The sequence below is a fragment of the Paraburkholderia sp. BL27I4N3 genome (genome assembly GCF_003386115.1).
Taxonomy (GTDB): Bacteria; Pseudomonadota; Gammaproteobacteria; order Burkholderiales; family Burkholderiaceae; genus Paraburkholderia.
This window is the reverse complement of record NZ_QREJ01000001.1, coordinates 1839706-1894889: the sequence shown is the minus strand read 5'-3', so window position 1 is coordinate 1894889 and position 55184 is coordinate 1839706. Positions and strand designations below refer to the sequence as shown.

The 55184-nt window shown below is 62.8% G+C and carries 60 protein-coding genes and 4 tRNA genes (2 of these 64 only partly in view); 28 read left to right on the top strand and 36 right to left on the bottom strand.

The window, feature by feature from the left end:
• On the top strand, nt 1-360 hold the final stretch of the coding sequence (locus tag B0G71_RS08775; protein ID WP_116141070.1) for a M20 family metallopeptidase. The gene continues 1044 nt to the left of window position 1, outside the view; 360 of the gene's 1404 nt are visible here — the last part of the coding sequence; its start codon lies beyond the left edge, outside the window; it ends in the stop codon at nt 358-360.
• Between the two features lie 64 nt (nt 361-424).
• Nucleotides 425-1708 (top strand): MFS transporter, encoded by a 1284-nt coding sequence (locus B0G71_RS08770; RefSeq protein ID WP_116141069.1) that lies wholly within the window; start codon nt 425-427, stop codon nt 1706-1708.
• A gap of 220 nt (nt 1709-1928) precedes the next feature.
• Here B0G71_RS08770 and B0G71_RS08765 read toward each other — a convergent pair whose 3' ends face one another.
• Nucleotides 1929-2981: an NADP(H)-dependent aldo-keto reductase gene (locus B0G71_RS08765; protein ID WP_116141067.1), complete on the bottom strand. Its 1053-nt coding sequence runs from the start codon at nt 2979-2981 to the stop codon at nt 1929-1931.
• Between the two features lie 154 nt (nt 2982-3135).
• On the opposite strand from B0G71_RS08765, the gene B0G71_RS08760 reads away from it, so the two are divergent.
• Both B0G71_RS08760 and B0G71_RS08755 read left to right on the top strand, forming a co-directional pair.
• On the top strand, nt 3136-3348 hold the full coding sequence (locus B0G71_RS08760) for a DUF3820 family protein (RefSeq protein ID WP_116141065.1): 213 nt from the start codon (nt 3136-3138) through the stop codon (nt 3346-3348).
• A 206-nt stretch (nt 3349-3554) separates the two neighbouring features.
• Nucleotides 3555-3800, top strand: coding sequence for a hypothetical protein (locus B0G71_RS08755; protein ID WP_106283597.1), 246 nt, complete (start codon nt 3555-3557; stop codon nt 3798-3800).
• A gap of 59 nt (nt 3801-3859) precedes the next feature.
• On the opposite strand, the gene B0G71_RS08750 is transcribed toward B0G71_RS08755, so the two are convergent.
• The 3 genes from B0G71_RS08750 to B0G71_RS08740 all read right to left on the bottom strand — a co-directional run bounded on the left by B0G71_RS08750 (nt 3860) and on the right by B0G71_RS08740 (nt 6790).
• Nucleotides 3860-4510 (bottom strand): trimeric intracellular cation channel family protein, encoded by a 651-nt coding sequence (locus B0G71_RS08750; RefSeq protein ID WP_181916743.1) that lies wholly within the window; start codon nt 4508-4510, stop codon nt 3860-3862.
• Between the two features lie 133 nt (nt 4511-4643).
• Nucleotides 4644-5183, bottom strand: coding sequence for an adenylyl-sulfate kinase (gene cysC / locus B0G71_RS08745; protein ID WP_116141063.1), 540 nt, complete (start codon nt 5181-5183; stop codon nt 4644-4646).
• The gene (locus B0G71_RS08740) at nt 5180-6790 is read right to left on the bottom strand and encodes a sulfotransferase (protein WP_116141061.1); all 1611 of its coding nucleotides are present in this window, start codon (nt 6788-6790) and stop codon (nt 5180-5182) included. Before B0G71_RS08740 ends, cysC begins: the two co-directional genes overlap by 4 nt.
• 348 nt (nt 6791-7138) lie before the next feature.
• Here B0G71_RS08740 and B0G71_RS08735 point away from each other — a divergent pair, with 348 nt between their 5' ends.
• Nucleotides 7139-7504 (top strand): hypothetical protein, encoded by a 366-nt coding sequence (locus tag B0G71_RS08735; protein WP_116141059.1) that lies wholly within the window; start codon nt 7139-7141, stop codon nt 7502-7504.
• A gap of 76 nt (nt 7505-7580) precedes the next feature.
• Here B0G71_RS08735 and B0G71_RS08730 read toward each other — a convergent pair whose 3' ends face one another.
• The 5 genes from B0G71_RS08730 to B0G71_RS08710 all read right to left on the bottom strand — a co-directional run bounded on the left by B0G71_RS08730 (nt 7581) and on the right by B0G71_RS08710 (nt 11135).
• Nucleotides 7581-8642 carry an exo-alpha-sialidase gene (locus B0G71_RS08730; protein WP_116141057.1) on the bottom strand — a complete coding sequence of 354 codons (1062 nt, stop codon included), beginning with the start codon at nt 8640-8642 and terminating at the stop codon, nt 7581-7583.
• 636 nt (nt 8643-9278) lie between these two features.
• Nucleotides 9279-9354 (bottom strand) — tRNA-His (locus B0G71_RS08725).
• Between the two features lie 88 nt (nt 9355-9442).
• On the bottom strand, nt 9443-10444 hold the full coding sequence (gene dusA / locus B0G71_RS08720) for a tRNA dihydrouridine(20/20a) synthase DusA (RefSeq protein WP_106283602.1): 1002 nt from the start codon (nt 10442-10444) through the stop codon (nt 9443-9445).
• Nucleotides 10445-10560: 116 nt separating this feature from the next.
• Nucleotides 10561-10806 (bottom strand): hypothetical protein, encoded by a 246-nt coding sequence (locus tag B0G71_RS08715; RefSeq protein ID WP_106283603.1) that lies wholly within the window; start codon nt 10804-10806, stop codon nt 10561-10563.
• A gap of 89 nt (nt 10807-10895) precedes the next feature.
• Nucleotides 10896-11135, bottom strand: coding sequence for a hypothetical protein (locus tag B0G71_RS08710; protein WP_258875541.1), 240 nt, complete (start codon nt 11133-11135; stop codon nt 10896-10898).
• Nucleotides 11136-11433: 298 nt separating this feature from the next.
• Here B0G71_RS08710 and B0G71_RS08705 point away from each other — a divergent pair, with 298 nt between their 5' ends.
• A complete protein-coding gene (locus B0G71_RS08705) occupies nt 11434-11700 on the top strand; it encodes a hypothetical protein (RefSeq protein WP_106283605.1) in 267 nt (88 codons plus the stop codon).
• A 143-nt stretch (nt 11701-11843) separates the two neighbouring features.
• On the opposite strand, the gene B0G71_RS08700 is transcribed toward B0G71_RS08705, so the two are convergent.
• The gene (locus tag B0G71_RS08700) at nt 11844-12116 is read right to left on the bottom strand and encodes a DUF6566 family protein (RefSeq protein ID WP_116148417.1); all 273 of its coding nucleotides are present in this window, start codon (nt 12114-12116) and stop codon (nt 11844-11846) included.
• A gap of 113 nt (nt 12117-12229) precedes the next feature.
• A complete protein-coding gene (locus tag B0G71_RS08695) occupies nt 12230-12427 on the bottom strand; it encodes a hypothetical protein (protein ID WP_041758893.1) in 198 nt (65 codons plus the stop codon).
• Between the two features lie 151 nt (nt 12428-12578).
• Between B0G71_RS08695 and B0G71_RS08690 the strand changes: the two genes are divergently transcribed.
• Nucleotides 12579-12872, top strand: coding sequence for a hypothetical protein (locus B0G71_RS08690; RefSeq protein ID WP_116141055.1), 294 nt, complete (start codon nt 12579-12581; stop codon nt 12870-12872).
• 23 nt (nt 12873-12895) lie between these two features.
• Here the strand turns inward: B0G71_RS08690 and B0G71_RS08685 are convergent, their stop codons facing one another.
• The 4 genes from B0G71_RS08685 to ssuD all read right to left on the bottom strand — a co-directional run bounded on the left by B0G71_RS08685 (nt 12896) and on the right by ssuD (nt 16230).
• Nucleotides 12896-13111, bottom strand: coding sequence for a molybdopterin-binding protein (locus B0G71_RS08685; RefSeq protein ID WP_116116762.1), 216 nt, complete (start codon nt 13109-13111; stop codon nt 12896-12898).
• A 48-nt stretch (nt 13112-13159) separates the two neighbouring features.
• On the bottom strand, nt 13160-14161 hold the full coding sequence (locus B0G71_RS08680; RefSeq protein ID WP_116141053.1) for an ATP-binding cassette domain-containing protein: 1002 nt from the start codon (nt 14159-14161) through the stop codon (nt 13160-13162).
• On the bottom strand, nt 14158-15000 hold the full coding sequence (gene ssuC, locus B0G71_RS08675) for an aliphatic sulfonate ABC transporter permease SsuC (protein ID WP_116141051.1): 843 nt from the start codon (nt 14998-15000) through the stop codon (nt 14158-14160). Before ssuC ends, B0G71_RS08680 begins: the two co-directional genes overlap by 4 nt.
• A gap of 69 nt (nt 15001-15069) precedes the next feature.
• Nucleotides 15070-16230 carry an FMNH2-dependent alkanesulfonate monooxygenase gene (ssuD, locus tag B0G71_RS08670; protein ID WP_116141050.1) on the bottom strand — a complete coding sequence of 387 codons (1161 nt, stop codon included), beginning with the start codon at nt 16228-16230 and terminating at the stop codon, nt 15070-15072.
• A gap of 503 nt (nt 16231-16733) precedes the next feature.
• Between ssuD and B0G71_RS08665 the strand changes: the two genes are divergently transcribed.
• The gene (locus tag B0G71_RS08665; RefSeq protein WP_106307847.1) at nt 16734-17159 is read left to right on the top strand and encodes a hypothetical protein; all 426 of its coding nucleotides are present in this window, start codon (nt 16734-16736) and stop codon (nt 17157-17159) included.
• Nucleotides 17160-17255: 96 nt separating this feature from the next.
• Here B0G71_RS08665 and B0G71_RS08660 read toward each other — a convergent pair whose 3' ends face one another.
• Complete coding sequence (locus tag B0G71_RS08660) at nt 17256-18380, bottom strand: enoyl-CoA hydratase/isomerase family protein (protein ID WP_116141048.1); 1125 nt, start codon at nt 18378-18380, stop codon at nt 17256-17258.
• Between the two features lie 46 nt (nt 18381-18426).
• The gene (locus tag B0G71_RS08655; RefSeq protein ID WP_116141046.1) at nt 18427-19341 is read right to left on the bottom strand and encodes a TetR/AcrR family transcriptional regulator; all 915 of its coding nucleotides are present in this window, start codon (nt 19339-19341) and stop codon (nt 18427-18429) included.
• A 135-nt stretch (nt 19342-19476) separates the two neighbouring features.
• On the opposite strand from B0G71_RS08655, the gene B0G71_RS08650 reads away from it, so the two are divergent.
• On the top strand, nt 19477-20475 hold the full coding sequence (locus tag B0G71_RS08650; protein WP_116141044.1) for an NAD-dependent epimerase/dehydratase family protein: 999 nt from the start codon (nt 19477-19479) through the stop codon (nt 20473-20475).
• Between the two features lie 229 nt (nt 20476-20704).
• On the opposite strand, the gene B0G71_RS08645 is transcribed toward B0G71_RS08650, so the two are convergent.
• Both B0G71_RS08645 and B0G71_RS08640 read right to left on the bottom strand, forming a co-directional pair.
• Nucleotides 20705-20989: a DUF1488 domain-containing protein gene (locus tag B0G71_RS08645; RefSeq protein ID WP_041758889.1), complete on the bottom strand. Its 285-nt coding sequence runs from the start codon at nt 20987-20989 to the stop codon at nt 20705-20707.
• Nucleotides 20990-21165: 176 nt separating this feature from the next.
• On the bottom strand, nt 21166-21444 hold the full coding sequence (locus B0G71_RS08640) for a hypothetical protein (RefSeq protein WP_116116756.1): 279 nt from the start codon (nt 21442-21444) through the stop codon (nt 21166-21168).
• A gap of 289 nt (nt 21445-21733) precedes the next feature.
• Here B0G71_RS08640 and B0G71_RS08635 point away from each other — a divergent pair, with 289 nt between their 5' ends.
• Nucleotides 21734-21925 carry a hypothetical protein gene (locus B0G71_RS08635; RefSeq protein ID WP_116141042.1) on the top strand — a complete coding sequence of 64 codons (192 nt, stop codon included), beginning with the start codon at nt 21734-21736 and terminating at the stop codon, nt 21923-21925.
• Nucleotides 21926-21999: 74 nt separating this feature from the next.
• Complete coding sequence (locus B0G71_RS08630) at nt 22000-22392, top strand: hypothetical protein (RefSeq protein ID WP_116141040.1); 393 nt, start codon at nt 22000-22002, stop codon at nt 22390-22392.
• Nucleotides 22393-22423: 31 nt separating this feature from the next.
• Here B0G71_RS08630 and B0G71_RS08625 read toward each other — a convergent pair whose 3' ends face one another.
• Nucleotides 22424-22756, bottom strand: coding sequence for a DMT family transporter (locus B0G71_RS08625; RefSeq protein ID WP_404935463.1), 333 nt, complete (start codon nt 22754-22756; stop codon nt 22424-22426).
• 10 nt (nt 22757-22766) lie between these two features.
• On the bottom strand, nt 22767-23264 hold the full coding sequence (locus B0G71_RS08620) for a heme-degrading domain-containing protein (RefSeq protein WP_116148415.1): 498 nt from the start codon (nt 23262-23264) through the stop codon (nt 22767-22769).
• Between the two features lie 237 nt (nt 23265-23501).
• Here B0G71_RS08620 and B0G71_RS08615 point away from each other — a divergent pair.
• From B0G71_RS08615 to B0G71_RS08585, 7 genes are all read left to right on the top strand, one after another.
• A tRNA-Met gene (locus B0G71_RS08615) sits at nt 23502-23578 on the top strand.
• A gap of 386 nt (nt 23579-23964) precedes the next feature.
• Nucleotides 23965-24510 (top strand): NUDIX hydrolase, encoded by a 546-nt coding sequence (locus B0G71_RS08610; RefSeq protein ID WP_106283619.1) that lies wholly within the window; start codon nt 23965-23967, stop codon nt 24508-24510.
• 9 nt (nt 24511-24519) lie between these two features.
• Nucleotides 24520-25257: a leucyl/phenylalanyl-tRNA--protein transferase gene (aat, locus tag B0G71_RS08605; RefSeq protein ID WP_116141036.1), complete on the top strand. Its 738-nt coding sequence runs from the start codon at nt 24520-24522 to the stop codon at nt 25255-25257.
• A gap of 102 nt (nt 25258-25359) precedes the next feature.
• Nucleotides 25360-26181, top strand: a complete 822-nt coding sequence (locus tag B0G71_RS08600; protein WP_106283621.1) for an arginyltransferase — start codon at nt 25360-25362, stop codon at nt 26179-26181.
• 83 nt (nt 26182-26264) lie between these two features.
• Nucleotides 26265-27326: a quinone-dependent dihydroorotate dehydrogenase gene (locus B0G71_RS08595; RefSeq protein ID WP_181916742.1), complete on the top strand. Its 1062-nt coding sequence runs from the start codon at nt 26265-26267 to the stop codon at nt 27324-27326.
• A 205-nt stretch (nt 27327-27531) separates the two neighbouring features.
• Nucleotides 27532-28326, top strand: a complete 795-nt coding sequence (locus B0G71_RS08590) for a cystine ABC transporter substrate-binding protein (protein WP_116141034.1) — start codon at nt 27532-27534, stop codon at nt 28324-28326.
• 114 nt (nt 28327-28440) lie between these two features.
• Nucleotides 28441-29100 carry an amino acid ABC transporter permease gene (locus tag B0G71_RS08585; RefSeq protein ID WP_106283624.1) on the top strand — a complete coding sequence of 220 codons (660 nt, stop codon included), beginning with the start codon at nt 28441-28443 and terminating at the stop codon, nt 29098-29100.
• A gap of 18 nt (nt 29101-29118) precedes the next feature.
• On the opposite strand, the gene lepB is transcribed toward B0G71_RS08585, so the two are convergent.
• From lepB to B0G71_RS08550, 7 genes are all read right to left on the bottom strand, one after another.
• A complete protein-coding gene (gene lepB, locus B0G71_RS08580) occupies nt 29119-29817 on the bottom strand; it encodes a signal peptidase I (protein WP_116141032.1) in 699 nt (232 codons plus the stop codon).
• Between the two features lie 120 nt (nt 29818-29937).
• Nucleotides 29938-30936 carry a Gfo/Idh/MocA family protein gene (locus B0G71_RS08575; RefSeq protein WP_116148412.1) on the bottom strand — a complete coding sequence of 333 codons (999 nt, stop codon included), beginning with the start codon at nt 30934-30936 and terminating at the stop codon, nt 29938-29940.
• Between the two features lie 146 nt (nt 30937-31082).
• Nucleotides 31083-31808: a FadR/GntR family transcriptional regulator gene (locus B0G71_RS08570; protein ID WP_116141030.1), complete on the bottom strand. Its 726-nt coding sequence runs from the start codon at nt 31806-31808 to the stop codon at nt 31083-31085.
• A gap of 333 nt (nt 31809-32141) precedes the next feature.
• A complete protein-coding gene (locus B0G71_RS08565; protein ID WP_116141028.1) occupies nt 32142-32732 on the bottom strand; it encodes a flavin reductase family protein in 591 nt (196 codons plus the stop codon).
• Nucleotides 32707-33912, bottom strand: a complete 1206-nt coding sequence (locus B0G71_RS08560) for a sugar phosphate nucleotidyltransferase (RefSeq protein ID WP_116141026.1) — start codon at nt 33910-33912, stop codon at nt 32707-32709. Before B0G71_RS08560 ends, B0G71_RS08565 begins: the two co-directional genes overlap by 26 nt.
• A gap of 102 nt (nt 33913-34014) precedes the next feature.
• Nucleotides 34015-34848 carry a class I SAM-dependent methyltransferase gene (locus tag B0G71_RS08555; protein WP_116116742.1) on the bottom strand — a complete coding sequence of 278 codons (834 nt, stop codon included), beginning with the start codon at nt 34846-34848 and terminating at the stop codon, nt 34015-34017.
• Nucleotides 34849-35063: 215 nt separating this feature from the next.
• A complete protein-coding gene (locus tag B0G71_RS08550; RefSeq protein ID WP_116141024.1) occupies nt 35064-35597 on the bottom strand; it encodes a GNAT family N-acetyltransferase in 534 nt (177 codons plus the stop codon).
• A gap of 344 nt (nt 35598-35941) precedes the next feature.
• On the opposite strand from B0G71_RS08550, the gene B0G71_RS08545 reads away from it, so the two are divergent.
• The 7 genes from B0G71_RS08545 (at nt 35942) to B0G71_RS08515 (ending at nt 45092) form a co-directional block, all read left to right on the top strand.
• Nucleotides 35942-36193 (top strand): acyl carrier protein, encoded by a 252-nt coding sequence (locus tag B0G71_RS08545; RefSeq protein ID WP_106283631.1) that lies wholly within the window; start codon nt 35942-35944, stop codon nt 36191-36193.
• Nucleotides 36190-37476 carry an acyl-CoA dehydrogenase family protein gene (locus B0G71_RS08540; RefSeq protein ID WP_116141022.1) on the top strand — a complete coding sequence of 429 codons (1287 nt, stop codon included), beginning with the start codon at nt 36190-36192 and terminating at the stop codon, nt 37474-37476. The genes B0G71_RS08545 and B0G71_RS08540 overlap by 4 nt, the downstream gene beginning before the upstream one ends.
• 1 nt (nt 37477) lies before the next feature.
• Nucleotides 37478-38542, top strand: coding sequence for an amino acid--[acyl-carrier-protein] ligase (locus tag B0G71_RS08535; RefSeq protein ID WP_116141020.1), 1065 nt, complete (start codon nt 37478-37480; stop codon nt 38540-38542).
• Nucleotides 38539-39603 (top strand): DUF1839 family protein, encoded by a 1065-nt coding sequence (locus B0G71_RS08530; RefSeq protein ID WP_116141018.1) that lies wholly within the window; start codon nt 38539-38541, stop codon nt 39601-39603. Before B0G71_RS08535 ends, B0G71_RS08530 begins: the two co-directional genes overlap by 4 nt.
• 40 nt (nt 39604-39643) lie before the next feature.
• Entirely contained in the window at nt 39644-42292 is a 2649-nt protein-coding gene (locus B0G71_RS08525) for a glycoside hydrolase family 2 protein (protein ID WP_181916741.1), read from the top strand.
• Nucleotides 42293-42923: 631 nt separating this feature from the next.
• Nucleotides 42924-43658, top strand: a complete 735-nt coding sequence (locus tag B0G71_RS08520) for a Crp/Fnr family transcriptional regulator (protein ID WP_006048767.1) — start codon at nt 42924-42926, stop codon at nt 43656-43658.
• A 36-nt stretch (nt 43659-43694) separates the two neighbouring features.
• Nucleotides 43695-45092 (top strand): undecaprenyl-phosphate glucose phosphotransferase, encoded by a 1398-nt coding sequence (locus B0G71_RS08515; RefSeq protein ID WP_116141014.1) that lies wholly within the window; start codon nt 43695-43697, stop codon nt 45090-45092.
• A 203-nt stretch (nt 45093-45295) separates the two neighbouring features.
• On the opposite strand, the gene B0G71_RS08510 is transcribed toward B0G71_RS08515, so the two are convergent.
• The 6 genes from B0G71_RS08510 to rnr form a co-directional block, all read right to left on the bottom strand.
• Nucleotides 45296-45718, bottom strand: a complete 423-nt coding sequence (locus tag B0G71_RS08510) for a type II toxin-antitoxin system HigA family antitoxin (RefSeq protein ID WP_106283637.1) — start codon at nt 45716-45718, stop codon at nt 45296-45298.
• Complete coding sequence (locus B0G71_RS08505; RefSeq protein ID WP_258875540.1) at nt 45715-46155, bottom strand: type II toxin-antitoxin system HigB family toxin; 441 nt, start codon at nt 46153-46155, stop codon at nt 45715-45717. Before B0G71_RS08505 ends, B0G71_RS08510 begins: the two co-directional genes overlap by 4 nt.
• A 57-nt stretch (nt 46156-46212) precedes the next feature.
• Nucleotides 46213-47409 carry a glycosyltransferase gene (locus B0G71_RS08500; protein ID WP_116141010.1) on the bottom strand — a complete coding sequence of 399 codons (1197 nt, stop codon included), beginning with the start codon at nt 47407-47409 and terminating at the stop codon, nt 46213-46215.
• Between the two features lie 415 nt (nt 47410-47824).
• Entirely contained in the window at nt 47825-48520 is a 696-nt protein-coding gene (gene rpiA / locus B0G71_RS08495; RefSeq protein WP_106283640.1) for a ribose-5-phosphate isomerase RpiA, read from the bottom strand.
• Nucleotides 48521-48590: 70 nt separating this feature from the next.
• Nucleotides 48591-49334 (bottom strand): 23S rRNA (guanosine(2251)-2'-O)-methyltransferase RlmB, encoded by a 744-nt coding sequence (gene rlmB / locus B0G71_RS08490; protein ID WP_106283641.1) that lies wholly within the window; start codon nt 49332-49334, stop codon nt 48591-48593.
• A gap of 186 nt (nt 49335-49520) precedes the next feature.
• Nucleotides 49521-52022 (bottom strand): ribonuclease R, encoded by a 2502-nt coding sequence (gene rnr, locus B0G71_RS08485; protein ID WP_116141008.1) that lies wholly within the window; start codon nt 52020-52022, stop codon nt 49521-49523.
• 339 nt (nt 52023-52361) lie between these two features.
• On the opposite strand from rnr, the gene B0G71_RS08480 reads away from it, so the two are divergent.
• From B0G71_RS08480 to B0G71_RS08470, 3 genes are all read left to right on the top strand, one after another.
• Nucleotides 52362-52448, top strand: a tRNA-Leu gene (locus tag B0G71_RS08480).
• 241 nt (nt 52449-52689) lie between these two features.
• Nucleotides 52690-52776 (top strand) — tRNA-Leu (locus tag B0G71_RS08475).
• Between the two features lie 164 nt (nt 52777-52940).
• Nucleotides 52941-54215 (top strand): integrase arm-type DNA-binding domain-containing protein, encoded by a 1275-nt coding sequence (locus B0G71_RS08470; RefSeq protein ID WP_116141006.1) that lies wholly within the window; start codon nt 52941-52943, stop codon nt 54213-54215.
• Here B0G71_RS08470 and B0G71_RS42630 read toward each other — a convergent pair.
• Nucleotides 54163-54924, bottom strand: a complete 762-nt coding sequence (locus tag B0G71_RS42630; protein ID WP_181916740.1) for an ATP-binding protein — start codon at nt 54922-54924, stop codon at nt 54163-54165. The two genes, B0G71_RS08470 and B0G71_RS42630, sit on opposite strands and share 53 nt — an antisense overlap.
• Nucleotides 54925-54937: 13 nt before the next feature.
• A protein-coding gene (locus B0G71_RS08460; RefSeq protein ID WP_116148409.1) for a TrlF family AAA-like ATPase crosses the window boundary here: on the bottom strand, nt 54938-55184 show its final stretch. Its footprint extends 2837 nt past the window's final position; 247 of the gene's 3084 nt are visible here — the last part of the coding sequence; its start codon lies off the right edge, out of view; it ends in the stop codon at nt 54938-54940.

Below are 55184 nucleotides of genomic sequence, written 5' to 3'. Positions count from 1 at the left end.
CATCTGAATGCGCACGGCTTCTCGCAAGTGCAGATCGACCTTGAGCGCGGCGCCCCCGCCACGCGTCTGAACCCGGACGATGCGTGGGTCACGTGGGCGATTGCCTCGCTCGAACAGACCACCGGCAAGAAGACCGCCGTGCTGCCGAATCTGGGTGGCACGCTGCCCAACGAAGTGTTCGCCGACACGCTCGGCCTGCCGACCATCTGGGTGCCGCACTCGTATCCGGCCTGTTCGCAGCACGCGCCGAACGAGCATCTGCTCGGACCGGTCGTGCGCGAAGGTCTGCAGATCATGGCGGGCCTCTTCTGGGATCTCGGCGAAAACTCGCCGCGCGCGACAAACAACCCCGCTATCTGAGCGACGCCCGCACGAATCGGGCGCATCACGCCGTTATCCGCATCCGTCACGAGGCACGTCCACGATGAGCACGTCCACCCTGCAAGCCACTGCCGCGCGGCCATCCGCCGCGAAGGTCCATCGCATCATTCTCGCGGCGTCGATCGGCAACGCGCTCGAATGGTTCGACCTCGTCGTCTACGGATTCTTCGCGGTGACCATCGCGAAGCTGTTCTTTCCGGCGCGCACCGAAGCCATTTCGCTGATGCTCACGCTCGGCACCTTCGGCATCTCGTACATGATCCGGCCGCTCGGCGGACTCGTGCTCGGTTCGCTCGCGGACCGCGCCGGACGCAAGGCGTCGCTTTTACTGTCGATCGCGTTGATGATGATCGGCACCCTGACGATCGCCGTGATGCCGTCGTATGCGGCGATCGGTCTGTGGGCGCCGGCGGGCATCATGCTGTCGCGGCTCGTGCAAGGTTTTTCGGCGGGCGGAGAGTTCGGTGCGTCCACTGCGTTTCTGGTCGAACATGCGCCCGAGCGCCGTGGCTTCATGGGTAGCTGGCAATTCGCGAGCCAAGGCATGGCGACGCTGCTCGCTTCCGGTTTCGGCGCGCTGCTGACGAGCCAGCTCACGAGCGCGCAACTCGAATCATGGGGATGGCGCGTGCCGTTTCTGTTCGGCCTCGCGATCGGTCCGGTGGGTTTCTATATCCGCCGTTACGTGGATGAAGGCGCCGAGTTCAGTGCCGAGCCCAAAGCCCGCACGCCGCTACGCGATCTGTTCGGCACGCAGAAGGTGCGCATGCTGCTGGCGGTCGGCTCGCTGATCATTTCGACGGCGGCCAACTATATGATCCTGTACATGCCGACCTACGCGATCAAGCAACTGCACTTGCCTGCCTCGACCGGCTTCGCGGCGACACTCGCCACCGGCGTGGTGCTCACGGTGCTGACGCCGTTCGCGGGTCATCTGTCCGACAGCCTCGGACGCATCCGCATCATGGCGACGGCCGCCGCGCTGATGCTGGTGACGGTATATCCGGCTTTTGTGTATATGAACGCGCATCCCTCGTTCGTGACGATGCTGCTCGCGCTGATCTGGATCGGCGTATTGAAGGCGACGTATTTCGGTGCGCTGCCCGCATTGATGTCGGAGATTTTCCCGACGCAGACGCGCGCGACCGGTTTGGCGGTGAGCTACAACATCGGCGTGACGGTGTTCGGCGGTTTTGCGCCGTTCGTGATCACGTGGCTGATCGATGCAAGCGGTAATAAGCTCGCGCCTGGCTTCTATCTGATGTTCTGTGCGTTGGCGAGTTTGCTCGCGCTTTATGCGGTGCGCGGGAAGTTGAGAATCCACTAACGGACGCGCGAATGCCGCCTCGCCCGCAGCGCCATGGCAAAGGCGCTCGCCATCACTAAATACGCGGGAAGCGGAGTACCAGCCAAGCACGTCTGCCTACGCGGCAGCGTCGCCGAAGCGACGCGCGAATCCCGTGCGAACGCCCGGCCATGCAGCCGGGGCAAATCAAACGTTCGCATGATGCGAGCCGCACTCGGAGCTCGCATTCACCGGTCCCGCATCAGGGCGCCGGATTCGGCTGCAGTTCGTGCAGCGCATCGATTTCCGCGAGCACTTCCGGCGAGAGTTTCACCTCGACGCTGGCGATGTTTGCCTTCAACTGATCGAGCGAAGTCGCGCCGATCAGATTGCTGGTCACGAACGGCCGGCTATTGACGAACGCGAGCGCGAATTGCGCGGGCGACAAACCGTAACGCTTCGCCAACTCCACGTAACGCGTGATCGCCTGCACCGCTTGCGGCTTGCTGTAGCGTTGAAAACGCTCGAACAGCGTAATGCGCGCGCCGGCCGGACGCGCGCCGCCTTCATACTTGCCCGTCAGCCAGCCGAAGGCCAGCGGCGAATAAGCCAGCAAGCCGATGTTGTCGCGATGCGCGTACTCGGACAGCCCCGCTTCGTACGTGCGATTCACGAGGCTGTACGGATTTTGAATGCTGACGATGCGCGGCAAGCCGAGCTTTTCGGCCGCGCGCAGAAACTGCGCGACGCCCCACGGCGTTTCGTTCGACACGCCGATATGACGGACCTTCCCCGCCTTGACGAATTCAGCGAGCACCGACAGCGTTTCTTCGATGGGCACCGTATAGGCGTCGTCGACCCACGGATACGCCGGGCGGCCGAAGGTCATCGTGCTGCGATCCGGCCAGTGCAGCTGGTACAGATCGACGTAGTCCGTTTGCAGGCGCTTCAGGCTTTCGTCGAGCGCTTCGGTCAGATTCTTGCGGTCGAACTGGTTGCCTTTGCCACGAATATGGGTCGGGTTGTGCGGTTGACGCGCCGGGCCGGCGATCTTGGTGGCAAGCACGATTTTCTCGCGCGCGCTGCGATGCCGCGCGAGCCACGTGCCGATATAGCGCTCCGTCGAACCTTGCGTTTCGGCACGCGGCGGCACCGGGTACATTTCAGCGGTGTCGATCAGATTGATGCCGTGATCGAGTGCGTAGTCGAGTTGCGCGTGCGCTTCCTGTTCCGTGTTCTGCTCGCCCCACGTCATGGTGCCGAGACCGATCAGGCTAACCTGCACATCGGAGTCGCCGAGTCTGCGGTATTCCATCGAACTTGTCCTGTTGATTGGTGGACGAAAAGCGCTGACGTTACCATGTCCGCCCGAGCTCTGCCTGGCGCGCTAAAATGCCGCTCCAGCGCGCGTCGCCCATTTTTTCGCGCACAATCTTTCGCTGCGGCTTCCCTGCGCCGACCTGCCTGCCATGAATCCCGAACAACTCGATCTGCTGGTCACGCGCGTCATGCCTTACGGGAAATATAAAGGCCGCGTGATTGCGGACCTGCCCGGTCATTACCTAAACTGGTTTGCTAGCCAGGGCTTTCCGCCCGGCGAAATCGGCCGGCTGCTGGCGTTAATGCACGAGATCGATCACAACGGTTTGAAGTCGCTGCTCGAGCCTTTGCGCAAGCGTTGATCGCCTCGCGGTGAAAGCGATGGGAAGCGCCCTGAAGCGTGGATGAAAGTCGCCCTGTCGGCATCATGCAAGCAATGCCGGCCTGCACAAATTTACACGGTATTTTGCTTGTACCTTGGCCGCCGAATGGACTTTAATCCACGTAGGTCTTCGCGCGAACTCCATGATTCGCGCCATCGTCCGCATGTCATTTTGCCTGTCCGTCCATGTCTGAATTCAGCTTGTCCGCACTGCTCGAATTTATCGGCCACGATCTCTCGCCTGTGAGGGCGGTGATCATCTTCTTCCTGATCGGCTATCTCGTCGTCGGACTTCCTTTGCATTTCCGCCAGGGGCCCGCCTCGCGCGACATCTGGGGCACCGCTGCCGGCGTGACCATGGCAGCGATCTATGCGGCGTTCATTATCGGCGTGTACCCGGCGTTGCATCATTCGGCCGGGTGGTTGCGGTAACGCGAAGCGGCTTCGAAGCGCGCCGTGCCAAGGCGCGTGCATACGACGACCCTCATCGCTCAAACCGGCGACACCTTCGGCAGATGCCAGCCATGGGTCACGGCGAGCATCCGCAAGACGAAGCACGCCGCGCCGCCCGCCAGCGCCGCCGGGCCCGGCGGCAAACCGGCACGGCGCGCCACCACCACGACGAACGCCCCCGCGAACGCGGCCGTTGCATAGATGTCGGCGTGCAGGACGACCGGCACGCGCGCCAGCAGCACGTCGCGTATCACGCCGCCGCCCACGCCGGTGAGTGTGCCCATCAACATGGCGATAAACGGACGGATCCCGAACAGCAGCGCTTTTTCCACACCCGCCACGGCAAAGAGCGCGAGGCCGGCCGCGTCGAGCATGGTGACGAGCGCAACGGGAAACTGCTGCGCCGTCGAATGGAACATAAAGGTCAGCAACCCGGTGACAAAGGTCAGCGCCGGATAGCGCCAGTCACGGATCGCGTTCGGCGGTGAATCGCCGATCAGCAGATCGCGGATCACGCCGCCGCCGAGCGCCGCGACAAACGAAATCACCATCACGCCCAACAGATCGAGACCGCCGCGGATCGCGCTGAGCGCACCCTCGACCGCGAACACCACCGTGCCCGCCAGGTCCGCTGCCAGCACCAGTGTTTCGACGTTCAGTCTGATTTTTCGTATCGACAATGTCGGCATCGACGCTTCACCCTTTCTGCTTTTTGTCCACGAGAAATCGAAACGGTATAGGGAAACGCCGCGGGCGGGGTGAAAAATCTGCGTGTACGGTTACGCGCTGCGCGTGGCGCGCGACGCTTCAGGACGAAGCGCGCTAACCGCCTAGACGCCCCGTCGCGACCAGATGCGCAAGCAGGCGATCGACTGCCTCGTCGATCGGCATCCGGTCGCTCTCGATCACGACATCCGACGCGAGCGGTGCTTCGAAAGGTCCGGAAATGCCTGTGAAATGCGGGATCTCGCCACGCCGCGCGCGAGCGTAAAGCCCTTTGGCATCGCGCGCTTCGCAGACACTCAGCGGAGCATTCACGAACACTTCCACGAAACCGTCGCCGACGATTTCACGCGCCGAGCGCCGATGCCGATGCTCAGGCGAAATCACCGCGGCAATCACAACGAAGCCCTGCTGCATGAACAGCGCCGCGACATGCGCGACCCGCCGCAAGTTCTCGGTACGGTCCTCGGGCGCATAGCCGAGGTCGGCGTTCAGTCCGCGCCGCAGCACGTCGCCATCGAGCACGATCGCGGCGTGCCCCGCTTCTTTCAGGCGGTCATGCAAGGCGTTGGCGAGCGTCGATTTGCCCGCGCCGGAAAGTCCCGTCATCCAGATCACGGCGCCACGCGACGCGCTCATGAGCGATGCTCCGTGACGCTTATCACGACCTCGCCAACCTCGCCGGCCTCCCCGGCCTCCTGGCGATGCGCCGGCGCCAGCACCGGGCCCAGGCCGTCGAACAACGGTTGCAGCAAGGCGTGACGCGGCTGCCAGCGTTGCAGCGAGGTCTTGTACAGCGGACGCCGCACCTGCGCGGAACTGGCCGTGTTCACCTGGCGCGCGGTCTGATAAAACGACAGACAGCGTTCGTCCCAGTCGAGCCCGCAATGCGCGAGCAGGCGGCGCACGTTGGCTTCAAAATCGTCGACCAGTTCCTCATACTTGACTTCGATCATCACACCTTCGGGGAGCACACGTTGCCAGTGCGCCATTAACGCGTCGCACGCGCGATAGTAGCGGCCCAGTTCGCCGAGATCATAGCTGAACGGCACGTCGTGAAAGATCCGCGAGAAAATCGACAGACAGGTTGGCAACGGCGCGCGGCGGCTGTGAATGAAGCGGGCGTTCGGCAACGCGAGATGGATCAGGCCGAGGTTGATGAAGTTGAACGGATACTTGTCCGTGAAGTGCGTGTAGTTCGCAGCCGGATCGCGTTCGTCATTTGGAGTCGGGCTCTGAAGTTCCGGCAGCGCGTTGCGCATGCGACGCAGATAGTCCGCGCCGAGCGTGCGGAACGGCGCGGCGCCGACGTTTTCCAATGCTTCGATATCGATCCGCAACGGATCGCCCGGATCGCGGCGAATGCAGCTCACCAGCGCCTCGCCGAATTCCGTGCGCTCGCCCGCGCCGAACACCTGAGGATGGCTCGCGAGAATCTGCTCGATCAGGGTCGAGCCCGAGCGCGGCATGCCGACGATAAAAACAGGCGTCTGCGATACGTCGCCGAGACCGCGCTTTGCCGCCAGCAGATCGGAAGTCATTAGTTCGGGCAAATGGGCGAACAGGCCTAGCGTTTCCGCTTCGTTGTAACGCACGCCGGCGCGGTGCAGCGCATTTCCCTTCAGGAAGTGATTGAACGACGCGTCGTTGCGGCCCACATCGGACAGCGCCTGGCCGTACGCAAAGTGAAGCTCCGCCTGATCGGCCGGCGTGAACGAAGCGGCGTCGCCGACGAGACGCTCCATCGCGAGGAACACCGGATCGTCGGCGGCGAGGCGCCTGGATTGCACGAAGTTGCGGTAGTACAGCGGCACTTGCGGCGCGGCTTCGATAGCGCGGCGATACGCTTCGTGTGCCTCGTCGAAGCGGCCGAGTGCCTGCAGGCAGTTGCCCATGTTGTTGTGCGAGCCGTCGGCTTGCGGATTCACACGCGTCGCCTCGCGATAGGCGTCCACCGCCTGTTCGAGACGATGCATCTGCTCGAGCGTCCAGCCGAGGCCGTGATGCGAATCCGTGTCGTGCGGATCGAGCGCGATCGCTTCGTGATAGCGGACCACGGCTTCGGGAAAACGGTTCAGCGCGGCGAGCGTGGCCGCGAGGCGCTGTTGGACGAGGGCGTCGGTGGGATCGAGCGCGCGGGCGGTTTCGTAATGTTGGAGCGCGGCGTCGAGTTCGCCGCGCGCGGCGCAGGCGTCGCCTTCGGCGCGCAATTCCGATGCGGCAGCCGGCTGTGGATCTTGCTTCATTGACGGCTGGATTCTTGCAGGCTGCGCATCGAGCGGTCCTGACAGTGGCGAGTGCGATCTTTTCATCCAGCCCGGCAAGCGGCACGGTCGGGAGTCGAAGGTAATTGTCTGAAGCAAACTTAACAGTCGCGCCCTACAGTTTCGTTTCGAAAATTTAACTAACTGTTACAGCGTCGCATGCACGGAAGGTCTAGAAAGCTTCGCACCGCGCCTCGCTACTACGGTCTTCGATCGCCATGCATGCCGGATCGGCACGCCATAGCATGCGCAAACCGTAATTTGCGGACACAAATGCCGCTGAACTCTTGAGCACGCGTTTTTTCTCAATCACATACGAAGGAGAAAATCGTGAGCAGGCTCATTGCATCAATGGCACTGTTGGCGGTGACGGCCGCTTTGACCGGATGCGCAGTCGCGCCGGGATACGACTACGGCTATGCACAACCTTATTACCCTGACTACGGCTATGCGTACGGGCCACCGTATGCGCCGGTTTATGGCAGCGTCGGCATTTATGGCGGCTGGGGTGGATCCTGCTGTTATCACGGCGGCTATTGGCACGGCGGCCATGGATGGCACGGCGGGAACGGATGGCACGGCGGTGGCGGTTGGCACGGCGGCGGATATGGCGGATCTCACGGCGGCAGCAGCGCCAGCGGCGGCGGGAGTTCGTGGAGCAGCGGCGGTGGCGGCCATGGGGGACATGGGCGTTGAACTCGCAAACCCGAAAACAAAAACGGCGCTGTGATTTCTCACAGCGCCTCAGGCGCAGAAGCGAAGTCTGATCGGATCAATGGATTCGGCTTGGATCAATCACGACATGTTTTATGTGAATCTTTTTCCATGTGTACGTGACGTGAACCAGCCCGTCCGGCGACTGGATAACCGCCGGATAAGAAAATTCCTGATTTGCCTCGTTCTCAAGGTCAAGAACTTCGTGATAAGTCTGGTGATCAGATGAAATGAGGACCGTTAGTCTGTGGCGGTCCCAACGACCTTCGACGTAAGGTAGCGGATTGGCGACGATCAGGTCGCGCCCGTCGATCAGGGTCACGGCGTCCAAGCCCGAATTTGAGTTGGGAATATCCACCGGCGAGAGAGCGGTCCACGTCTTTCCCCAATCACTCGACCTGGTGTTGAATACAAAGCCGTTTTTTGTCCGGACTAGCGCCTGCAACTGGCCGTGACGATGGTCGAGAATTGTTGGCTGGATTGCCTGAATTGCACGCGGGCCCGCCGCCGGATATTCGACTTCCCAGGTAGCTGCCCCATCGGTGGACCGTTCGAAATGAACTTTCCATCCGTCATGTTCGGTACTACTCCCGGCTATTACAATTCCATTTGATAACTCGACGGGTTTATCTTTTGCCGGTCCGGATATACCAGGGCCAAGAGCAGCCGGCTTCGACCATGAGGTTCCCCCATCAAGCGAGGTCATCCGGAAAGGATGCCAATCCGCCGGCAATTTCCCGCGACTATAAAACAGCATCAACGGACCGTGCCTGGGAGAAAAAAGAATTGGATTAATTACCGTTAGAGCCTCACCGTCAGACGAACGTCCGTCTGCGACCCGGACTGGCGCACCCCATTGTTTTCCGGAGTATTGCGCTACCCAAACACCAACGTCACTAGCGGCCTCTTTGCTGCCAGCCAACCACGCCGCCACCAAATGCCCTTTCGAAAAGGCAATCGTCGAAGCATGACAAAACGCGATTTTCTGCGGAGGATTAATAATATCCGCCGAAAGGATTGCGTCAGAATTATTTTCACGGCCAGCGGTAGTTTGAACCAGCGAAAGAGAAAGGATAACGAAAGTTATATGTCTGAAATATGACAACAGATGAAAATTCATACGATTAAACCGCTGGCATGGTTAGCAACTGGTATTTTGAGACGGCGAATGGTAACCGATGCGAATATTTTTTTTCGGAGTAAGCCGGATTTATTTTCGGAAATTTATTTGTAATGTCGGCGGTTTAAACTGAAGTATTGCAGTGTCAGCGTGTTTCTCCACGCTGACGTTGTGGCGGCGTGGCCGTAATCAAATAGCCTTTACCGGATTTGGAATGGTATTTTCGGTCGAGCGAGCGCACCTGGACGGCCTGCGCGCGAGTAACGGTTGCGCTGTTCTTCGGATCGAGGCCGACGTGTGCCGCACCGCTTCATCGGATACGGATAGATATCGCGGGCCTGCTGCGGCAGGTCGTTGACGGCGAGTCCGTCCTCGCCTCAACCAGTGGACTTATGAACTAATGTTGTCGCGCGCCCTTCAGCGCTCCCGAGCAGACGTTTTTTTGCCGAAAACCGAATTGCCTCGGCACGCCTCAAATACCGCTTTCCGCGAAGTATTTTAGTAGTTATACGCGGCGTTTTCTTTCCGTCTATCCGGCGCCCGTTCCGAAAACAAAAAAGCCGTTCCGAATTTTTAATCCGGAACGGCTTTCAATCTTCAACTGCCTTATATCGCGAACGATATTGCTAAATTCTTTGGGGTGGCTGATGGGGCTCGAACCCACGACAACAGGAATCACAATCCTGGACTCTACCAACTGAGCTACAGCCACCACTGACATCTGCTTGACTTGCCGTAAAACTTGGCTCGTCGATGAAGAAACGAGATTATACGAACAAGAATCTCGTTTGCCTAGTCCTTTATTCAAAAATTTCGATCGGCTCGCGCAGATGCTGTCTTGCCTCATCGAAGATGGTCAGATCGCGCGCGGCGAGGCGCTTGCTATCCGACAACACGCGACGCCAGCCGCGCGCGCCCGCTTCCCCACGATAGAGCCCGAGCGCATGACGGGTGATGGCGCCGAGATACGTGCCGCGCGCCATCTCAGCGGCGCAATACTCAATCAACTTCGCCTCGACCTGCTCGCGCGTGAGCGGCGTTTGCGTCGACCCATAGAAGCGTGCATCGACATCGGCTAGCACATACGGATTGTGATAAGCCTCGCGCCCGAGCATCACACCGTCGACGTGTTGAAGATGCGTCTCGACTTCATCGAGCGTCTTGATGCCGCCGTTGATGATGATCTCCAGATGCGGAAAGTCGCGCTTCAACTGATACGCGTACTCGTATTTGAGCGGCGGAATCTCGCGATTTTCCTTCGGGCTCAAGCCCTTGAGAATCGCGTTGCGAGCGTGCACGATGAACACGTTGCAACCGGCGTCCGCAATCGTGCCGACGAAATCGCGCACGAATCCATACTCTTCCACGGCATCCACGCCAATGCGGTGCTTCACGGTGACCGGCACCGACACCGCATCGCGCATGGCCTTCACGCAGTCGGCAACGAGCTGCGGCTCGTTCATCAGGCACGCACCGAATGCGCCGCGCTGCACGCGTTCGGACGGGCAACCGCAGTTCAGATTGATTTCATCGTAGCCCCATTGCTCGCCCAGCTTCGCCGAACGCGCGAGGTCGTCGGGTTCGCTGCCGCCGAGTTGCAGAGCGACCGGCGCTTCTTCGGGCGTGAAGGCGAGATGGCGCGGCACATCGCCGTGCAAGAGCGCGCCGGTCGTCACCATTTCCGTGTAAAGCCACGTATGGCGAGAGATCACGCGATGCAAGGAACGGCAATGACGATCGGTCCAGTCCATCATCGGGGCGACCGATACGCGGCGCGGGCTGGGAGTGTGCGGTGAAGACATGGGGCGGCCAGACGGCTTGATTCAAAACACCGATTTTACCGCAAGGCGCAAATTCGCCTGCCCGACGCGATACTCCTCGCCCACGCTTCAGTTGTTTAACACCAACCCGCCGAGCTTCAGCGAGTCGCCCCCGAAACGTTTGTTCCGCCTTCATCCGTTTTAGCCTTCAGCAAGCCGGTATTGAGCATGGCGGAAAGTACGTCCTCGATACGCGCGTCTTCGAGCAGGCGTCGGCCGGCGCGCAGGCGTCGCGCGTTGGTCAAATCGATGGCGCGCTGCAGATCGGAAGTCTCGGCGGCGATATACACAGCCATCCCATAGCCGTATCGATCGGCGAGCCTGGAGTCGAAGAAGTATTTCATGCTCCCGTTTTCGGCAGCCGCGCCGAAAACTTTACAGCGGATTCACGAGAGCACCCGAAACGGTTGCCTCTCGCACGACGGTCAGGCCATCAATGCTGCCCGGCGTTCAACAGCAGCCATACCTGCTGTCGAGGCTCACCGGCAACGACGCGCGCGAACGCCGCTCGACAACGCACGCACGTGTAATGCTCCTCCGCGCGCCCGTCTTTCACCGCCCCACGACTGTTTAGCGTCAGGTTGTCATGCGGGCGATGCGCGGAAGGCAAGCCATAGAGCTCGAAGCAGTCCGCGCACGGCTGAATCCACAGGTCCATCGAGGTGTTCTCCAAGGCGACGAATCCAAACGAAATTCGATTCGCGCGATGCTATCCATGGCGATTAACCCACGCCGCTACCCGGGTCTTTGACGCCCCAAACCGCTTGGCCCGTGGGGTCGAACCACTGCGGACGCTTGCTCCGCCTGCTTCCAGCCGATTATTTCAAATCCAAGAACAGTACTTTCAGATTATCGATACAAATTTTCGATAGTAGGGGTATACACTGCCTTCCATCGACGTTGCAGACACATCTCACTGCCCCCTGCGACGCCTTCCTGAATTGAAGTCGAAACGTTATCGGAGTCACACCATGAAGACCAAGCTCATCGCCGCCCTGCTGGTTGCTGTTTCTGCCTCGATCGCCGCTCCCGCTTTTGCTAGCGGCTACGGCCCGGCGCCGTCGTACCGTCCGTCGGTCGGCGCACCGGCTTCGCAACAAGGCCAGAACGCACAAACCGTGGCAGCTGAACGTGCCAACGCTGAATCGAATGCCTACGGCGGCGTGAACAACGTGTCGTCGCAATCGGGTGCCAAAGAGCCGGTTTCGGGCCCGCAATCGGTTTTCTTCGGCCACTAAGCAGTTGCCGTTGAACCGGCTGCCTCACGAGGGCAACCGGTAAACTGGGCGCCGCGCATGCAGTATGGATGCCGGCGCCCAGTTGCGTTTACATCATTGCAACCGCATCGGGACAGCCAGCTTGATCGGACGCGTGCGCACTTTCACCCAAGTGCGGAAGGCACGTGCGGTGCGGCGTCGAGGCCGCCCGCGTCGATCACTTCGCGCGCCGTGCGGAAGCCCGCCTCGGCCGCGGCATGCTCGGTGCACCATAAGGTGTCGATATGCACGAGCCGCCAGTCGACCACCACCGCCTCACCCCGCAACACCCGAAAATGCGCTTTGACGCCCGTCAGCACCTGTTCGACAGCGACTTCGATGTCGTAGTCCTGATAGCGCGCCTGGTAGTCCCCCATGTCGAGACCCTTCGGCTCCATCTTCGCCTCCATAGTGACGCCGCTAATGCTGCGGCCAGACTTGTCCGGCGAGCACGCTGGACGGCTCGCGGATCGAGCCGGCCCGAACGTCAGGCCGCCTCTCGCGCTGGCAATTAATCGCAATCGCCCGAAAGATATTGCCGACCGTTGCAGGTGATTTCGACGTCTCCGCCGCTCGCCTCGGCGACGAGGCCGCCGGCCAGCAATTCGGCTGTCACGGACTGCGCCAGCTTCGGCGCGTCCTGTCCGACACCGACGTCGTTCAGACGCCGCAAGGCTTCCACCGCTTCGGGACTCAATGACTTTGACATGGCCGTCTCCGTCTGCATGCTCAATTCATCCTAGCAAGTTTCGGGGACGTATGCAGGGGCGCGTCGCGGCACGCGAAATGCGTGGAAATCATGATTCCACCAGCGCGCGGCGGCGCCGAAACCGTAAGGCGATATCGCCGGGAGGACGGATATGAAGGGAAGCAGATGGACGGCATGGGTAACGGGCGTCGCGCTGGCGGCAGGCCTCGGCATAAACGGCACCATGACGGCATTCGCACAGACGGCGAAACCGGCACAAACGCAGCAAAAGCCGGCGCAGACAGCGCCGCAAAACGACAACTCGTCGATGGCCAAGCCGCCCAAGGCCGCTTCCGGCTCAGGCGGCTTAAGCAATCCCGACAACATGCCGATCAAGCGCCCGAGCAAGCCGACCAACGACAAAATGACGCACGAGCCGCCCGCCAGCGGCGCGAACGCGAAATAGCGCAAGCGTGAACTGCGCAAACCTCACAGGCGCGCGATCGACACCTCCGTCGACTTCACCAGCGCGATCACCTCCGAGCCAACCGCAAGTTCGAGTTCGTCGATGGAGCGCGTGGTGATCACCGAGGTGACGATACCGAATGGCGTATCCACATCGACTTCGGACACGACCGGTCCGCGGATGATTTCCTTGACCTTGCCTTTGAACTGATTGCGTACGTTGATTGCGGAAATGCCCATATCGATTGACTCCAGAAAAGCGATTTAGAAACAGTCAGTCAAGCAATGTCAGACGGCCCAACGGACCTCTGTCGGCCGCCTGAGACGGCCTTCGTCACGTGCGTCGTACGCGTGATGGGACAGCGCGTCGTCATTCGGCGCCGTCTTCAGCACGCGTTGCAACACATGTTCTTCGAACGCGGCGAAACCGGCCGACGCGCGCGCCCGCGGACGCGTGAGCGGCACCGGCTGATCGAGCGCGACGCGCCCTTCTTCGATCAGCAAAATCCGGTCGCCGAGCGCCACGGCTTCGTGCACGTCGTGCGTGACCAAGAGCGCGGTGAATCGATGCTCGCGCCACAGGCGCTCGATCAGCGCGTGCATTTCGATGCGCGTCAACGCGTCGAGCGCGCCGAGCGGTTCGTCGAGCAACAGCAATTGCGGCCGATGCACGAGCGCCCGCGCCAGCGCCACCCGCTGACGCTGACCACCGGAAAGCTGCGCGGGCCAATCGTTGGCGCGCTCCAGCAAGCCGACTTCGGCGAGCACGGCACGCGCGTCCTCACGCGCGCCGCGGCCGAGGCCGAGCATCACGTTTTGCAGCACGCTCTTCCAGGGCAGCAAGCGCGCGTCCTGGAACATGATGCGAGTGTCGATTGGCCCGCCGTCTTCGGTGCGCTTTTCGAGCACACCGGAGCTGGTCTTTTCCAGTCCGGCGACGAGGCGCAGCAAGGTTGATTTCCCGCAGCCGCTGCGGCCGACGATCGCCACGAAACTGCCGCGCTCGATCGACAGATTGAAGTCGGACAGTACCTGGCGCTCGCCGTAGCTCTTGCCCACGCCGCGCAACTCCACCGAATAATCCGCGGCACGGCGTGCGCCGTTGCGTGACAGCGCGCCGGCCGATAGTCCCGCATCGACACGCGGTCGATGATGATGTACCGCATCGGCATATTCGAAAGCAGCCGCTTCGTGCGCGTCATGATCGACGTTACGAGCGAGCACCAATTCGGCTTCGAGATCGCTGCCGGCAATCCCGCCGAACGACGCGGACAAGATCGTGGAGCTCATGATTTCCCTCCTCGTTGATAAGCGGGATGCCAGCGCAGCGAGAAGCGTTCGAGGCTTTTCGCCAGCACGTCGGCGAGTTTGCCGAGCGCCGCGTAGAGCAGAATGCCGACCACCACCACATCGGTTTGCAGGAATTCGCGGGCGTTCATGGTCATGTAGCCAATGCCCGATTGCGCGGAAATGGTTTCGGCGACGATCAGCGTGACCCACATCAGCCCGAACGCGAAACGCACGCCGACGAGAATCGACGGCAACGCGCCCGGCAGCACCACATGCCGGTACAGCGCGAAACCCGTCACGCCATAACTGCGCGCCATCTCGATCAGATTGGCGTCCACCGAGCGGATGCCGTGAAAGGTGTTCACGTAGATCGGGAAAAACACGCCCAGCGCGACGAGAAACACCTTCGCCTCCTCCTCGATGCCGAACCACAGAATCACGAGCGGAATCATCGCCAGCGCCGGGATGTTGCGGATCATCTGCACGGTCGAGTCGAGCGCGATCTCGGCGGGCTTGAACAAGCCGGTCGCGAGTCCGAGCACGAGGCCGATGCCGCCGCCGATCGCAAAACCCGACACCGCGCGCCACGTGCTGACCTTCACGTCCGCCCACATTTCACCGGACTGGATCAGCGACCACGCGGCCTTGACGACCGCGAGCGGCTCGGGGAGCACGCGCGTCGACAGCACGCCGCTTCTCGCGGCGAATTCCCACGCCAGCAGAATCGCGAGCGGCGCGAGCCATGGCGCGAGATGCGCGCCGATCCGGCGCAACGTGTGCAAAGCCGCGCCGGCCTCGGCGCCTTTGTGCCGCCCGGCGCTCACAGTGGATTCAGCCATGTTTCCCGTTCCTCATTGCTTATCGATGACCGAGCGTGCCCGGTGCGGCACGTGCACCAGGCTCGAGATTCAGCTCGAACTGGCCGCCTTCGGCAGATAGTTGTTGCCGACAATCTCGCCGAACGGACCCGACAGCGGTCCATTCGACACCTTGTTGCGACGATTCGGCAGCAACGGAAACACGAGTTCGGCGAAGCGATACGACTCTTCCAGATGCGGATAGCCCGACAGAATGAAGGTGTCGATGCCGAGTTCGGCGTACTCCTTCATGCGCGCCGCCACCTGCTCCGGATTGCCGACCAGCGCCGTGCCCGCGCCGCCGCGCACGAGGCCCACGCCCGCCCACAGATTCGGATAGACCTCGAGTTCCGCGCGGCCGCCACGCTTGCCGCCGTGCAGCGCGGCCATGCGGCGCTGGCCTTCAGAGTCCATCTTCGAGAACGAGGCCTGGGCACGCGAGATGGTCTCGTCGTCGAGCTTGCTGATCAGCTTGTCGGCGGCGGCCCACGCTTCTTCTTCGGTCTCGCGCACGATCACGTGCAGACGGATCCCGAACTTGATCTGGCGGCCATGCGCCGCAGCGCGCGCGCGAATGTCGGCGATCTTCTTCGCCACGGCTTCGGGCGGCTCGCCCCACGTCAGATAGGTATCGATATGCTCGCCCGCCATCTCGTGCGCGGCCGGCGACGAACCGCCGAACCACAGCGGCGGATGCGGGTTCTGCACGGGCGGATACAACGCCTTGCCGCCCTTCGAGCTCAGATGCTTGCCCTCGAAATCGATCGCGTCGTTGGTATGCGCGGCGCTCAGCAGCTTGCGCCAGATGTGCAGGAATTCGTCGGTGATTTCATAGCGCGTGTCGTGGTCGACGAACACGCCGTCGCCTTCCAGTTCCGCGGCATCGCCGCCGGTCACGACATTGATCAGCAGACGTCCGTTCGACAGCCGGTCGAAGGTCGCCGCCATGCGCGCGGCCAGACCCGGCGACGAGATGCCCGGGCGGATCGCCACCAGAAACTTCATGCGTTTGGTCGCGGCGATCAGGCTCGACGCGACGACCCATGCGTCCTCGCACGAACGGCCCGTCGGCAGCAGCACGCCCTCGTAGCCGAGCGTATCGGCGGCGACGGCGATCTGCTGGAAATAGTCGTAATCGGCTGCGCGTGCACCTTGGGACGTACCGAGATAGCGGCTGTCGCCGTGAGTCGGAATGAACCAGAACACATTCATTTGCTGCTCCTGCATGGACGAAACTGGATTAATGAAGACGATGCGTCGAGCGTTCGCGCACACGCCGGCCGCGCGCATCCCTCCGGCACACAGCCAGACGGTGCAGCGCAAAGAGACGGAAAAATGCGGTGTCGTTGCGCGCTAGCGGCGACAACGGACCGGCTGGCGCGCGTGCGCCATGCGGCGGATGAAGATCGGCATCAGGCCGGACATCGCGACGGCTTCCCTCGACCAAACGTGCGCGTCATGCGCTCGATTAAACGGCGACAGCGGCAAACGCCGTCTGCATGGAGAAACAGTCTATGGATCGGGCTGCGGCTTTTGAACGATTTTTTTTAGCTTAGGTTTTCCACTTTCGTGATTAGCCCGACGCTAAAGCATACGGATGTTGCGCGGCGTGTACGCTGGAAAAGGGGTACGTCTAGATATAATGGCGCACGTTTTCCGAATAATCCGGTACAGGCCATGCGAACCACGCCGCCTGTATCCTGGCGGTGCAATGCATGCAAAAACTCATCCTGCCGTTCGTCGCCGGTTTTCTGGCTTCCCTGTTCTTCCACGAATCGACGCTGGCGCTGCTGCACGCAGCCGGGATGATCGAGCCGACCGGTTTTTCGACTGCGCCGTTTTTACCGCTCGGTTTGCCTGAGTTCATTGCCAACGCGATCTGGAGCGCGTTCTGGGCCGTGCTGATGGCGTGGCTGTTGCGCGTCGCGCCGCATCGGCGTGCGCCGTGGGTGCCGGCTTTCGTGTTCGGCGGCATCGCGTTGACGGCGGCGAGCGTGTTCGTGATCGACCCGCTGCGCGGAATCTGGCCGAGCGGCAACATGCTGCCGCGCCTCTCCGTGGGGTTCGCTGCGAATGCGATGTGGGGCTGGGGCGCGCTCGTGTTCATGCGCGCCTTCATGGCGAGCGAAGACGAGGAATAAACGGCTTGGGCGGTTTGGCCGCTGGCCGTTGGCAAACGGCGCTATGACGCGCGTTACGCGCGTCATAGCTTACCGCGCGGCTCCAATTCTTCGGCTTTAACCGCGCAAATCCCGCAGCGGATGTTCGTTCGCCGGCCACGGGCTCTCGAACATCTTCTCGACGTCGGCGGCAATCACGTCCTCGATGCGCGCGAAGCGCCAGCGCGGGGCGTTGTCTTTGTCGATGATGCGCGCGCGAATGCCTTCGATCGTGTCGCCGTGCAGAAAGCTCGAGCGCGTCAGATCGAGGTCGCCACGCAGCACGTCAGCCATTGAACCCTCGGCGCGCGTCACCACTTCCAGCGACACCGCCATCGACAGCGGCGAGCGTTCGCGCAAGACCGCAATCATCTGTTCGGCCCAATCGGCGGCTTCGCGCTCGCTTTGGAGCGAAGCAAGAATTTGCGCGACGTCGGGCAAGGCGAAGTGACGATCGATCAACGCCCGCCCATTCGCCAGCGACGACGCCTCCGGTTGCGGCACGACCTGATGCGCGAGCGCCTCGCGTTCAATGCACGCCACCACGTCCGCGCCGCGCTCGAAGCGCTCGCTGCGCAAGGTGTCGACCAGAGCGGGCAAGGCCGCGTCGTCGATATAGGTGTCGGCGAGACCCGCGTAAAGCGCGTCGGCCGCGCCGATCGTTTCGCCGGTCACTGCCAGATAGCGGCCGATCGCGCCAGGCGTGCGGGCCAGAAACCAACCCGCGCCGACGTCCGGAAACAGGCCGATGCGAGTTTCCGGCATCGCCATCTTCGTCGAATTCGTGACGACTCGCAGACCGCCGGTGCGATGCGCGCCCTGCGAAATGCCCATGCCGCCGCCCATCACGACGCCGTTCATCAACGCGATATACGGTTTCGGAAAGGTGAAGATGGCGTGATTGAGCCGGTATTCCTCGGTGAAAAACGTGTCGCGCACATCCTGTTCGCCGCGTTGCGCCGACTCATACAGAAAGCGGATGTCGCCGCCCGCGCAGAACGCGCGCGGGTGCCGGCTGCGCACCACGACGGCGAGCACGTCCGGATCTTCGCGCCACTGATCGAGCGCCGCGTGCATCGCGCGAATCATGCCGGTCGACAGCGCATTGAGCGCCTTCGGCCTGTCCAGTTCGATGAAACCGATGCGGTTGGCTACGAAAGTCGCGACTTCGTCGCTGACGGCGGGCGAGGCGGAAATGGACATGGCGAGCTAAGCGCAACCGCGCAAATTAAGGTGGAATTGAACGTTATCACGCACTTGTGCTTTTGCGCCTCGCAGCCGGCGCGGTGGCACCGCTCGCTGCGGCTTTGGCCGGTTTTCTAGCTGAAGGCTGCGCGGCGGGATCGTTGTCCGGTTGCGCCGGCGACCCGGTACGCGTTGCAGGGGATTTTTTCTTGCGCGTACCGGCGTCGGCCGCGGCGCCCGGCGCCTGCATTGCGTGCGACGCGCCCAACCAGGCGTCGAGCGCGATGCCCACCACCGTGTCGAGCGGCGCGGTCGGGAACACGGGACACGTCAGGTTCAGTGCGACGATGCCGTGCAAATTCGCCCAGAACGCCTCGGCCCACACCGCCACGTCCATCGACGCCGACAGACGCCCCGCCGCTTTGAGTTCGTCGAGCGCGGAAATCATGATGTGCAACGCGGCTTCGCCGGGATCGTCCCCGATAGCGGCCGTCTCTCCGTTTGCTTCGTCAGCCGCCGTGGCTTCGGTATCCGCGCTCTGCGCCGCCGCACCGCCCGACGCCGCGCCGGCATTGGCCGGATCCGCCGCCGCCTTACCCTTCGCCACGCCGCCCAGCGCCGCGCCGGTGTAGCTCGGATCTTCCATGAAGATCAGCCGGTACGTTTCCGGATGCGCGACACCGAACGCCACGTAGGCCCGACCGAGCGCCTTGAGCCGCTCGGCCGGATCCGAGATGCCCGCGAGCGGCACGAATGTCTGCAGCAGTTGCGCATAGCCTTCCGCGCACAAAGCTTGGGCGATCTCGTCGCGGCTTGCGAAATGCAGGTACAGCGTGGCGGGCGAATATTCGATGGCGTCGGCGATTTTGCGCATGGACAGCGCGGCAAAACCTTCGCGCATCACGATGCGCCGCGCGGCATCGAGGATGCGTTCGCGCAGTGCCTGTTTCTGGCGGTTCTTTCGTTCAGCGATTCCCATGACGAACATTTTCGGGTTGACAAACTGAAAAGTCAAATTAAACTGAACGCTGTTCACTGAACAGCGTTCATTAAATTTTATATCATCAGTCACAATCCATGCGGACGCGATGCGGCGCCGCTTCAAGGAGTCGTCATGCAAGTCACGGGCAAGGTGGGTTTATTTGGCGCCGCGGGCGCGGCCGGTCAGATCATCGCGGCGGCGCTCAGCGCGGCGGGCCGCGATTACCGGGTGGTCGGCCGCTCGCGCGCGCCGCTCGAGGCCGCTTTCGGCCACGATCCGCACGCGGAGATCGTCACGTGGAATCCGGACGACCCCGCTTCGATCCGCGCGGCGTCGCAGGATCTGCAGACGGTGATCTATCTGGTCGGCGTGCCCTACGATCAGTTCGCCGCGCATCCGCCGCTCATGGAGAGAACGCTGGCGGGCGTGACGGCGGCGGGCGTCGAGCGCTTCATTCTGATCGGCACGGTGTATCCGTACGGCCGCGCGCGCGGCAATCCGATCCGCGAAAATCATCCGCGCGAGCCGCACACGTTCAAGGGCCAAATGCGGCTCGCGCAGGAAAATCTGGTACTGGCGGCCCATGGACGCGATGGTCTGTCGACGCTCGTGCTGCGCCTGCCCGACTTCTACGGCCCGAAGATCGAGCGCAGTCTGCTGAACGGCGTGTTCGAAGCCGCGGCGACCGGCAAGCGCGCGCAGGTGATCGGCCCGGTGGATGTGCCGCATGAATTCATCTATCTGCCGGATATCGGGCCGGTGGTCGAAAAGCTCACGCGCACGCCCGAGGCGTATGGGCGCTGGTGGCACCTCGCCGGCGCGGGCACCATCACGCAGCGCGAAGTGGCGCGCCAGGCTTATGCGCTAGCCGGCCGCCAACCGAAGCTGATGGTCGCCGGCAAGACCCTGCTGCGCGTGTTCGGTCTGTTCAGCCCGTTGATGCGGGAACTGGTGGAAATGAATTACCTGATGACCGAACCGCTCGTGCTCGACGACTCGGCGTTGACCGAACTGATCGGCCCGATCGTCAGAACGTCTTACGAAGAAGGCATTCGCCATGCATTCGATGCCGCGCGCGAGGCGGCATCGGCAAATGCGGGAGCAAACGGAAGCGCCGCGAGCGCGGCTTGAACGAAAGCGCGAAGGTCGTCGGGATTGCGCGCGTGGCGTTTGCGAGTTGTGCGGCGAGTTGCGCGATGTTGTGCAGCCTCCGGCGCATCGGGTCGGCGCATGCGAACTCGCCATGGCTCGCACGGCCCGCTCTGTGGCGGATTGCTCACCGCCGTAGCGCGTCTGACCCGCCAATCCGCTGCCGTTGCGACGGAGTCCGCATGGCCGCATGCTCACTCGGGCAGCGCGACTACCCCGCCACGTTGCCTGGCGGAAAGTGGCCACTCTTCAGCAACACAGGCGTGCCGTTGCTGATCTGCAAGTGCTCGCGCGCGACCGCTTCGATGCGCGGACGTCCGGCGTCGAAAGCGCGCATCCAGCCTTCCAGGTCCTCGGAGTAGGCGCCGAAATGATCTTCGAGCGCTTCGACCGAGATCGCGCACGGCACCGGTTCGCCGTCCACCAGCGCGGGAAAGACAACGGTCAGATTCGAGTCGCGGTAGGCAGGCGCGTCCGCGGGAAACCGAATTTCCATGGCTGCCTCATCAGAAAGATCCGACGGGAAACCGGCGCAGGCGAAAACCGGCCGGCCCCGGAGAACGTCGTTATGGTACTCGCGCGGCCGGACCGAGGTCCAGCCTGCGGCAGCGCTTTCATCAGCGGTTTTGCCGACAGGCCCGGCGACGCTTTTCTTCACCTTGCGCACCGCCATCAAGCGCTTCCCAACAGGCGGTCGATGTAATCGCGCGCCGCCTGCTCGACGAAGACGAGCGCCTCCTCTTCGCTGGCGAAGCGCTGGCCGTCGCCGAGTTCGAGCAAGGTTTCCATGCGGTGAGGATCGTCCGGACCGTGTTCAGCCAGACTCACCGAGCCGACGTAAGTCCCGCTCGCGTTGCCTGCGGTCGCAGCCGGTGCGTCGGCCGCCGGCACGAGGCGCGCGGTGGCGCTGATGTAGTAACCGCGGTAAGGGCCGCTGACCCGTTCAGCCATATTCGTTCTCCTCGTTGCAATTCATGGGTGGGCGCCGCGTCGAACCGCGTTCGATACGCCTGCCCGTGCGTCGACCTGCATATCGCCGGCTGCGCCCGTGCGTGCGAGAGCAGCACGCGCGCCGGCGCACGGCCAACCAGTAAGTAAGGCGCGTCGCGAGCCGATTAGTTCTGCAGCGCGACCCGGCGATGCAGCCGATCGCACTTGTTTGGCCCGCTCCGGTCGAACAGGATCATCGGCACGGTCCGTGCTGCCACGACGACGGCTTTTCGAGTTCAGTGAGCGCAATATGGGAAAATATTTTCTGCAAAGCCACGAATTGCCCGAAACGGATGCGGCGAACACTTGGTTTGCGTACGCCGAAAGCCACGGCATCGACATTCCAAAAGCCATCAGTATCTGGGAAGACGCGGCCACCAAAGAAGGCGAGCAAAGCCGCCAGATGGTCAGCGCGGCGGGCATTACGATCGAAGCACCCTGAGCTTCTGCCGAGCGTCGGCAAGTGCTCCCGATCCACGTGGCGACCCGAATATCAATCTGAAAGGAAACATCACGATGCATTTCATGACGCAACTGCGCCGCGCCGGCCGCTTCAACCGCCTTCGAAGCGGCGCAGCGCCGGCTTTCGTTCGCCGCAGCACGCTCGCGGCCGCCCTTCCCGCCGCCGTGCTGCTCGGCGCGGCGAGCCTTGCCGGCTGCGCATCGTCGAACACCACGTCGCTGATCAACCTGCCGAACGGCCAGACCGGCTTCGCCGTGAATTGCAGCGGCGCCGACGCCTCTTCCAGCTGGGCTTCGTGCTACGTGCAGGCCGGCAAGGCCTGCGGCGCGACGGGTTACGACATCGTCTCCAAAGACAATGACGAAGGCGGCACGGCGGGCGGCAGCGTCACGAACGTCGTGTCGGCCAACGTGAAAAATCGCTCGATGATCGTGCGCTGCAAATAAGCGCCTGCGGCGCCGGTGCCGATGCAAGGGCTCAGTGCGCCTGCATCTTCGAAAACATGTTCAGCACGGCAACGCCGGCAATGATCAGCCCGAGTCCGATGACGGCTGGCACGTCGGGCACCTGCCGGTACAGCAGCACCGCGACCAGCGTGATCAGCACGATGCCCGCGCCGGACCACACCGCATAGACGATGCCGACCGGAATGCTCTTCAGCGTGAGCGACAGACAATAGAACGCCACGCCATAGCCGAGTACGACCACTGCTGAAGCCAGGAACCGCGAGAAGCCCTCCGACGCCCGCATCGCGGAGGTCGCGATCACTTCGGCCACGATGGCAATGCCGAGCAAGGCATAAGGAGGCAGCCGCATCGGCTCAGGCCTTTGCTAGCGCGAGCTTGCTGTAGTCGTGGCCGAGATGCGCGCACAGCGCTTCCACCACCAGTTCGTGATCGGCGCGCTGCGGCAAACCCGACACCGTGATCGAACCGATCACGCCCGCGTGCGCCACCGTCAACGGAAACGCGCCGCCATGCGACGCATATTCCGCGGCAGCCAAAGCGTGCTTGTCCGCGAGCGTGCCGCCGGCCTGCTGCAACTTCAGGCCGATCGCGTACGAACTGCGGCGAAAATGCGCGACCGTGTTGCTCTTGCGGCGCACCCAATCGATATTGTCCGGCGTCGCGCCGTCGAGCAAGCTGAAGAACAGCGGCTGACCGAACGTGCGCACGTCGATCGCGACGGGGATACCCCGCGCCTTGGCGACCTCGTGCAGATAGGCGCCGACTTGCCACGCGCGGTCGGCGTCGAATTGTGGGAACACCAGCGTGTGTTCCTGAGCGGCAATCACCTGCAGATCGTGAGCGATATCCATGGAGTTCAGAGCGTGGTAAGAGGTGGAGCGCGCGCCGCCGTGCGGGCAGGGCGGCGTCGCGAGAGGAATCTGAATTCTAGCGCAGCGCCTCACGCGCGCCTTCCGGCATGCGACGCAAGCCATGCGCGCAGCGACTTCGGCACTCATGCGCAGACGCATGTCTCGCGGATTGAAGCCGGTTCTTAAATAGGTATTGCAACCCTACTGGCTTTGTTCTATAATCTTTTCTTCGACGGACGCGGGGTGGAGCAGTCTGGCAGCTCGTCGGGCTCATAACCCGAAGGTCGTAGGTTCAAATCCTACCCCCGCAACCAAGTTCATCAAGTTGGTTGGAGACGTCGAAACAACATTCAAGGCTTGCCAAATCGGCAGGCCTTTTTTGTTTTCCCCGAACGGTTTGACAAGTCTTACATCGCCTAGCGCACCACCACGCGTCGTACTGCTTTTCTTTCAGCATCCATCCCAGCATCGGCTTGCGACACGGATCACCCGCTCGCGACACCATGCGAGCCCACGGATCGACCCTCACGCGCGAAATGCTCGGGATTCCGAACCAAACGGTTGGGTCGTGCGCGATTTGCGCGCTCGTTCCTCCGCACCGGCCTCGTCGCCCACCCAATCCCGCTCGCCGCGATTTTGCGACCTGAGAAAAACTTCGCCCCGGTGATAAACTCCTGTCACCCTTTCTCGTCCCCTTCCTATGAAATTCTGTTCTGTCTGCGGCCAGGGTGTCAGCCTGAGCATTCCGCCGGGCGACAACCGCGAGCGCTTCGTATGCGGCAGTTGCGGCACGGTGCACTATCAGAATCCGCGCAACGTGGTCGGCACCGTTCCGGTGTGGGACGACAAGGTGCTGCTGTGCCGTCGCGCGATCGAACCGCGCTACGGCTACTGGACGCTGCCCGCGGGTTTCATGGAAATGGGTGAAACGACCGCCGAAGCGGCATCGCGCGAAACGCTGGAAGAAGCCGGCGCGCGCGTCGAAGTGCAAAACCTCTTCTCGCTGCTGAACGTGCCCCATGTGCATCAGGTTCATCTGTTCTACATGGCGCGCCTGCTCGATCTCGATATTGCCGCCGGCGAAGAAAGCCTCGAAGTGAAACTCTTCGAAGAACATGAAATCCCCTGGGACGAGATTGCCTTTCCCACCGTCGGCCAGACCCTGCGTTTCTTTTTCGCCGACCGCGCCGCCGGCAGCTTCGGCCTGCACACGGGCGACATCTTCCGCTCGCTGCGCGAAGGTTGAGCGGCGCGCATGGTTCCCTGGCTCGGACCTGACGACCCGTTTCCGCCCGTCGAACGCGCGCTCGGCGCGACCAGCGGCGCGCCGGGCCTGCTCGCCGCCAGCGGCGACCTGCTGCCGTCACGGCTGATCGACGCCTATCGGCGCGGCATCTTCCCCTGGTATTCGGACGGCCAGCCGGTGTTGTGGTGGAGTCCCGACCCGCGCATGATCCTGCGCCCCGCCGAATTCAAGGTCGCGCCGTCGCTGCGCAAAACGCTCCGGCGCGTGCTGCGCGAAGACGCGTGGGAAATCCGCGTCGACCATGATTTCGCCGCCGTGATGCGCGCCTGCGCGCAGGCGCCGCGACGCGGACAGCGCGGAACCTGGATCACCGCGGATGTGGTCGAAGCGTACTCGTCGCTGCATCGTGTGGGCGATGCGCACAGCATCGAAACCTGGTTCGAAGGCAAGCGCGTGGGAGGTTTGTACGGCGTGTCGTTCGGCAAAATGTTCTTCGGCGAATCCATGTTCGCGGAGGTCACGGATGCGTCGAAAATGGCGCTGGCCGCGCTTGTCGGACACTTGCGCCGTCACGAAATAGAAATGATAGACTGCCAGCAGAACACGTCGCATCTGGCGTCGCTAGGCGGTCGCGAGATAGCGCGCAAGGCGTTCATCGCGCATGTTCGCGCGTCGGTCGCGGCGCCGCCGATTCCCTGGCGCTTCGACAAGACCGCGTTGCTCGAGGTCGTCGCGCCGGCGTCGTAGGAAGAATCAGGCCGAATCCGGATCCCTCGCCCACCGAGCCGCGGGTCGTCGACCGCAGGGCGCCGGGTTTGCATTACCAGAGACGCTTCGAGAGCTGCCAACGTGACTCATCCCAACGAGCTGCCTCTTTCCCCGCTTTCGGCGCTGCAATTTTATGCAACAGCGCCCTATCCCTGCAGTTACCTGGACGGCCGCATCGCGCGCTCGCAAGTCGCCACTCCCAGTCACCTGATCAACTCCGACGTCTACACCGACCTCGTCAAGGCCGGCTTCCGGCGCTCGGGCGTGTTCACGTACCGGCCATATTGCGACGGCTGCCGCGCCTGCGTGCCGGTGCGCGTTCCGGTGGACCAGTTCGAGCCGAACCGCACGCAGCGCCGCGTCTGGAAGAAGCACGGCGAACTGGTCGCCACCGTCGCGCCGCTCCATTACGACGAAGAGCACTACGCGCTCTACATGCGCTATCAGTCGGCGCGGCATGCGGGCGGCGGCATGGATCGCGACAGCCGCGACCAATATGAACAGTTCCTGTTGCAGAGCCGGATCAACTCGCGGCTGGTCGAATTCCGCGAGCCGCTGCCGGACCGGCCGGATGCGCCGGGCATTCTGCGCATGATCAGCATGATCGATATCCTCGGCGACGGACTCTCTTCGGTCTACACGTTTTTTGAACCGGGACTGCCGAACACGAGTTTCGGCACCTACAACATCTATTGGCAGATCGAGCAGGCGCGCAGTCTCAAGCTGCCCTACGTGTATCTCGGCTACTGGATTCGCGAGAGTCCAAAGATGGCGTACAAGGCGAATTTCCGGCCGCTCGAAGGTTTGATCGACGGCGCCTGGCGCGTGCTCGATCCCACCGGCGTGGATCTGCCGCCGGTCGATCTCGCGATACACGGCAAGCGCCCGCCGCTCAAGCCGTAGCCTCGACACGGCAAGCGGCCGATCCGCTCAGGCCACCGCCTAATCCCGCCAGTCGGTCTCATTAAAAGCGCAAAGCCGGTAAAATGGCGGGTTCCCATTTTCCGGCCGCCCGGCTTCGTCCCGTGTTCAGTTCCCTCTACCCGCTTGTACGCGCCCAACTCTTTCGCATGGACGCGGAAGACGCTCACCATCTCACCTTGCGCATGCTCGGCGCGGCCGGCCGCACCGGTCTCGCCGGCGCCCTCGCGCCACGCGTGCCGGATGCGCCGCGCACCGTGATGGGGTTGACGTTCCGCAATCCGGTGGGACTTGCCGCGGGCCTCGACAAGGACGGCGCCTGCATCGACGGCCTCGCCGCGCTCGGCTTCGGCTTCATCGAAGTGGGCACGGTGACGCCGCGCGCGCAACCGGGCAATCCGCGCCCGCGCATGTTCCGTCTGCCGCAGGCGAATGCCGTGATCAACCGGATGGGCTTCAACAACGCGGGCGTCGACCAGTTCGTGAAGAACGTGCAGGCGGCGCGCTATCGCGGCATTCTCGGCCTGAACATCGGCAAGAACGCCGACACGCCGATCGAACGCGCCGCTGAAGACTACCTGTACTGTCTTGAACGCGTGTATCCGTTCGCCAGCTACGTGACGGTGAACATCTCATCGCCGAACACGAAGAATCTGCGCCAGCTGCAAGGCGCGGGCGAACTCGACGCGCTGCTCGCGGCACTCAAGGCGAAGCAGCAGCGCCTCGCCGACATGCACGGCAAGCTCGTGCCGCTCGCGCTGAAAATCGCGCCGGACCTCGACGACGAACAGATCAAGTCGATCGCCGACACGCTGTTGCGCCACCAGTTCGAAGGCGTGATCGCCACCAACACCACGCTCTCGCGCACGGCCGTCGCCGGCATGCAATACGGCGACGAATCCGGCGGCCTGTCGGGCAAGCCGGTGTTCGACGCGTCGAACGAAGTGATCCGCAAGCTGCGCGCGGAAGTCGGCGAAGCGGTGCCGATCATCGGCGTCGGCGGGATTTTTTCCGGCGACGACGCGCGCGCCAAGCTCGCGGCCGGCGCGTCGCTGGTGCAGCTCTATACCGGGTTTATCTACCGCGGACCGGCGCTTGTGGCGGAATGCGCGCAAGCGCTGCGTTGAATCCAGTTCCGCTGAACGCCGCGCCGGTGCCCGCCGTACGGCGCCGCGCGGCGCGGCACCTACGTGTGCTCCGTCCTACGTGCGTGCCCGCGCCCCGCGCCCCTTGCCCGGAATATAGACATAAACAAACGATATTTAGATTTCGATAGTCTGCTTTGCTATGCTTTCGTCTGCTAAAACGCCGGACGAACAAAAAAGGAACTCGATGAAATTTGGCTTGTTTAAAAAGATTCTCGTCGCCGGTCTGATCGGCGCGTCGTTCACCGCTGTCGCCGCCCATGCCGACGACCTCCTCGATCAGGTCAAGCAGCGCGGCACACTGCGCATCGGTCTGGAAGGCACCTTCCCGCCGTTCAATTCGAAAGCGCCGTCGGGCGAACTGGTCGGCTACGACGTCGACATCGCGAAGGCTGTCGCGGCCAAGCTCGGCGTGAAGCCGGAATTTGTGACGACGGAATGGAGCGGCATCATCGCCGGTCTGCAGGCGAACAAGTTCGACGTGATCGTCAACCAGGTCGGCATCACCGACGCACGCAAGCAGGCGCTCGACTTCTCGCCGGCCTACACGTATTCGGCAGCGCAACTGATCCAGCGTAAGGACGACACGCGCCAGTTCAAGTCGCTCGACGACCTGAAGGGCAAGAAGCTCGGTGTCGGTCTGGGCACGAACTACATGGACATGGCGAAGTCGGTGCCGGGCATCGACGTGAAGACGTACCCGGGCGCGCCCGAGTACCTGCGCGATCTGGCCGCCGGGCGTCTGGACGCAGCGCTCAACGACCGCCTGATGCTCGCTTACCTGATGAAGAACTCGCAACTGCCGCTGCGCACGGGCGCGAATGTCGGCGCGGGCAATCCTTCCGGCATTCCGTTCAAAAAGGGCAACCCGAAGTTCGCCAAGGCGATCGACGACGCAATGACCCAGCTCGAAGCTGACGGCAAGTTTGCGAAGATCTCGGACAAGTGGTTCGGCATCGACGTCAGCAAGCCGATCAAGTAAAGCGCGCTGATTGAAAGGAAGGGCGGCATCGTCGACGATGCCGCCCTTCGCGCTTCTACAGCAACGTTTATGATGTGCCCTTTTTGCGCGCCTAACCCGCCCACCGCTCAGCTCATGTCCACCACTTCCCTGCTCGTTGAATCGCTGCCTGTGCTCGCGCAGGGCGCCGTCCTGACGGTCAAGTTCGCGGTTCTGTCGATGATCTTCGGCCTGATCGCCGGCGCCGTGCTGGCGTTGATGGGCGTCAGCCACAACCGCGTGCTGAACTGGATCGCGCGTATTTACGTGAGCGTGATGCGCGGCACGCCGCTGCTGGTGCAGATCTTCGTGATCTATTACGGCTTGCCGAGTTTCGGCATATCGCTCGATCCGACGCCGGCCGGCGTGATCGCGTTGTCGGCCAACGTTGCGGCGTATCTGTCGGAGAGCATGCGCGGCGCGATCCTGGGGATTCAGAACGGTCAATGGCTCGCCGCCTACAGTCTCGGACTCTCGCGACGCCAGACATTGCGCTACGTGATCGCGCCGCAGGCGTTGCGCATCGCCGTGCCGAGTCTGTCGAACAGTCTTATCAGCCTGATCAAGGACACCTCGCTGGTGTCAGTGATTACCGTCACGGAACTGCTGCGCAGCGCGCAGGAGATCATCGCGTCGACCTATCAGCCGCTGCCGTTGTATCTGGCCGCGGCCGCCGTTTATTGGGTATTGTGTCAGGTGCTCGAGAGCGTGCAACGCTGGTACGAACGGCGCCTTGCGCTGCCGTCGCGCCACTGAGCACCCGGCGCTTTTGATTTAGCGGCTAGCGACGGAAGACGTCGGATCCAGCGGCGCGCCGAAGCGTTCGAAGCGCGGCGTGTAGTAGTGGTCCGGATCGAGCGAAAACGCGACGCGGCGCGTACGGCCCATCAATTCCTTGCGCGGAAAGAAGCCGAAGTAACGCGAATCGGCGCTGTCGTCGCGATTGTCGCCGAGCATCAGATACTCGCCGGGCGGCACGATCACGGGCCCGAATGGATCACGCGGGCTCGGCGCCTGCGGCGCGAGCCGCACGGAATGCGTGACGCCGTCGAAGCGTTCGGTTAGATAATCGCCGGGCGACGCCGCGTCGCCAGGCAGCGGCTTGAGCTTGAGCGGCTGGTAATCGGCGCGCACGCCGTTCACGTACAGCACGTTCTCGCGCATCGCCACGCTGTCGCCGGGCAAGCCGATCAGACGCTTGACGATCAGCTCACGCGCCGCCGATGAATCGATCGTCACGATATCGCCACGCTGCGGATCGTGCAGATGCGCGATCGCGATATGCGTGAGCGGCACGCGCAGATCGTAGGCCATCTTGTCGACGAAGATCCGGTCGCCCTCGCGGATCGTCGGCAGCATCGAGCCACTCGGCACGACGTTCCAGTCGGCGACGGCGCTGCGAAACAACACCATCAGGAAGAGAAACGCAACGACGCTCTTGTTGTCGCGCCACAGTTTTCCGAGCATGCGCATGGCAGGCGGCTCCATTGGAAGGAATTCGAAAGCAGCAGACACGTGGAGCGTTTTTTCTCTCCGCATGCCCGCGCGAATCCTACCATCGCTGCCGCGCGTAATGCGGCAACGCCGGCGACGCTACTCTCCGGTGAACTTCAAGCCGAGCGCCGCGCGCGCCGCGTCGGCCATCGCGATCATCTGCAGCGACTTGTCGTGCGGCATCACCGGACTTTCCATCTGCCCCGCCCGGATCAGTTCGCAGAAGTGCGCGGTCTCGTAGTTCAGGCCGCCGCCTTCGAACGGCTCGTCGAGTTCGACCACGCGTCCATCGGTATAACGGATCGTCGCGCGCGACGGATTCCACCACGGTTCGTGAATCGTAACGTGGCCCCCTTTGGCCATCAGCAGCGCGTCGCCCTTGCCATGCAGATCGAGCCCGCAAAACAACTGGGCGATGCCGCCCTCGTGCTGACTGTTCAGGCTCGCGAACGTATCGACGCCCGTTGCGCCGAGCCGCCCCAGCGTCTGCACCTCGAGCGGCGCGCCCAGCCAGTCGACGGCGAGAAACATCTCGTAGATGCCGATGTCGAGCAGCGCGCCGCCCGCGTGCTCGAACGACAGCGACGGGTGATCGTCCGGCACGCCTGGCACCGAGCAGCCGGCCCGCACCAGACCGACCGCGCCGATCGGTTCGGCATCTAGATGCGCGCGCAACTTTCGGTAGAGCGGGTAAAAGGGCGGCTTCATGGCTTCCATGAATAGCCGTTGCGCGGCGCGCGCGGCATCGAGCACGCGTTCGAGCTGCGGCTGATTGATGGTGGCGGGTTTTTCGCACAGCACGTGCAGGCCGGCCTGCAGCGCGGCGATCGCGTAGTCGGCGTGACTGTCCTGAACGGTGGCGATATAGAGCGCGTGGATACCGCTCGCGAGCAGCGCGTCGAAACTCGCGCACACCTCGCCGCCGAATTCCCCGGCGAATGTGATGGCCGGTTCCGCGCGGCGTGACCACAGCGCGGTCAGTTGCGCGTGCGGCACATGAGCGAGGCCTTGTGCGAAGCGACGGGCAATCCGGCCCGTCCCGACGATTCCCCAGCGGATCGTGCCGTCCGAGGGGATTTCCTGCGTTGCGATTGTCATCGTTCCTTCGAGTCCATGCAGATCAGAACAGGCGCTATTGTCGCGCATGCCGCACGCTCTCGCGTGGGCGTGAACGCGCGCCTCTCGTATCGCACAGTCTCACAAGGAAAAATTAAAGACCCAGCGTGCCGCTGCAGCGGCGACGCTCAACTGCGTGCCGGCGGTTCCGGGGGAAACTGGCCGCTGATTTCTTCCGTGGTGTAGTCGATCATTGCAAGCGAGGCGAGTTCCGCTTCCTTTGGATCGCGCCGTTCGATCGCTTCGACTACACGCTGATGGGTTTTCACCGCTTTTTCCCATAGGCCGTCCCCGTCCCTTTCGGTCACGATGGGATTGACAGTGGATAGCGCGCCGCGAATGATCGCCGCCATTTGCTTGAAGAACTGATTGCCGCTCGCCACCACGATGCGGGTGTGGAACAGTTCGTCCGCTTCCTGATAGCCCGGCTCGCCCGGCCGGATCGCGCGGAATGCTTCGAACGCCTCGCGGATCGCGGCAATATCCGCCGCGCTGCCGCGCGCGGCCGCCTGCGCCGAGGCGCGCGGTTCGATCAGGATACGAAACTCGATCACGTCGCGCAAAAACAGCGGATCGGGTTTCGCACGAAAACGCCAGTTCACGACGTCTTCGTCGATCATGCGCCAATCGCTCATCGAGCGGATGCGCGTGCCGATTTTCGGCCGCACGTCCAGCATGTCGCGCGCGAGCAGCATCGACAGCGCCTCGCGCATGACGGTGCGGCTGACGTCGAACTCCTTCGACAGCACATCCTGCGGTGGCAGTATGGCGCCGTATTTCTCTTCGACGATGCCCGTGACCAATCCGTCCATGACTTTGCTCACGAGCGATCGATCTTTGTTTGCCTGTTCCATGAAACTCTCCCCGAAGCGGTGTTTGCCCCCGCGTAGCCTGTTGATCGTGCGGCCCTTATGTCTCGTTTTTTGACGTCACTTAGTTCTTCTACGATACGTTGCTAGCTTCGAAACGCTTGCGCCAGTCGGGAAACGTCCTAACAGGGTTATCCCTCTGAAGAATTGTTTCTTTCTTGTAACGCCGCATATTTCCATGGGCCATAAGCTTGCGCCTCAAGCGTGCCTGCATTGAACTGTTTGCATAGTGCGAAGACGCACGTTGCGAGACGATTTGTCTGATCCACCACGCGTCGGCGGAAAGGAACTGGCGGGAAATGACGGCCGACGCGCTCATCAGGAGGCGCTCGCGGCGAGCGGCGGCGAGTCCTGCGCGGACACCGCCGTCGATCGCCGCATCGACTCAGGCGCCGCCACCGATCCGTAACGCCCGCCGAAAAAGATCAGCGGCGCGTGTTCATCGAGCGAGAACACCAGCACCTCGCCAACGAACAGCGTATGGTCGCCGCAAGGGTGCCGGTCCACCACGCGCGCGGCGAAACGCGCCGCCGCGTGTTCGAGCAGCACCACGTCCGGGAGCCCCTCGACCGCCGCAAAGCGCGGCGCGAGACGGCTCTGCGGCTCGCCGGCAAAGTGGCGGCTATGCGGCTCCTGCGCCTCGGACAGCACGCTCACGCCGAACAGCGCGCTGTCCATCAGACGCTCGTGCATGCGCGCCCGGTGCCCGACCGAGACGACAATCAGCGGCGGCTTGAGCGAACCCGACATGAAGGCGTTGGCGGTCATCGCATGCAGATCGTCGCCGCTGCCGGTCGAGATCACCACGACGCCGGTCGCGAAGCGTCCCAACGCGTGACGAAAACGCCGCTCGTCGAAAGATGCCTGCACGAGGCGCGGCGTCTCAGCGTGATGCAGCTTTGCGTGCATGAGCGCTCTCCAGATTGCGACCGAACGGGTCTTCGACACGCATGATGTCGTCTTCACCCGGGTAGCCGCCTGATTGGACCTCGATCATTTCTCGCGGCGTCATGACCAGCTTTTCGAGCCGATGCGCGATGCCGGGAGGAACATATGCCGACGGGTTTTTCGCCGCGAGCATGAAGCATTCCTCGCCGCGCGTGACCCGCATCACCGGATCCCGCGCGCTCTTTTCGGCGTGTCCCGCGACGAACGGCACGGCGACGCCTGCGAGCCGCGCGTCGGTGCCGATTCGCTCCATTACCGCACAGTCGATCGAAGCGGACGGACACAGGGTCCACGCATCGCGGGACAGATGCAGCGTGCCGTCGCCATCCACCGTGGCATGCTCGAACGCGGCCGCGCAGGCCTCGGCGATTGCCGGCTGGCAGAGCGCGACGGCCGCGAGCCACACCGAAGCGCGCGCCACGACCATGCCGCTGTTCCACCAGTAATTGCCGGATGCGGCATAGCGTTCGGCCAGTTCGGGATCGGGCTTCTCGGCCAGCCGTTCGATGGCGCGCGCACCCCGCTTGCCGAGCGCCATTCCCGTACGGATATAGCTGCAGCCGGTCTCCGCGCGCTTGGGCGGCACGCCGAGCGTGACGATCGCGCCACGCGTCGCGTGCTCGAGCGCCTCAGCGAGCGCCGCGCCGAACGCAACGTGATCGGCAATCAGGTAGTCAGCAGGCAGCGCGACGATGAGCGGATCGTCGCCCTCCACAGCCGCCGCGCACGCGGCGAGCGCTGCAACGGTGAGCGCGGGCGCGGTATCGCGCGACATCGGTTCGAGCACCATGCGTACCGGCCGGCCCGAGCGTGCGAGCCGCTCCCCGGATTCGCGCGTTTGCTGATGCAGGTCCTCGCAGCAGATCACCAGCGGCACCGCAAAGGATCGCGCGATGGATGACGGTGTAGTGTGTTGCGCGGCGATGAACGGCGCGTCGAGACGGCTCAGCGTGGTTTCGAGCCGCGACGCGTCGCCCGTGAGGTCGACCGAGCGTTTAGGATCGCGTTCGCGCGATAACGGCGACGATCGTGTGCCCGAGCCCTCTGCGAGAATAACCGGCTGCACGGATAAACGCGTGGCCGTTTCGCCGACGCCCCCGACCGACGCAAGCGGATTGCCTGGTTCTACGATGCGATTCATGTGCGGGTCCCCTATCCGGTCCAACCGGCCCGGTTCATTGTTCTATGTTGTCGTGCGTACTGCCGTGCTCCGCCTACAGTCGTGCTTTCATCCTTGCCGTCGTCAGTCGAAGCGGCAGGCGGCGAGCGGCTTGTGCGCGATGAAGTGAAACCACCACGCGTCGCTCTCTTCCACTTCGTCGGGAATGCGATCGCCCGCGCTACTGCCGAACACCGCGTCGATCTGCAAGCCGACCTGCGCCAGTTGCCGGCGCTGCTCCCGCAGCGTCGTGTAGACGATCACAATGCCGAAGTTGTGAGCCGCGGCGGTCTTCACCGCGTAGCCGCCGTAGTCATGATTCAGCTTCACGTTGCGCAGATAGTTCAGCGTGCCGAGCTGGAAGCGTCGCATGGAGCGCAGCGTGCGCCAGCCGAGTCTCAGCGGATTGAACGAAAATTGCGGCAGCAGTTGCCAGATATTCTCGCGGTAGCCGGGGCCGCCGCGGTTGTGCGACGAAAACAGCACGTACCCGCCGGGCCGCACCACGCGATACATCTCTTCGAGAATCTTCACGCGATCGTCGTAGTCGACGCAGTCGATGCCATTCCAGCTGAACTCTGCGAGCGCGTAATGATCCGAAGGCAGCGCGGACATGTCGCGCGCGTCCATATGCCGAAGGTCGCGTTCGGGATAGCGCGCCTTGGCGAGATCGAGCAGTTTCTGGGTGTAGTCGACGCCGATATAGTCGGCGGAGATGGCCGTCATCAGCGGAATCGTGCGGCCGGCGCCGATCCCGATATCGAGTAAGGGCTGGCCCGCGCAACGCGGTGCGAGCCAATTGAATGCGGCCTGCTCGCCGGGGTCGGAGTAGGTTTTACCGAACGTCATCACGCGTTCGGCATCAGACGAATTCCATGCGACTCGGTTGACACGATCCAATTTGGATTGACTGTTCACAAACGCTCCCCTTAGGCGTATGTGCGCTGGGACAATCCTTGCGCATGCATTACGCTTCCCCGAATAAACGAAACCTGCGCGAACGCTTTCAAGCCATTACAACAAACGCTGCATGATCGATATGTACGTCCCGCCACATTGTCTCGGAGTCCGACGCAACGGCGAATGCACGCCGTACACGTCGGCGCTGTCGGGCGTGAGGAGCATCCACGCGATCACAGCATTTCGAACGTATTGACAAGCACCGCGCTGTCGCGCTCACGGCGCCGTCCGCCGAAAAGCGGCTGACTGCCGCGCACCTGGCGTGTAAGGCCAATGAAGGGCACACCATGTTCGAGATATGGCCCTTCTGTCTTGCGAAAACCGAATTGCTCGTAGAAACCTCGCAGACCGAGCGGCGCGCTGACACGCACGGCATGCCCCGGCCAACGGTCGACAATCGCCTGCAGCACGCGTTCGAGCAATAGTTCGGCGGTGCCGTCGCCGCGCCGCAGCGGGCTCGTCAGTACCTTGTCGATGGTGATCTCCGGGTCTTCCGCGTCGCCGGGTTGCAGGCGCGCGTAGGCCAGAATCGGCATGGGCCGCGACATGTCCTCCACCGCGAACACATGCACGGCGTTTTCGTCCCGGCCATCGGCGTCGAGACAAACGTGCGACTGTTCGACCACGAACACCGCGCTGCGCGCACGCAAGACCAGATACAACTCGCGCGCCGAAAGCTGATCGAATTCCAGCGTTTTCCAGTTCATCGCCTTCCCCAGCAGTCAATAAGTTCAACGACGCCGAGCACCGCGCGCCGGCTTTGACGGCCTCGCTGCATGGGCTGGCCCGTTGTGATGGCTACACGGTACGTCCGTGAATCGCGCGTTTCCGTGCGCCATCGCACTGACGCTGGGCTTTGACAATTCTTAAATACGGACGTCGGGGCACGGCATCACGGCACGCCGCCAGTAACCGCACGCGGTCAATCTGAACGCGCCGCACCCGGCACAAGGACCACGCTGGCATGCGTTGTGACAATGGACACAAAAACGATCACGTGCGATCGATGTCCGCACCATCCGAGAACGTTGAACAACTAGGGGACCACATCATGAAGAACGCCTTGCGCCGCATCCTTTCAGAATCCGCTCGCCTGGACGTCCCGGCGCAAACGCTGGCCGACGACGCCGACCTCTACGCCGCAGGCCTCTCCTCACTCGCGACCGTGCATCTGATGCTGGCAATCGAGGACGAATTCGGCATTGAGATTCCGGACCGTCTGTTGACGCGGCGCCTGTTCTCCAGCATCGATTCGATGGCCGCGGCAATCACCGAGCTGCAACAGGCGAAGGCGGCAGCATGAACGCCCCGCTGCTGGATGCGGCGGCAGAGCCCGCCTCTAGGCACGCGCACAATGCGGCCGAAGGCGCCGACACGTCGCTCGGCTTGACCGCTGTCGAAACCGAGCCCGGCTGGCGCGCGGCCGCGCAACGCTGTGCGGCGGTGGCCGCGCAGTTCGCGGACTCCGTGGACCGCGAGGCGCGCTTTCCGAGCGAAGCGTTCGAGGCGCTCAAGCGCGAGTGCCTGCTCTCAGTGTTGGTGCCGGCCGAGTTCGGCGGCGCCGGCCTGTCGCTCGCCGACGTCGGCGCGATTTGCGAAACGCTCGCGCAAGGCTGCGCCTCCACCGCGATGGTGTATGCAATGCACCAGATCCAGGTGGCGTGTATCGAGGCGCATGGCAGCGATGCGGTATGGCATCGACAGTTGCTCGTGCAACTGGTCAAGCAGCAGTGGCTGCTGGCATCGGCGACTTCCGAGGAAACCATCGGTGGCAATATGCGCACCAGCGCGTGCTCGGTCGAACTCGACGGTGCGCGCTTTCGCATCGAAAAGCTCGCACCGACGATTTCGTATGGCGCGCACGCCGACGGCATTCTCGTCACCGCTCGCCGCACCGCTGAATCGGCGGCCGCCGACCAGGTGCTGATCGTCGCGTTGCGCGCCGATACGCAACTGGAAAAGCGCGGCGGCTGGGATTCGATGGGAATGCGCGGCACCTGCAGCGAGGGCTTCCGGCTCGTCGCCACGGGTCTGGCCGAACAGATCCTGCCAACGCCATTCGCCGAGATCGCCGACCAAACCATGCTGCCGGTCTCGCATACGCTGTGGGCCTCGGTCTGGACCGGCGTGGCCGCCGACGCGGTGAATCGCGCGAAAGCGTTCTTCCGTGCCCAGGCGCGTGCGAAGCCAGGCGTGGTTCCGCCGGCCGGTTTGCGCCTCGCTGAAGCGGTCGGTCTGCTGCAGATGATGCAGGCGCGCCTCGCGGTCGCGCTGGAGGCCGCGCGCACCGCTCATCACGCACGTAACGGCGGCTCGCAAGCCGATGCGCCGCTCGCGGCCATGCTCGGTTTCGCCTCCGACATGAACACGCTGAAGACGAGCATCTCCACCACCGCGCTGCAGGTCGTGCACGAAGTGCTGATGATCTGCGGCATGGCGGGCTACAAGAACGGCACGCCGTACAGCGTCGGGCGCCATTTGCGCGACCTGCATTCGGCGCCGCTGATGATCAATAACGATCGCATCGCGCAGAACACCGCGAGCCTGTTGCTCGCGCAACGACCTGCCGCCCCGGGGAGAGCCTGATATGAACACGATGACCGATACCGCCGCCCTTGCCGCGGCTACTCAGGCAGCCGAAGCGCCGAGCTTTCGCGATGAACTGCTGGCCGCGGGCCTGTTGATCGACACCGGCGAAAACGGCCTGTATGGCCGCAGCCAGATTTTCGAAGACGTGGTGGACCGGCTGAACGTGGCGATCACGCATCTGGGCGCGGACCAGCAGCCCGAACTACTGCGCTTTCCGCCCGCCATGCGCCGCACCGACTTCGAAGACAGCGAGTATCTGAAGAGCTTCCCAAATCTGGCCGGCACCATCCACTCGTTCTGCGGCAACGACATGGGCCACCAGCGCCTGTTGCGCGCGCTCGACGACGCCATGACCGAACGCGATGACGACCGCGCCGACGACTGGATGGCGCAGCAGAAACCGACCCGTGTGGTGCTCACGCCGGCCGCCTGCTACCCGATCTATCCGGTGATGGCGCGGCGCGGTCCGTTGCCCGCCAACGGCCGAACCATCGATGTGCTGTCGTATTGCTTCCGTCACGAACCGTCGCTCGATCCGGGCCGCATGCAGATGTTCCGCCAGCGCGAATACGTGCGCCTTGGCAACGCGGAACAGGTTATGGCGTTCCGGCAGATGTGGATCGATCGCGGCTCGCTGCTCATCAATCTGTTGCAATTGCCGGTCGAAGTCGATCTCGCCAACGACCCGTTCTTCGGCCGCGGCGGCAAGATCGTCGCCGATAGCCAGCGCGCCCAGGCGCTCAAGTTCGAACTGCTGATCCCGGTCGCCGATCCGCGCGGCAAGACCGCCTGCCTGTCCTTCAACTATCACATGGAACACTTCGGCGCGATCTGGAAGATCCTGTGCGAAGACAGCACGATCGCGCATACGGGCTGCGTCGGTTTCGGCATGGAACGGATCACGCTCGCGCTATTCCGTCATCATGGGCTCGACGTGAACGCGTGGCCGGACGACGTGCGCGCGCTGCTGTGGGGCGATACCGAAGCGCGCGTGGCGCATGGCATGGAGACCATGCAAACGGTGTCCGCCGAAAGGAAGCAAGGTTCCGGAGAGCGCGTATGAATCCGTCTCTGACACCGGCGCCAAACGGCGCGAATGGCGCGTTTCCGCTGAACCGCCACGTCGATCAGCCCGTCACGGGGGGCGCGGTTTCCGCTCCCGCGACGCGTTTGCGCGAGCATGCGCCGCATGCGCTGCATCAGGGCGAGCGCGTATGGCAGGAGACCAACTGCTACGTCGATCTGTGGATCGAACTGCTGCACGGCTTCGGACTCGAGCCGCGCGCGGCGTTCGGCTTTACCGTCACGCAGGATTTCGAAGGCGACCAGTTCACGTTCTTCAAGTTTCCGCTCGAAGACCTCGAACGGCTCTACGGTACCCAGGTGCAGGAACTGGCCATCTACGATTCGCTCGAAGCACGCGTGCTCGCGCAGACCTTGCGCGGCCATACCGTGCTGGTGGAAGTGGACGGCTACTACCTGCCGAATACGCGCGCCACGTCGTACCGGCGCGAGCATCCGAAGACCACGGTGGGCATCGACTTCATCGATCCGGACGCGCGCCGTCTCGGCTACTTCCATAACACTGGCTATCACCTGCTCGACGGTGAAGACTACGACGGCGTGTTCCGCAAGCTGCCGCAGTTCCAGCAGCAGGCCGATCTGCTGTTTCCGTATGTGGAGTTCGCCAAGCAGTCGCGGCCTGCACTGGAAGGCACCGCGCTCGCCGAAGCGTCGGCAGAATTGCTGCGCGCGCACTTGCACCGCCGGCCGCTCAGCAATCCGATTGCGCAGTGGCGTGTCGCCTTTCCCGCGCATCTCGAGACGTTGCTCGAGCGTGGCGAAAAGTTCTTCCATCCGTACTCGTTCAACCTGATGCGGCAGCTCGGCGCGAACTTCGAGTTTCTCTCGAAGTATCTGAGGTGGCTCTCCGCGCAAGGCTTCGAGGTGCCGGCGTCGATTCCCGCAGCGGCGCAGAGCATCGCGTCGGAGTCGATGGTGATGCAGTTCCGGCTCGTGCGGGCGATTACCCGCGGGCGCCGCGATCTGTGCGAAGACTGCTTTGACATGATCGAAAGCGCTTACGAAAAGACGCTGCCGCCGCTCGCCGCGCTCGTGCTGTAACAGGCCTTGCCCGGCGTCGCGGACTTCTCGGGGACTTGCCGTGGATGTACTGACGATGGACCTGGTGCCTGATGAAGGCGGCGCGAGCGGCATGCTCGCGCCCACGCCCGACGAGGCCGCGCAAACCGGTGCCGATGGCGCATTGCCAGCCGTATCGCACACGCTCTGGCCGCTGCGCCTCGACACCGGCTGGCAGTGCGTCAGCACGCCCGCAGGCGCGTGCGCGTCGCCCGCCGATTTGCCCGCGCACGGCTGGCTCGCCGCGCAAGTGCCCGGCACCGTCGCGAGCGCGCGCCGTGCCGCAGGTCTGCTGGACATCGCGCATCCACCACCGCTCGCCTTCGACGACCATTGGTATCGCGTGAGGCTCGAAGGCACCGGCCGCCGTCGTTTGCGTCTGCATGGCCTCGCCAGCATCGCCGAAGTCTGGCTCGACGGCGCGAAGCATCTTGATTCCGATTCGATGTTCGTCGCGCACGATCTGGACATCGAACTAAACGGCGGCGCGACGCTCGCGCTGTGCTTCCGCTCGCTCACGCCGGCGTTGACGGCCAAACGTTCACGCGCGCGCTGGCGGCCACGGCTCGTGTCGCCGCCCACCTTGCGCAACGTGCGCACCACCCTGCTCGGTCATATGCCCGGTTGGTGTCCTTCGGTGCAGGCAGTCGGTCCATGGCGCCCTGTCGAACTGCTGAGCGACACGCCCCACGCTTTCGATACCGTCGACGTGTCGAGCCGGCTTGATACCGAGGACGCCCTTGCTTCTGGCGTTGCTTCTGGCGTTGTTACGCTCACGCTACGTTTCGTTCATCCGCACGATGACACGGCCTGCCGCGCTTCGCTTAAATGCGGCGACGCTGTTTCGTCTTTGCAATGGAGCGATGCATATACACTGACTGGCAGCGTACGCGTGCCGGGTGCCGAGCGCTGGTGGCCGCATACGCACGGCGAGCCCACTTTATATCCATTGACGTTGCAGCTCGATGACGGGCACGCGACATCTCACGGATTGGGTTCGGTCGGTTTCCGCACGATTGAAGTGGACCACGGCGCGGACGGCATGGGCTTCACCTTGCGCGTTAATGGCTTGCCGGTGTTCTGCCGAGGCGCATGCTGGACCAGCGCGGACCTCGTCACGCTCGCTGGCAGCGAGGCGCAACTGCGCCACGCGTTCACGCTGGCCCGCGATGCGGGCATGAACATGCTGCGCGTGGGCGGTACGATGGTCTACGAGTCCGACGCGTTTTACGCGCTCGCCGACGAATACGGCATACTCATCTGGCAAGACTTCGCACTGGCGAATTTCGACTATCCGAACGATGCCGCATTCAGCGCGTCGATCGAGCGCGAAGCCACGCAATTCTTAACGCGCACACGGCGCTTCGCTTCGCTCGCGGTGCTGTGCGGCGGCAGCGAGGTCGATCAGCAGGCGGCCATGTTCGGCCTGCCGCCTTCGATGCGCGCGCAACCACTCTTTACTGAACAACTGCCGGCCATCGCCGCGCGCGAACGGTCCGACGTGCCGTATGTCGCCAACTCGCCTTCGGGGGGCGTGTGGCCGTTTTCAACTAATGAGGGCGTCACTCACTACTACGGCGTGGGCGCCTATCAGCGTCCGCTCGACGACGTGCGCCGCTCGCAGGTGCGCTTCGCCGCCGAATGCCTCGCCTTCGCCAACGTGCCCGACGACGCCACGCTGCATGGCGCGCTCGGCACGATTCATCTGCACGATCCGCGCTGGAAAGCCGCGGTGCCGCGCGACCCAGGCGTCGGCTGGGATTTCGACGACGTGCGCGACCATTATCTGCAGACGTTATACGGTGTCGAACCGGCACGCTTGCGCTACGAAGACCCTGAGCGTTATCTGGACTTGTCGCGCGCGGTGGTCGCCGAATTGATGGGCGACGTGTTCGCCGAATGGCGCCGCGCCGGTTCAACCTGCGGCGGCGCGCTGGTCTGGCAGCTTCAGGACTTGCGCCCCGGAGCGGGCTGGGGCTTGATCGACGCCACTGGACGGCCTAAAAGCGCCCTGCACGGGCTCGCGCAAGCGCTGCAACCCATTCAGGCCAGCGTCACCGACGAAGGCCTCAACGGCCTCGATATCCATTTGCTGAACGAACGTGCGCAGCCGCTGCGCGCGCAACTGGAACTCGTTTGCCTGCGTGACGGCAGCGTCAAGGTCGCCTCCGCCAGCCGTGAAGTCGAACTGGCGCCGCACAGCGTGCAACGTCTCAATGCGGCGGCATGCCTCGGCCAGTTTTTCGATTTCACCCATGCGTACCGCTTCGGGCCGCGTGCGCACGACGTGACGATCGCCACGCTGCGCGAACAGACGAGCGGCCGGATCGTTGCGGAAGCGTTTCATCTGCCGGAGCGGCGCGTGAGCGAGCGCCACGATCTGGGCATGACGGTGACCCTCGAGCGCAACGGCGACAGCTGGCAACTCGTGATCGAAGCGAAGCGTTTTGTGCGCTTCGTTCATATCGTTGACACACACTACAGGGCCGCGCGCGACTGGTTTCATCTGCCGCCGAACCGGCCATGCATCGTGCCGCTCATCCCGTTCACTCCGCAGGAGAGATTCGTTGCATCGGCATCGAATGACGCGCTTAAAGCTGATGCAACATACGCGTCGCCCGCAGGAGAAGTCCGCGCGGTCAATGCGATATCCGCCATCTTCTACGGCTGAACGTCTCCCTGATCTAATTACTCCTTCGCGAGGCGCATAAAACCTCGCGCAGCGCACCCGCACCTGTCTGATCTGCAGAATCACTGTTGGTTTTTCTCAGACTTTTGACTCGCCAAAATCATCATCCGTGCGGCACCGTACCAAGCCTGTTGAACACATCTGAATCAATTCCGGCACATCCCGGACGCCGCGTGAGAACGTACACCGACGGGCCGATTCAGCGCTGAGACAGGAGCCGTCCAGCCCCTCACAAAACCCGCCAACCCAATTCCATCAAGGACTTGCGGAAAACAGGCAGCGCCTGCGGAGCGCTCGCTGGCGGCAAGGACGTTGTGCAGATATGAAACAAAAAGCTCCGTTTGCCTTCGCGCGGCGCTAAGCCTTAGTGCGTTACCCCGCACCAGTCCTCGGTTTGCCTCCCGCTGGCACGCTCCTCGCTAATAGAAGAGCGCAACACCGCGTCACCGCGGAGAGATTCACAACAACGGCGGCGGCACGACAAAGGCCAATACGGGGCCGATCCTGTTCATCCCGCGCTGCTAGCCAGGCAGCACGCTGTTCATAAGGGATGCGGGCATCGGATCAAAAACAGAAAGTCACGCGGAGCGCGACTTTCACGCGAGGACCGATCATGTTGACACTTCAATCCGATTTGCACGGTAACCATTTGCTCGGCGCATTGCCGTCCCATGAATGGCAGGCGCTGGCTCCCCATCTCGAACTGGTTCATCTGCGCACCGAGCAATTGCTGTGCGACTCCGGTCAGCGGATTCATCACGTGTACTTCCCGACCACCGCCATCATCTCGATGCTCTCGACAATGGAAGACGGCAGCTCGGTCGAAATCGCCGCGGTCGGCCGCGAAGGCATGACCGGCGTGCCGGTGCTCACGGGCGGCGAGACCATGCCGAACCGCGTGCAGGTGCAATGCGCCGGCTTCGCTTACCGCATGAGCGCACAGGCACTCAAGCAGCAATTCGCCCGCTCTGACTTCCTGCGCCGCCTGATGCTGCTGTACATGCACGCCCTGCTCACGCAAGTCGCGCAGACGGCTGCCTGCAACCGCCATCACGCGCTCAACAAGCAACTGTGCCGGTGGCTGCTGATCGAAGTGGACCGTGTGGCATCGAACGATCTGACCGTGACCCAGCAGCTGATCGCCGACATGCTGGGCGTGCGCCGCGAAGGCATTACCGAAGCGGCCGGCAAGTTGCACGACGAAGGCCTGATCCATCACAGCCGCGGCCACATCAAGGTGCTCGACCGTAAAGGACTCGAAGCACGCGCGTGCGAATGCTACGGTCTCGTCAAGCGCGAATTCGACCGCCTTCTGCCGCGTCTGCGTCAGGCTGAGACCGTCGAGTAAAGTTCTGGTTCGTCTGACTAATGTATAGAGTCAAATATGTTCAGGAATACTGCGCGATTCCTCGACGTACTCTTCGTGATTGCGGGAGGGCTGCTCGCTCACAGGATGCGGTTCTCGACGCCGATCCCGCTGTCGGACACCGAACGGCTTCTGATTGCCTTTAACTGCGTCCTCCTGCTGTTGCTGTTCCCCGGCTTCGGGGTGTATGAAACCTGGCGCGGCAAACCGCTGCCCTCGATGCTGGCGAGAGTGGCGGCCGCGTGGATGGTGGTGGTCTTCACCGCGCTCGTGCTGGCGTTCACGCTGCATCGCATGGATGCGGTGTCGCGCTTGTGGTTCGGTTACTCGACGCTGATTTCCGGCGCACTGATCATCGTTACGAAGTGCCTCGTGCATGCGGTGCTGCGCGTGGTGCGGCGTCGCGGGATGAATTCCCGCACCGTCGCGATCGTCGGCGCACCGGGTTTCGCGCGTACACTGCTCGCCCATCTCGAACACGCGCCGCAAGCCGGCTTCAAACCGGTCTGCATGCTCGACACGAGCTGCCACACCGGTTTGGAAACGGTTCAGACGTACGGCGCGCGTCTGAACCGCCTGCCGGTCCTGACCGATCTGAACGCCTTCGCCGCCAAGGTGCGTGAAGATCACGTGAACGAAGTGTGGCTTGCGTTGCCGCTGTCAGAAGAACATACGATTTACCGGTTCACGCGCATGTTCCGGCATGACTTCGTGAATCTGCGCTTCATTCCTGATGTACGCAGCCTCTCGCTTTTCAATCACGCGCTGGTCGACGTCGTCGGTTTACCGACGCTTAATCTCAGCGCGACGCCGTTCTCATCGCCGCAGATGTGGCCCAAGCTGATCTTCGACCGCGTGTTCGCGGCGGCCGCGCTGCTCGCGCTCGCCCCGCTCTTCGCGATACTTGCGATCGGCATCAAGTTCGGCTCGCCGGGACCGGTGTTCTTTCGTCAGACGCGCAAGGGCGTGGACGGCCAGCCGTTCGCGATCTACAAGTTCCGCTCGATGACCGTGCATCATGAAGCGCAGGGCCAGCTCACCCAGGCCTCGCGCAACGACGCGCGCGTCACGAAGCTCGGCGGCTTCATGCGCCGCACCAGTCTGGACGAACTGCCGCAGTTTCTCAACGTGCTGCTCGGGCAGATGTCCGTGGTCGGCCCGCGTCCGCATGCAGTGGAACACGACGACCTCTACAAGGATCAGGTGTACGGCTACATGCACCGCTACCGGATCAAGCCAGGTATCACCGGCTGGGCGCAGGTCAACGGCTATCGCGGTGCCACCACCAAAGTGGAAAAGATGGAAGCGCGCGTCAAGTTCGATCTCTTCTACATTCACAACTGGTCGTTCTGGTTCGACATGAAGATCGTGTTCATCACGATCTTCAAGGGCTTTGTCGGCCGTAACGCTTTCTGATTGCCCCAATCCGTCTCGACCTGCAACACGCGGCTGGAAGCCGATTTCTCGCGGCAAAAAGCAGCGACATCAATACGGCAAGCACCGAAGACGACGGCCTGAAACATGCCGCCAGCTCGGTGTCGGATGGACGAGGTGAGCAACGGGAAGCTTGCCGGCCAGCACCGCGTACCGCGCGGCGCCGGGCCGGCGCTGCGCGCCTTTTACAGAAACGCGCTGACGTCGGTATGAAAACGCACGGCCAGCGCCTTGGCCACCTTCTTGCTGATGGCGCGGCGGCCCGCGAGAATATCGCTCACCACCGTGGGTGAGGCGATACCTATCAGGTCCTTCTGCTTCAGTCCGTGCGTTTCCAGCAGATGCCGCAATACCTCGCGTGGCTCCGCTTTTGGAATCGTCACGTTGTGCGCTTCCCAGCTTTCGATCAGGTCGGTCACGATCGCGAACAGATCCGAGAGCGGATCCTCTTCGTTGCCGTTCAGATGATCAGCGAGCGAGTTGGCGAGCCGCACCATGGTCTGGTAATCCTGCTCGTTGCGAATGGGCGTGATCGGCAACTGCGTTTGCAGCGCGGCCCACGTTTGAGCGATGTCGGGAAAAGCTCCCGGAAGGCGATCGGCATTCATGAGTTTAGATTCTTCCTCGTCCAAAGGTCGTATTCCGCGTGCGTCAGTACATGACGAACGAATAACGACTGCCTGTTGTAGTGAATCGCCGCAACGATCCGGAACCGGTTGCCGCCCACGTCGAAAACCGTGCATTGAGGCGGTACGTAGTCCACTCCGGCGAACGTCTGCTTCAGGTCGTTATAGCCATACGCGAGGCACGCCTGCGCCAGTGAGTACCACGTCAATAGCGCACTGCGCGCCCCCGGATGTCTCTTTATGAAGTCCAGCAACGCTTTCTTTGAAATGACCCGCATCGGATTTCCTCGCACGTGTTCGCGCGCTGAATGTGCGCGCTCTACCTGCAAGGCTAAACGGGACGGATCGACACCGATAGCCGGCCGGATGGCATAGTCCGAACGGCTATTTTGCTGCTTACCGCAGTACGACGAAAGCATTTTATTCGCATCTTGCGAAGTTCGCAAGATGCGAATAATGAGACACCCGCTTACTGCCTAGCGTCGTCCCGTCAACATGCAAAGACCGCTGACGTGGTTACCTTCGACCACGTCAGCGGCCCCAACTGCTGTTCTGCGCCGGCTCGCCGCTGCGATCGTCCGCGTGACCTCGGCCATGAACGCGCGCCGGAATGCCGCCGGCGAAAAGCGTTCAGCGTTCGCGCGACATGCCGCCGGCGTGATCTGGTCGCGCTGCCGCTCGAAACGATCGATCGCGTCGAGCATCGACACCACCGTCTGGCGCTCGAAATACACGCCGGTTGGATGCGCCTCGCCGATCGGCACCACGGTTTCGAGCGCGCCGCCCTTGCCGAATGCGATGACCGGCGTGCCGCATGCCTGCGCTTCGAGCGCGACGATGCCGAAGTCTTCCTCGGCGGCGCACACGAAAGCTCGCGCGCGTTGCAGATGGTCCTTCAGCACCTCGAAGGGCTGATCGCCGAGGATCGTCACATTGGGACCGGCCTTGGCACGAATCGACGCCATCTCCGGACCATCGCCGATCACGACCAGCCGACGGTGGGGTGTGGCATTGAAAGTTTCGACGATCAGATCGATGCGCTTGTACGGCACCATCCGCGAAGCAGTCAGATAGAAATCTTCCTTGCGCGCGCACAGCTCGAATTGGTGCACGTCGACGGGCGGCGCAATCACGGCCGCATCAAGACGGCAGGTTTTCATCAGACGACGTGCAACGAAATGCGAGTCCGCGATCAAACGGTCGATGCCGTTCGCCCGTTGCGATTCCCGGCCGCGCAGATAGTGAAGTAAGATGCGCGCCGCCCACGACTTCGGCCCATGCATTAGATGCGCTTCGCGTAGGGACTGATGTTGCAGATCCCACGCGAAGCGCATCGACGAATGCACAAAACTGACAAGCCTCTGATCCGGTCTGACCGGCACGCTCCTGGCGAGCGCAGGAGAACTCGTAATAATCAGATCGTAGACGGACAGATCGAGGCGTTCGACGGCGTGCGTCATTAAGGGCAAATAAGCTCGATAGTGGCGTCGCGCGAACGGCAGTCGTTGAATGAATGAAGTCGTCACCGGCTTGCCGCGTAGCGGCTTACGGTCTGCGAGGAAGTCGACGAGACTGAATAGATCGGCGTCGGGAAAGCATTCGATGATCTGCTCGAGCGCCTTCTCCGCGCCGCCCGGCGCGACCAGCCAGTCGTGCACGATGGCCACTTTCATGATCCCCTCGTTTTTTAATTGACGCCTTTTGTGCCTAGCAACGAGTGTATGTGGCGCGACGTTTGCTGTGCGTGCGCGTGCCCACATTCGACGCGCGACAGCTCGCGAATAATAGGCATCGCCGTTCGCCTATTGCGAATCTGCGGATCCCATGACTTCGCCTTCAAATGCGCCCGGCGATCGACGCTTGGGCACTCGTTCATTCCCTACAAACTGGGGGATGTCATGGCGTCGGCACAACGTCTTGCGGGACAAGCGCTGGGCGATGCGCGAATGGAATTTTCAGTGAGGTGATATAGACAGCGGATGCGGCGGGCAGTCAGCAGCCGCATACGCTAGTGATGTAGATGCGAGTCATGCATTCAGGCGCGAGCCGGTCGATCCAGGCCCGCGCGCGATGTTCGGTCAGCGTGGTTCAGCCCTTGCTGTACTCGATCGTCTCGACGCCGGTGTCCGTGCCGAGCAGGCACAGATTGGCGCCACGTCCGGCGAACAGCCCCACGGTCACCACGCCCGGCCATGCGTTGACATGCATTTCCAGCGTGCGCGGGTCGCTGATACGCAAACCCTTGACGTCGATGATTTCGTTGCCGTTGTCGGTAATGAACGGCGCGCCTTCCTTCGTGACGCGCACCACGGGCACGCCGCCGAGCGCCGTGACGCGGCGGCCGATCGCCGTACGGGCCATCGGCACCACTTCGATCGGCAGCGGGAAATTGCCGAGCGTCTCCACCAGCTTGCTGGCGTCGGCGATGCACACGAACACGTCCGACACCGACGCGACGATCTTCTCACGCGTCAGCGCGCCGCCGCCGCCCTTGATCATCGCGCCGCTGTGGTCGATCTCGTCGGCGCCGTCCACGTACACCGGCAGCGAATCGATTTCGTTGAGGTCGAACACCTTGATGCCGTGCGCTTGCAGGCGCGCGGTGGTAGCGAGGGAACTCGACACCGCGCCGCGGTAGCGCGCCTTGTTGGCGGCCAGCGCGTCGATGAAACAGTTCGCGGTGGAGCCGGTGCCTACGCCGATCACCGCGCCTTCGGGCACGGTGGCGGTCACGTAGTCGGCGGCGGCCTGGCCGACCAGTTGCTTGAGTTCGTCTTGAGTCATGGAAAAGGCAGGCGAGCAGTAAAAAGCGCTAGTTTACCGGAGCGGCAGACTAGCGCGGGTGGTGTCGGGATTACTTCTTCACCGCCCGTTGGCGCACCGCTTCGAACAGACACACGCCGCTCGCCACGGACACGTTCAGGCTTTCCACCGTGCCCGCCATCGGAATCTGCATGACCACATCGCAGGTGTCGCGCGTGAGGCGGCGCATGCCCTCGCCTTCGGCGCCCATCACCAGTGCGACCGGACCGTCCAGCTCCGTGTCGTAGAGGCTCTTGGTGGCCTCGCCGGCCGTGCCGACGACCCACACCCCGGCGTCCTTCAACTCGCGCAGCGCGCGCGCCAGATTCGTCACGGTGATGTACGGCACGGTGTCGGCCGCGCCGCTCGCCACCTTCGCGGCCGTCGCGTTCAAGCCCACCGCGCGGTCGCGTGGCGCGATCACCGCGTGCGCACCGGCGGCGTCGGCGACGCGCAAGCAGGCGCCGAGATTGTGCGGATCGGTCACGCCGTCGAGCACCAGAATCAGCGGCGAACCGTTGATGCCGTCGAGCAGTTCGGCCAGGTTCTGCGCGAGCGGCATGTCGCCCGCGCGCGCCACCACGCCCTGGTGACGCTCGGTATGCGCGAGGCCCCAGAGACGCGTTTCGTCGGCGGCGATCAGACGTACGCCGGCTTCTTTCGCCGCGTGCAGAAATTCGGTCATGCGACGGTCTTTGCGCGTCGCGTCGTAATAGACCTCTTCAACCGTCGACGCGTCATGCCGCATACGTGCGGTCACTGCGTGGAAACCGTATAAAACCTTGAGACGTGCCATGACTGATGCAACCTTTGATTGAGCGCGCGTTCGACGCGCGCTACTGTGATGAATACGAACCTGCGTGCTTTTACTCAGGTGCCGCGGCTGCTGTGTTCGAATGCCTGACGGCGATGAAACGCAGACCGCGCGCAACCGGCACGTTGCTATGTGCCCGATGCGCGCGGTTTGAGCAAGCAGGCCGCTTCAGCGCTTCTTGCGTGCCTGCGGCTTCTGTGCCGATTTGGTCGCGGCGCCGTGCTTCTTCGCCGCGCCGCGCGCCGCGCGTGCTTCCTTGACCGCCGCGGTTTGCGCGGGCGCGGCCTTCTTGCGGCGCGCGCCCGGCGCTGCCGCGCCACCATCCGCCGGCGGCAACGCACGCACGCGTGCGCCACCGTTTTCACCGGATGACTTGTCGGCCGACGGCCCACGCACCAGAGGCGGCTTGATCGGCGTGTCGCGCACGAGCCGGAAGTCGATCTTGCGTGCATCCAGATCCACGCGGCTCACCTGCACGCGCACGCGGTCCGACAGGCGATAACGGATCCCGGTGCGCTCGCCGCGCAACTCGTTCTTGATCTCGTCGTACTGGAAGTAGTCCGAGCCGAGTTCCGTGACGTGCACGAGGCCTTCGATAAAGAGCGAATCGAGCTGCACGAAGATGCCGAACGATGTCACGCCGTTCACCATGCCGCCGTACTCTTCGCCGAGCTTGTCGCGCATGAAGTAGCACTTCAGCCAGGCTTCGACGTCGCGCGAGGCTTCGTCGGCGCGGCGTTCATTGGCCGAGCAATGCAGGCCGAGCTCTTCCCAGATGGCCACGTTGTTGCCGCGCACGCGGCCGCGTTTTTCGTCGTCGGCTTGCTGCATGGCGCGAGCGCGCGGCGAGAGCGCCGTGTTCAACTCGACGCCTTGCGGCGGCTCGGGCTGATACTTGCGGCCCTGCAGGATCGCGTAGATCGCGCGGTGCGTGAGCAGATCGGGATAACGGCGAATCGGGCTCGTGAAGTGCGCATAAGCCTCGTACGCGAGACCGAAGTGGCCGATGTTGTCCGGACTATAGACCGCCTGCTGCATGGAGCGCAGCAGCATGGTTTGCAGCATCTGCGCGTCGGGCCGTTCGCGGATCTGCGCCATCAATGCGGCGTAGTCGCTCGCGTGCGGTTTGTCGCCGCCGGCGAGCGTGAGGCCCATGCCGCGCAGGAACGTGCGCAGATTTTCGAGCTTTTCCGCAGTCGGTCCGGCGTGCACGCGGAACAGCCCCGGATGCTTGTTGCGCTTGAGGAAGTCGGCCGCGCAGACGTTCGCGGCCAGCATGCATTCCTCGATCAGCTTGTGCGCGTCGTTGCGGGTGCGCGGAATGATCTGTTCGATCTTGCCCTGCGCATTGCAGACGATATACGTCTCGGTCGTATCGAAGTCGATCGCACCGCGTTTCTGGCGCGCGGCGAACAGCGATTTATAGACGCCGTACAGATTCTGCAGTTGCGGCAGCAGGGCGGCGCGGCGCGTGGCCTCCGGACCCTTGGTGTTCTTCAGGACCGCGGCGACTTCCGTGTAGGTCAGACGCGCGGCCGAGTGCATCACGCCGGGATAGAACTGATAGGCCTTCACTTCGCCGCGCGCGGTGACGATCATGTCGCACACCAGCACGCAACGGTCGACGTGCGGGTTCAGCGAGCACAAGCCGTTCGACAGTTTCTCCGGCAGCATGGGAATCACGCGGCGCGGGAAATACACCGAGGTGCTGCGCTCGATCGCGTCGGCGTCGAGCCCACTCTTCGGGTGCACGTAGTGGGAGACGTCCGCGATCGCGACGATCAGGCGGAAGCCCTCGCCACGGCCGACCTGAACCGGCTCGCAGTACACGGCGTCGTCGAAGTCGCGGGCGTCTTCGCCGTCGATCGTGACGAGCGGCACGTCGCGCAGATCGATGCGATGACGCGCGTCGACCGGACGCACTTCGTCGGGCAGGCGCGCGGCTTCGTCGAGCGCGGCCTGGCTGAACTCGTGCGGCACGCCGTACTTGCGCACCGCGATTTCGATTTCCATGCCGGGGTCGTCGATATCGCCGAGCACTTCCACCACGCGGCCAAGCGGCTGCGAATGCCGGCTCGGGAAATCGGTCAGTTCGACCACCACCACCTGGCCGACCTTGGCCTTCTTGGTGTTCTGCTGGATCAGAATGTCATGGCCGATGCGCTTGTCTTCGGGCGCGACGATCAGCGCGCCGTTCTCGTTGAGCAGGCGGCCGATCACGCGCTTGTTGGCGCGATCCGTGACCTCGACGATATGCCCTTCCGGACGGCCGCGCCGGTCATAGCCGACAATGCGCGCGAGCACACGGTCGTTGTGCATGACCTTCTGCATTTCGGCGGTGGGCAGGAACAGATCGTCCTGGCCGTCGTCGCGAATCAGAAAACCGTAGCCGTCGCGATGGCCTTGCACACGGCCCGCGACGAAGTTCGACGGATGAGTCAGCTGATAGAGATTGCGCTGATCGAGCCGGATCTGGCCGTCGCGCTCCATCGCGCCGAGGCGCTTGAAAAATCCTTCGCGCTCCTGGCGCTTGATCGACAGGGCTTCGGCGATGTCGTTCGCGGCAAGCGGCGCTTCACTCGTGCGCAGGACGCCGAGGATTTCCTCGCGGCTTGGAATCGGGTACGGAAATTTGCTCAAGGGCTTGTCGATGATTTTTTCTCGTTGCATGGACGTCGATCGCGATGTGGCTCGGCTTGGGAAGCGATTACAGTGCGCTCCGGTTGCGCTTCAGCTGCGCTTGAATTGCACCTGCAAATGCACAGAAAAAAAACTGCTCGGGTCCGGCTCGTTCAAGGCTGAGTCCGACGGGCGTGTGCACCGTGCCAACGAACTACTGCGAGGCATTCTAACACCCGTCTTGCGCGCCAAGCGGCCCTGTCAATAGTTGCCGGGCGGTTGCCCGCGGACGTGCGCAAGCTCGCCACGACGATGTTTAAGTGAGTTTTGAGAAACGCTTGACAGTCTCTAATCTGTCGCTATAATGGCGTTCTTTGCTGTTCATCACCTGCCCAGGTGGCGAAATTGGTAGACGCACTAGGTTCAGGTCCTAGCGGTGGCAACACTGTGGAGGTTCGAGTCCTCTCTTGGGCACCAGATTCAAAAGTAAAGCCGCTTACGAGCGGCTTTACTTTTTGTGTGAAGCCTGGTGATACGCCGTTGTTTAACAGCGCGGATTATTGGGTGGATTGAGTTGTTGGCAGGACGGTTGTCGAGTGGTGAAGGATCGCTTTACTGCGAGCGATATCCGGGCGGTTGATTGAAGCGGAGTTAGTTTGCAGGTGGGGATTGACACGCTAAATCACCACGCTAAAATAGCGGTCTAGCTTGAAGACGTGCCCAGGTGGCGGAATTGGTAGACGCACTAGGTTCAGGTCCTAGCGGTGGCAACACCGTGGAGGTTCGAGTCCTCTCCTGGGCACCATAAGGCTGTATAGCGCAGTACAGAGAAGTCCAGAAGACCCCGTAAATCATTGAATTTGCGGGGTTTTTTGTTTATTGCCGTCCAAGCAGGAACACGGCAAGCCATGTGCAGATGAGTGCGTTTTTGAGTACATTGAAAGTTCGAGATCACGCAATGTACTCACCATGCCTCTTACCGTCCGCGAAGTCGAAGCAGCCCGGCCCCGGCCAAAGCCCTACGGTGTCGCCGATGGCGACGGTCTGGTCCTCTGGGTCACGCCGGAGGGCAACAAGTTCTGGCATTTCCGCTATCGCCTGCACGGCAAGCAACCGCGTATCTCGCTGGGACGCTACCCCGACGTCACGCTTCAGAAAGCGAGGCAGCAGGCAGCGGCATACCGGACGCTCGTCGCCGACGGCGCCGATCCGCGCGCGAAACGACGGATAGACCGGCAGCGGGCGGACGCCAGCGACGACGGCACGTTCAGGGCCGCTGCTGAACTCTGGTACAGGAGCAAACAGGATGCGGGTCGGTCCGCTTCGACGCTGGACAAGATCCGGACGTACCTCGACAAGGACATCCTGCCCGAGCTCGGTTCGAGCAAGCTGGTGAACATCACGCGCGCAGACTGCGCCCGCGTTCAGGAACGCTTCGAAAAGCGTGACGCCCTCAACGTCTCGAAGAAGGCCCGCGGCTGGTTGCGCGAAATCTTCAGTCAGGCCATCGCGCGCGGCAATTGCGAATTCAATCCGGCTTCAGAACTCAGGGTCATTGCGAAAGCAGCGCCGAAGGCAAAACCCTATCCTCATCTCCTCGAACCGGAACTGCCCGACTTCCTGCGCGCGCTCGATAAATCAACGAGCCGCCTCATCGCCTACGTCGCTGCTTGGATGACGATCTGGACGGCGAGCCGTCCAGGCATGGTCCGGTACGCCGAATGGACCGAAGTCGATCTCGACGGCGCGCTGTGGACGATCTCCGCAGACAAGATGAAGATGAGGCGCAGCCATGTCACGCCCCTTCCAACCCAACTGGTCAAGGCGCTCAGGGAGCTCAAGAAGCTGACTGGCCGTCACAGGTACCTTTTCCCCGGTATCGGCACAAAGCACGAGGTCATCAGCGAAAACACCATCAACCTCGTGTTCTCCAGGATCGGCTACAAGGGGCGCATGGTTGGCCACGGTGCCCGTCACACCGCAAGCACCCTGCTTCGTGAGCACGGCTGGCAGAAGGACCACGTTGAAATGCAGCTATCCCATCTTGAGGAAGGCACTGCCGGCGACTACAACCACGCCAGGTATCTGCTACAACGTCGAGCAATGATTCAGTGGTATGCCGACTACCTCGATGTGCTCAAGACGGGTATGCGACCTGATCAGCAAGAAGGTTTTCGTCGAAGGGTCAATGTTATACGTTCACGAGCTGCTGTCGAGAACCAACGCGTGAAAACGACGACATAAGAAATTGGTACGACGCCCGAAGGTGTGGTAGCAGGAGGTGAGCGTACCGTGGATGGGCATTCAAACCGCAGCGGCCAACGACGTCGCACAGCCAACGACACCGACTGTCCGTTGACCCGCACGACAAACTGCGGGTCGTGCAGAAACCTCGCCGAAAGGATCTGTCGGACAGCATCGGGGTCCGGGAGGTGCCTAGCCACTGAGACGGACAAGATGGTGCGACTGCCCTGCCGGATGAAAGACGCTTCACTCTCGATACGGAATGGTTTTTTCCTGCTCTGCGTTCCGATCTCGAACGTGCAGCCCTTCCCCCGCGCCACGTCTCCACCGAATACAAATCCCCGAAGCAAAGCAGTCCGTGACGCCCCGCCCCGTTGCGGCCATAAGCCCTGCGTCTTAGATCCTTGCGTTCTGGCGCGAACTCAACATCTTCGCCCTGGTTCTTCACGCGATCGTATCCAAGCGTCATCCAACGCGCTTTGAACTGTGCCGGCGTCAGCCCGTGGCCGTTGTCCCTCACAACCAAGTTCGCGTCTTTGGCCAGCGGGATAGCGGTGTCCACTTGCGAGGCCCCGGCATCCCACGCATTGGCGACAAGCTCTGTTAGCGCTACCTCGGGGTCGCGGGCAATGCGGCCCAGCGTCCTGACGAGATAGTCCTCCTCGAAGAGGTAGCCAAAGCCCTGTTTTTGCTTTGCGGATCGGGGCATGGAGTGCGGCTCCTCAAAGGCCATATTTAACGCGGCGATTCTTGAAGGCTGGCTCGGTCCCTTCGAGAATCTGAACCACCTTGGCACGGATCGTTGGGTTCTCAATGCCGCCAGAGTCGTATGTAAAGCGACTCTCCGCTTTGTTGCACTGTGCGTAGATGATCTGCTCCGCGTCGCACACTACCGCTAGATTGGGGTTGTGGGTGACCATGATCACCTGCCGACGTTCCTTGGCCGCCTTAATGCACTTCACCAGAATC

Coding starts and splice junctions, on each gene's coding strand:
- B0G71_RS08730 (WP_116141057.1), bottom strand. CDS start 8,642: ATGAATTTTCATCTGTTGTCATATTTCAGACATATAACTTTCGTTATC.
- B0G71_RS08610 (WP_106283619.1), top strand. CDS start 23,965: ATGAAATTCTGTTCTGTCTGCGGCCAGGGTGTCAGCCTGAGCATTCCG.
- rlmB (WP_106283641.1), bottom strand. CDS start 49,334: ATGGCACGTCTCAAGGTTTTATACGGTTTCCACGCAGTGACCGCACGT.
- B0G71_RS08705 (WP_106283605.1), top strand. CDS start 11,434: ATGAAGACCAAGCTCATCGCCGCCCTGCTGGTTGCTGTTTCTGCCTCG.
- B0G71_RS08550 (WP_116141024.1), bottom strand. CDS start 35,597: ATGAACTGGAAAACGCTGGAATTCGATCAGCTTTCGGCGCGCGAGTTG.
- ssuC (WP_116141051.1), bottom strand. CDS start 15,000: ATGGCTGAATCCACTGTGAGCGCCGGGCGGCACAAAGGCGCCGAGGCC.
- B0G71_RS08535 (WP_116141020.1), top strand. CDS start 37,478: ATGAACACGATGACCGATACCGCCGCCCTTGCCGCGGCTACTCAGGCA.
- B0G71_RS08515 (WP_116141014.1), top strand. CDS start 43,695: ATGTTCAGGAATACTGCGCGATTCCTCGACGTACTCTTCGTGATTGCG.
- B0G71_RS08540 (WP_116141022.1), top strand. CDS start 36,190: ATGAACGCCCCGCTGCTGGATGCGGCGGCAGAGCCCGCCTCTAGGCAC.
- B0G71_RS08695 (WP_041758893.1), bottom strand. CDS start 12,427: ATGTCAAAGTCATTGAGTCCCGAAGCGGTGGAAGCCTTGCGGCGTCTG.
- B0G71_RS42630 (WP_181916740.1), bottom strand. CDS start 54,924: ATGCCCCGATCCGCAAAGCAAAAACAGGGCTTTGGCTACCTCTTCGAG.
- B0G71_RS08590 (WP_116141034.1), top strand. CDS start 27,532: ATGAAATTTGGCTTGTTTAAAAAGATTCTCGTCGCCGGTCTGATCGGC.
- rpiA (WP_106283640.1), bottom strand. CDS start 48,520: ATGACTCAAGACGAACTCAAGCAACTGGTCGGCCAGGCCGCCGCCGAC.
- B0G71_RS08760 (WP_116141065.1), top strand. CDS start 3,136: ATGAATCCCGAACAACTCGATCTGCTGGTCACGCGCGTCATGCCTTAC.
- B0G71_RS08740 (WP_116141061.1), bottom strand. CDS start 6,790: ATGAAGCAAGATCCACAGCCGGCTGCCGCATCGGAATTGCGCGCCGAA.
- B0G71_RS08660 (WP_116141048.1), bottom strand. CDS start 18,380: ATGTCCATTTCCGCCTCGCCCGCCGTCAGCGACGAAGTCGCGACTTTC.
- B0G71_RS08510 (WP_106283637.1), bottom strand. CDS start 45,718: ATGAATGCCGATCGCCTTCCGGGAGCTTTTCCCGACATCGCTCAAACG.
- lepB (WP_116141032.1), bottom strand. CDS start 29,817: ATGCGCATGCTCGGAAAACTGTGGCGCGACAACAAGAGCGTCGTTGCG.
- B0G71_RS08715 (WP_106283603.1), bottom strand. CDS start 10,806: ATGAAATACTTCTTCGACTCCAGGCTCGCCGATCGATACGGCTATGGG.
- B0G71_RS08750 (WP_181916743.1), bottom strand. CDS start 4,510: ATGCCGACATTGTCGATACGAAAAATCAGACTGAACGTCGAAACACTG.
- B0G71_RS08645 (WP_041758889.1), bottom strand. CDS start 20,989: ATGGAAATTCGGTTTCCCGCGGACGCGCCTGCCTACCGCGACTCGAAT.
- ssuD (WP_116141050.1), bottom strand. CDS start 16,230: ATGAATGTGTTCTGGTTCATTCCGACTCACGGCGACAGCCGCTATCTC.
- aat (WP_116141036.1), top strand. CDS start 24,520: ATGGTTCCCTGGCTCGGACCTGACGACCCGTTTCCGCCCGTCGAACGC.
- B0G71_RS08650 (WP_116141044.1), top strand. CDS start 19,477: ATGCAAGTCACGGGCAAGGTGGGTTTATTTGGCGCCGCGGGCGCGGCC.
- B0G71_RS08575 (WP_116148412.1), bottom strand. CDS start 30,936: ATGACAATCGCAACGCAGGAAATCCCCTCGGACGGCACGATCCGCTGG.
- B0G71_RS08700 (WP_116148417.1), bottom strand. CDS start 12,116: ATGGAGCCGAAGGGTCTCGACATGGGGGACTACCAGGCGCGCTATCAG.
- B0G71_RS08765 (WP_116141067.1), bottom strand. CDS start 2,981: ATGGAATACCGCAGACTCGGCGACTCCGATGTGCAGGTTAGCCTGATC.
- B0G71_RS08640 (WP_116116756.1), bottom strand. CDS start 21,444: ATGGCTGAACGGGTCAGCGGCCCTTACCGCGGTTACTACATCAGCGCC.
- B0G71_RS08500 (WP_116141010.1), bottom strand. CDS start 47,409: ATGAAAGTGGCCATCGTGCACGACTGGCTGGTCGCGCCGGGCGGCGCG.
- B0G71_RS08755 (WP_106283597.1), top strand. CDS start 3,555: ATGTCTGAATTCAGCTTGTCCGCACTGCTCGAATTTATCGGCCACGAT.
- B0G71_RS08520 (WP_006048767.1), top strand. CDS start 42,924: ATGTTGACACTTCAATCCGATTTGCACGGTAACCATTTGCTCGGCGCA.
- B0G71_RS08565 (WP_116141028.1), bottom strand. CDS start 32,732: ATGCACGCAAAGCTGCATCACGCTGAGACGCCGCGCCTCGTGCAGGCA.
- cysC (WP_116141063.1), bottom strand. CDS start 5,183: ATGAGCGCGTCGCGTGGCGCCGTGATCTGGATGACGGGACTTTCCGGC.
- B0G71_RS08690 (WP_116141055.1), top strand. CDS start 12,579: ATGAAGGGAAGCAGATGGACGGCATGGGTAACGGGCGTCGCGCTGGCG.
- B0G71_RS08560 (WP_116141026.1), bottom strand. CDS start 33,912: ATGAATCGCATCGTAGAACCAGGCAATCCGCTTGCGTCGGTCGGGGGC.
- B0G71_RS08620 (WP_116148415.1), bottom strand. CDS start 23,264: ATGGATATCGCTCACGATCTGCAGGTGATTGCCGCTCAGGAACACACG.
- dusA (WP_106283602.1), bottom strand. CDS start 10,444: ATGTCTTCACCGCACACTCCCAGCCCGCGCCGCGTATCGGTCGCCCCG.
- B0G71_RS08570 (WP_116141030.1), bottom strand. CDS start 31,808: ATGGAACAGGCAAACAAAGATCGATCGCTCGTGAGCAAAGTCATGGAC.
- B0G71_RS08665 (WP_106307847.1), top strand. CDS start 16,734: ATGCAAAAACTCATCCTGCCGTTCGTCGCCGGTTTTCTGGCTTCCCTG.
- B0G71_RS08655 (WP_116141046.1), bottom strand. CDS start 19,341: ATGGGAATCGCTGAACGAAAGAACCGCCAGAAACAGGCACTGCGCGAA.
- B0G71_RS08770 (WP_116141069.1), top strand. CDS start 425: ATGAGCACGTCCACCCTGCAAGCCACTGCCGCGCGGCCATCCGCCGCG.
- B0G71_RS08530 (WP_116141018.1), top strand. CDS start 38,539: ATGAATCCGTCTCTGACACCGGCGCCAAACGGCGCGAATGGCGCGTTT.
- B0G71_RS08630 (WP_116141040.1), top strand. CDS start 22,000: ATGCATTTCATGACGCAACTGCGCCGCGCCGGCCGCTTCAACCGCCTT.
- B0G71_RS08595 (WP_181916742.1), top strand. CDS start 26,265: ATGGCGGGTTCCCATTTTCCGGCCGCCCGGCTTCGTCCCGTGTTCAGT.
- B0G71_RS08470 (WP_116141006.1), top strand. CDS start 52,941: ATGCCTCTTACCGTCCGCGAAGTCGAAGCAGCCCGGCCCCGGCCAAAG.
- B0G71_RS08680 (WP_116141053.1), bottom strand. CDS start 14,161: ATGAGCTCCACGATCTTGTCCGCGTCGTTCGGCGGGATTGCCGGCAGC.
- B0G71_RS08635 (WP_116141042.1), top strand. CDS start 21,734: ATGGGAAAATATTTTCTGCAAAGCCACGAATTGCCCGAAACGGATGCG.
- rnr (WP_116141008.1), bottom strand. CDS start 52,022: ATGCAACGAGAAAAAATCATCGACAAGCCCTTGAGCAAATTTCCGTAC.
- B0G71_RS08505 (WP_258875540.1), bottom strand. CDS start 46,155: ATGCTTTCGTCGTACTGCGGTAAGCAGCAAAATAGCCGTTCGGACTAT.
- B0G71_RS08685 (WP_116116762.1), bottom strand. CDS start 13,111: ATGGGCATTTCCGCAATCAACGTACGCAATCAGTTCAAAGGCAAGGTC.
- B0G71_RS08585 (WP_106283624.1), top strand. CDS start 28,441: ATGTCCACCACTTCCCTGCTCGTTGAATCGCTGCCTGTGCTCGCGCAG.
- B0G71_RS08545 (WP_106283631.1), top strand. CDS start 35,942: ATGAAGAACGCCTTGCGCCGCATCCTTTCAGAATCCGCTCGCCTGGAC.